52 protein-coding genes are annotated in these 53,756 nt (G+C 59.7%); 18 read left to right on the top strand and 34 right to left on the bottom strand.

All coding sequences use genetic code 11. The features are described 5' to 3' along the window. The first annotated feature begins 153 nt into the window (after nt 1-153). On the top strand, nt 154-399 hold the full coding sequence (locus ACJO5Y_RS19515; protein WP_406989513.1) for a CDGSH iron-sulfur domain-containing protein: 246 nt from the start codon (nt 154-156) through the stop codon (nt 397-399). Here the strand turns inward: ACJO5Y_RS19515 and ACJO5Y_RS19510 are convergent. The 12 genes from ACJO5Y_RS19510 to pilG form a co-directional block, all read right to left on the bottom strand. Then, on the bottom strand, nt 396-1,445 hold the full coding sequence (locus ACJO5Y_RS19510; RefSeq protein ID WP_406989512.1) for a PAS domain-containing protein: 1,050 nt from the start codon (nt 1,443-1,445) through the stop codon (nt 396-398). The genes ACJO5Y_RS19515 and ACJO5Y_RS19510 overlap by 4 nt on opposite strands. A 50-nt stretch (nt 1,446-1,495) precedes the next feature. Beyond that, nucleotides 1,496-2,308 carry a zinc ABC transporter permease subunit ZnuB gene (gene znuB, locus ACJO5Y_RS19505; protein ID WP_406989511.1) on the bottom strand — a complete coding sequence of 271 codons (813 nt, stop codon included), beginning with the start codon at nt 2,306-2,308 and terminating at the stop codon, nt 1,496-1,498. After that, nucleotides 2,295-3,077, bottom strand: coding sequence for a zinc ABC transporter ATP-binding protein ZnuC (gene znuC, locus ACJO5Y_RS19500; protein ID WP_406989510.1), 783 nt, complete (start codon nt 3,075-3,077; stop codon nt 2,295-2,297). The genes znuB and znuC overlap by 14 nt, the downstream gene beginning before the upstream one ends. After that, a complete protein-coding gene (locus ACJO5Y_RS19495) occupies nt 3,070-3,561 on the bottom strand; it encodes a Fur family transcriptional regulator (protein WP_406989509.1) in 492 nt (163 codons plus the stop codon). Before ACJO5Y_RS19495 ends, znuC begins: the two co-directional genes overlap by 8 nt. Before the next feature lie 133 nt (nt 3,562-3,694). Further along, nucleotides 3,695-4,156, bottom strand: coding sequence for a chemotaxis protein CheW (locus tag ACJO5Y_RS19490; protein ID WP_406989508.1), 462 nt, complete (start codon nt 4,154-4,156; stop codon nt 3,695-3,697). Between the two features lie 11 nt (nt 4,157-4,167). After that, a complete protein-coding gene (locus ACJO5Y_RS19485) occupies nt 4,168-5,217 on the bottom strand; it encodes a chemotaxis protein CheB (RefSeq protein ID WP_406989507.1) in 1,050 nt (349 codons plus the stop codon). Next, nucleotides 5,217-12,614: an Hpt domain-containing protein gene (locus ACJO5Y_RS19480; protein ID WP_406989506.1), complete on the bottom strand. Its 7,398-nt coding sequence runs from the start codon at nt 12,612-12,614 to the stop codon at nt 5,217-5,219. Before ACJO5Y_RS19480 ends, ACJO5Y_RS19485 begins: the two co-directional genes overlap by 1 nt. An 11-nt stretch (nt 12,615-12,625) precedes the next feature. Then, nucleotides 12,626-13,525, bottom strand: coding sequence for a CheR family methyltransferase (locus ACJO5Y_RS19475; protein WP_406989505.1), 900 nt, complete (start codon nt 13,523-13,525; stop codon nt 12,626-12,628). Nucleotides 13,526-13,552: 27 nt separating this feature from the next. Then, entirely contained in the window at nt 13,553-15,628 is a 2,076-nt protein-coding gene (locus ACJO5Y_RS19470) for a methyl-accepting chemotaxis protein (protein WP_406989504.1), read from the bottom strand. 90 nt (nt 15,629-15,718) lie between these two features. Next, complete coding sequence (locus ACJO5Y_RS19465) at nt 15,719-16,264, bottom strand: chemotaxis protein CheW (protein ID WP_406989503.1); 546 nt, start codon at nt 16,262-16,264, stop codon at nt 15,719-15,721. 20 nt (nt 16,265-16,284) lie between these two features. After that, a complete protein-coding gene (gene pilH / locus ACJO5Y_RS19460) occupies nt 16,285-16,647 on the bottom strand; it encodes a twitching motility response regulator PilH (RefSeq protein WP_406989502.1) in 363 nt (120 codons plus the stop codon). Between the two features lie 32 nt (nt 16,648-16,679). After that, a complete protein-coding gene (pilG, locus tag ACJO5Y_RS19455; RefSeq protein ID WP_008175635.1) occupies nt 16,680-17,072 on the bottom strand; it encodes a twitching motility response regulator PilG in 393 nt (130 codons plus the stop codon). Nucleotides 17,073-17,366: 294 nt separating this feature from the next. Here pilG and gshB point away from each other — a divergent pair, with 294 nt between their 5' ends. The 8 genes from gshB (at nt 17,367) to ACJO5Y_RS19415 (ending at nt 24,306) form a co-directional block, all read left to right on the top strand. Next, nucleotides 17,367-18,314 (top strand): glutathione synthase, encoded by a 948-nt coding sequence (gshB, locus tag ACJO5Y_RS19450; RefSeq protein WP_406989501.1) that lies wholly within the window; start codon nt 17,367-17,369, stop codon nt 18,312-18,314. A 2-nt stretch (nt 18,315-18,316) separates the two neighbouring features. After that, entirely contained in the window at nt 18,317-19,180 is an 864-nt protein-coding gene (locus ACJO5Y_RS19445; RefSeq protein ID WP_406989500.1) for an energy transducer TonB, read from the top strand. Continuing rightward, nucleotides 19,177-19,743, top strand: coding sequence for a YqgE/AlgH family protein (locus ACJO5Y_RS19440; protein WP_406989499.1), 567 nt, complete (start codon nt 19,177-19,179; stop codon nt 19,741-19,743). Before ACJO5Y_RS19445 ends, ACJO5Y_RS19440 begins: the two co-directional genes overlap by 4 nt. Then, nucleotides 19,736-20,161, top strand: coding sequence for a Holliday junction resolvase RuvX (gene ruvX / locus ACJO5Y_RS19435; RefSeq protein ID WP_406989498.1), 426 nt, complete (start codon nt 19,736-19,738; stop codon nt 20,159-20,161). The genes ACJO5Y_RS19440 and ruvX overlap by 8 nt, the downstream gene beginning before the upstream one ends. A gap of 40 nt (nt 20,162-20,201) precedes the next feature. Then, complete coding sequence (pyrR, locus tag ACJO5Y_RS19430; RefSeq protein WP_406989497.1) at nt 20,202-20,711, top strand: bifunctional pyr operon transcriptional regulator/uracil phosphoribosyltransferase PyrR; 510 nt, start codon at nt 20,202-20,204, stop codon at nt 20,709-20,711. Nucleotides 20,712-20,752: 41 nt separating this feature from the next. Further along, a complete protein-coding gene (locus ACJO5Y_RS19425) occupies nt 20,753-21,766 on the top strand; it encodes an aspartate carbamoyltransferase catalytic subunit (RefSeq protein ID WP_406989496.1) in 1,014 nt (337 codons plus the stop codon). Continuing rightward, on the top strand, nt 21,763-23,070 hold the full coding sequence (locus ACJO5Y_RS19420) for a dihydroorotase (RefSeq protein WP_406989495.1): 1,308 nt from the start codon (nt 21,763-21,765) through the stop codon (nt 23,068-23,070). Before ACJO5Y_RS19425 ends, ACJO5Y_RS19420 begins: the two co-directional genes overlap by 4 nt. Before the next feature lie 279 nt (nt 23,071-23,349). Further along, nucleotides 23,350-24,306 carry a putative solute-binding protein gene (locus tag ACJO5Y_RS19415; protein ID WP_406989514.1) on the top strand — a complete coding sequence of 319 codons (957 nt, stop codon included), beginning with the start codon at nt 23,350-23,352 and terminating at the stop codon, nt 24,304-24,306. 39 nt (nt 24,307-24,345) lie between these two features. Here ACJO5Y_RS19415 and ACJO5Y_RS19410 read toward each other — a convergent pair whose 3' ends face one another. Further along, the gene (locus tag ACJO5Y_RS19410) at nt 24,346-24,618 is read right to left on the bottom strand and encodes an HU family DNA-binding protein (RefSeq protein WP_406989494.1); all 273 of its coding nucleotides are present in this window, start codon (nt 24,616-24,618) and stop codon (nt 24,346-24,348) included. A gap of 264 nt (nt 24,619-24,882) precedes the next feature. Between ACJO5Y_RS19410 and ACJO5Y_RS19405 the strand changes: the two genes are divergently transcribed. Together ACJO5Y_RS19405 and ACJO5Y_RS19400 are read left to right on the top strand one after the other, a co-directional pair. After that, nucleotides 24,883-25,947, top strand: a complete 1,065-nt coding sequence (locus ACJO5Y_RS19405; protein WP_406989493.1) for a hypothetical protein — start codon at nt 24,883-24,885, stop codon at nt 25,945-25,947. Nucleotides 25,948-25,974: 27 nt separating this feature from the next. After that, on the top strand, nt 25,975-28,032 hold the full coding sequence (locus ACJO5Y_RS19400) for a TRAP transporter large permease subunit (protein ID WP_406989492.1): 2,058 nt from the start codon (nt 25,975-25,977) through the stop codon (nt 28,030-28,032). 10 nt (nt 28,033-28,042) lie between these two features. Here the strand turns inward: ACJO5Y_RS19400 and ACJO5Y_RS19395 are convergent, their stop codons facing one another. Continuing rightward, nucleotides 28,043-29,002, bottom strand: coding sequence for an AraC family transcriptional regulator (locus ACJO5Y_RS19395; RefSeq protein WP_406989491.1), 960 nt, complete (start codon nt 29,000-29,002; stop codon nt 28,043-28,045). A 431-nt stretch (nt 29,003-29,433) separates the two neighbouring features. On the opposite strand from ACJO5Y_RS19395, the gene ACJO5Y_RS19390 reads away from it, so the two are divergent. Genes ACJO5Y_RS19390 through ACJO5Y_RS19380 form a run of 3 tightly spaced genes read left to right on the top strand, consistent with a single transcriptional unit; the run spans nt 29,434 to nt 35,214 of the window. Then, complete coding sequence (locus tag ACJO5Y_RS19390; protein ID WP_406989490.1) at nt 29,434-30,630, top strand: efflux RND transporter periplasmic adaptor subunit; 1,197 nt, start codon at nt 29,434-29,436, stop codon at nt 30,628-30,630. After that, nucleotides 30,627-33,830, top strand: a complete 3,204-nt coding sequence (locus ACJO5Y_RS19385; RefSeq protein WP_406989489.1) for an efflux RND transporter permease subunit — start codon at nt 30,627-30,629, stop codon at nt 33,828-33,830. Before ACJO5Y_RS19390 ends, ACJO5Y_RS19385 begins: the two co-directional genes overlap by 4 nt. Further along, nucleotides 33,823-35,214, top strand: a complete 1,392-nt coding sequence (locus ACJO5Y_RS19380; RefSeq protein WP_406989488.1) for an efflux transporter outer membrane subunit — start codon at nt 33,823-33,825, stop codon at nt 35,212-35,214. The genes ACJO5Y_RS19385 and ACJO5Y_RS19380 overlap by 8 nt, the downstream gene beginning before the upstream one ends. 18 nt (nt 35,215-35,232) lie before the next feature. Here ACJO5Y_RS19380 and nfsA read toward each other — a convergent pair whose 3' ends face one another. The 5 genes from nfsA to ACJO5Y_RS19355 all read right to left on the bottom strand — a co-directional run bounded on the left by nfsA (nt 35,233) and on the right by ACJO5Y_RS19355 (nt 38,451). Beyond that, entirely contained in the window at nt 35,233-35,970 is a 738-nt protein-coding gene (gene nfsA, locus ACJO5Y_RS19375) for an oxygen-insensitive NADPH nitroreductase (protein ID WP_406989487.1), read from the bottom strand. A 78-nt stretch (nt 35,971-36,048) separates the two neighbouring features. Then, nucleotides 36,049-36,483, bottom strand: a complete 435-nt coding sequence (locus ACJO5Y_RS19370; RefSeq protein ID WP_406989486.1) for a YciI family protein — start codon at nt 36,481-36,483, stop codon at nt 36,049-36,051. 79 nt (nt 36,484-36,562) lie between these two features. Continuing rightward, entirely contained in the window at nt 36,563-37,414 is an 852-nt protein-coding gene (gene bla / locus ACJO5Y_RS19365) for a class A beta-lactamase (protein WP_406989485.1), read from the bottom strand. A 14-nt stretch (nt 37,415-37,428) separates the two neighbouring features. Further along, the gene (locus ACJO5Y_RS19360) at nt 37,429-37,761 is read right to left on the bottom strand and encodes a YnfA family protein (RefSeq protein ID WP_406989484.1); all 333 of its coding nucleotides are present in this window, start codon (nt 37,759-37,761) and stop codon (nt 37,429-37,431) included. 15 nt (nt 37,762-37,776) lie between these two features. Continuing rightward, nucleotides 37,777-38,451 carry a DUF899 domain-containing protein gene (locus ACJO5Y_RS19355; RefSeq protein ID WP_406989483.1) on the bottom strand — a complete coding sequence of 225 codons (675 nt, stop codon included), beginning with the start codon at nt 38,449-38,451 and terminating at the stop codon, nt 37,777-37,779. Between the two features lie 548 nt (nt 38,452-38,999). Between ACJO5Y_RS19355 and ACJO5Y_RS19350 the strand changes: the two genes are divergently transcribed. Together ACJO5Y_RS19350 and ACJO5Y_RS19345 are read left to right on the top strand one after the other, a co-directional pair. Further along, complete coding sequence (locus ACJO5Y_RS19350; protein WP_406989482.1) at nt 39,000-39,236, top strand: addiction module protein; 237 nt, start codon at nt 39,000-39,002, stop codon at nt 39,234-39,236. Between the two features lie 2 nt (nt 39,237-39,238). Further along, entirely contained in the window at nt 39,239-39,553 is a 315-nt protein-coding gene (locus tag ACJO5Y_RS19345; RefSeq protein WP_406989481.1) for a hypothetical protein, read from the top strand. A 158-nt stretch (nt 39,554-39,711) separates the two neighbouring features. On the opposite strand, the gene ACJO5Y_RS19340 is transcribed toward ACJO5Y_RS19345, so the two are convergent. The 9 genes from ACJO5Y_RS19340 to ACJO5Y_RS19300 all read right to left on the bottom strand — a co-directional run bounded on the left by ACJO5Y_RS19340 (nt 39,712) and on the right by ACJO5Y_RS19300 (nt 46,043). Continuing rightward, nucleotides 39,712-40,428, bottom strand: a complete 717-nt coding sequence (locus tag ACJO5Y_RS19340) for a hypothetical protein (protein ID WP_406989480.1) — start codon at nt 40,426-40,428, stop codon at nt 39,712-39,714. A 68-nt stretch (nt 40,429-40,496) separates the two neighbouring features. Beyond that, entirely contained in the window at nt 40,497-40,907 is a 411-nt protein-coding gene (locus ACJO5Y_RS19335; protein ID WP_406989479.1) for a VOC family protein, read from the bottom strand. Nucleotides 40,908-41,084: 177 nt separating this feature from the next. Further along, nucleotides 41,085-41,507 carry a GFA family protein gene (locus tag ACJO5Y_RS19330; RefSeq protein WP_406989478.1) on the bottom strand — a complete coding sequence of 141 codons (423 nt, stop codon included), beginning with the start codon at nt 41,505-41,507 and terminating at the stop codon, nt 41,085-41,087. A gap of 124 nt (nt 41,508-41,631) precedes the next feature. Next, on the bottom strand, nt 41,632-42,174 hold the full coding sequence (locus tag ACJO5Y_RS19325; RefSeq protein ID WP_406989477.1) for a DinB family protein: 543 nt from the start codon (nt 42,172-42,174) through the stop codon (nt 41,632-41,634). Nucleotides 42,175-42,291: 117 nt separating this feature from the next. Further along, the gene (locus ACJO5Y_RS19320) at nt 42,292-42,522 is read right to left on the bottom strand and encodes a DUF6429 family protein (RefSeq protein ID WP_406989476.1); all 231 of its coding nucleotides are present in this window, start codon (nt 42,520-42,522) and stop codon (nt 42,292-42,294) included. A gap of 130 nt (nt 42,523-42,652) precedes the next feature. Then, entirely contained in the window at nt 42,653-43,441 is a 789-nt protein-coding gene (locus ACJO5Y_RS19315) for a DUF2071 domain-containing protein (RefSeq protein WP_406989475.1), read from the bottom strand. Nucleotides 43,442-43,524: 83 nt separating this feature from the next. Next, complete coding sequence (locus ACJO5Y_RS19310) at nt 43,525-43,965, bottom strand: HIT family protein (protein ID WP_406989474.1); 441 nt, start codon at nt 43,963-43,965, stop codon at nt 43,525-43,527. A 114-nt stretch (nt 43,966-44,079) separates the two neighbouring features. Further along, a complete protein-coding gene (locus ACJO5Y_RS19305; RefSeq protein WP_406989473.1) occupies nt 44,080-44,883 on the bottom strand; it encodes an alpha/beta fold hydrolase in 804 nt (267 codons plus the stop codon). 29 nt (nt 44,884-44,912) lie between these two features. Beyond that, nucleotides 44,913-46,043: an acyl-CoA dehydrogenase family protein gene (locus ACJO5Y_RS19300; protein WP_406989472.1), complete on the bottom strand. Its 1,131-nt coding sequence runs from the start codon at nt 46,041-46,043 to the stop codon at nt 44,913-44,915. Between the two features lie 161 nt (nt 46,044-46,204). Here ACJO5Y_RS19300 and ACJO5Y_RS19295 point away from each other — a divergent pair, with 161 nt between their 5' ends. Next, nucleotides 46,205-46,930 (top strand): winged helix-turn-helix transcriptional regulator, encoded by a 726-nt coding sequence (locus tag ACJO5Y_RS19295; RefSeq protein WP_406989471.1) that lies wholly within the window; start codon nt 46,205-46,207, stop codon nt 46,928-46,930. Nucleotides 46,931-47,137: 207 nt separating this feature from the next. Here ACJO5Y_RS19295 and ACJO5Y_RS19290 read toward each other — a convergent pair whose 3' ends face one another. The 6 genes from ACJO5Y_RS19290 to mutM all read right to left on the bottom strand — a co-directional run bounded on the left by ACJO5Y_RS19290 (nt 47,138) and on the right by mutM (nt 52,333). Continuing rightward, nucleotides 47,138-48,670 (bottom strand): phosphoenolpyruvate carboxykinase, encoded by a 1,533-nt coding sequence (locus tag ACJO5Y_RS19290; protein ID WP_406989470.1) that lies wholly within the window; start codon nt 48,668-48,670, stop codon nt 47,138-47,140. Nucleotides 48,671-48,843: 173 nt separating this feature from the next. Continuing rightward, entirely contained in the window at nt 48,844-49,698 is an 855-nt protein-coding gene (hslO, locus tag ACJO5Y_RS19285; protein ID WP_406989469.1) for an Hsp33 family molecular chaperone HslO, read from the bottom strand. 84 nt (nt 49,699-49,782) lie between these two features. Further along, complete coding sequence (gene hslR / locus ACJO5Y_RS19280) at nt 49,783-50,190, bottom strand: ribosome-associated heat shock protein Hsp15 (RefSeq protein ID WP_406989468.1); 408 nt, start codon at nt 50,188-50,190, stop codon at nt 49,783-49,785. Nucleotides 50,191-50,231: 41 nt separating this feature from the next. Further along, entirely contained in the window at nt 50,232-50,921 is a 690-nt protein-coding gene (yrfG, locus tag ACJO5Y_RS19275; RefSeq protein WP_406989467.1) for a GMP/IMP nucleotidase, read from the bottom strand. A 77-nt stretch (nt 50,922-50,998) separates the two neighbouring features. After that, a complete protein-coding gene (locus ACJO5Y_RS19270; protein ID WP_406989466.1) occupies nt 50,999-51,331 on the bottom strand; it encodes a hypothetical protein in 333 nt (110 codons plus the stop codon). Between the two features lie 189 nt (nt 51,332-51,520). Further along, nucleotides 51,521-52,333: a bifunctional DNA-formamidopyrimidine glycosylase/DNA-(apurinic or apyrimidinic site) lyase gene (gene mutM, locus ACJO5Y_RS19265; protein ID WP_406989465.1), complete on the bottom strand. Its 813-nt coding sequence runs from the start codon at nt 52,331-52,333 to the stop codon at nt 51,521-51,523. Nucleotides 52,334-52,509: 176 nt separating this feature from the next. Here mutM and ACJO5Y_RS19260 point away from each other — a divergent pair, with 176 nt between their 5' ends. Then, the gene (locus ACJO5Y_RS19260; protein WP_406989464.1) at nt 52,510-53,688 is read left to right on the top strand and encodes a DesA family fatty acid desaturase; all 1,179 of its coding nucleotides are present in this window, start codon (nt 52,510-52,512) and stop codon (nt 53,686-53,688) included. The last annotated feature ends 68 nt before the right edge of the window (nt 53,689-53,756 follow it).

Below are 53,756 nucleotides of genomic sequence, written 5' to 3'. Positions count from 1 at the left end.
CGGTGGTTTCTTTGAATTTTTTGACTCTGTGACCCCACCAGCCCTTGTTCGGACCTCGCTATTCCACTGCTATTGGTTTGGGCTGTTGGCAGCGGTGTTGCGCATTGTGGCTATACTGCCAGAGGAAGTGACATCAATGACGAGGAGTCTTCCATGGCCTCTGCAAAGCCTGAAATTCCCAGAACAACGCCTTGTTCGGTTCTGGTCGAGGCAGGCAAGACCTATTTCTGGTGCGCCTGTGGGCGAAGCCAGTCCCAGCCATTTTGTGATGGTTCCCACAAGGGGACCGGCTTCACCCCGATAAAATATGTCGCGGAGAAAAAGGAGTGGGTCTGGTTTTGTGGCTGCAAACAGACGGGCACGGCCCCCCTGTGTGACGGTTCTCACAAGGCCCTTTAGGTAGCGCTGATGCGGTAGCCGGTGATGCCGTGAACCGGGTCCTGCAGGGCCAGGATGCGGAGTGTGGCCGGTATGGTGTTGCCATCGTGGTCAGCAGTCAGCAATGCCAGATCGATTCTCTGCATTTGCTTTTCGCTGCGTGCCGCCGCCAGGGCCTTGCGGAAATTGGGTTGGTTGTCGGGGGCGACCAGTTCCTCAAAGGGGGTTCCCGACAGGTCAGCGGGCGCCCGTTCCAGCCAGTCGGCGACGTTGGCCGATATGAAACCAATGTGGCCCTGTTCATCCAGTTCCCCGATCAGCGCGCCGGAGAGCGCCACCAGATCGCGGCTGCGTTGTTCGCTGTCGTTCAGAGCCTGACGCAGGATCGATTTTTCCACCTGAATATTACCCAGCCGCTGATCCAGTTTGTCCGTGGCCAGTTGCTGCTGGTCCACCTGGTTGCGGAGTGTGTGGATTCGCGCGCACAGCAGTAACGTCAGCGACACGCCAAGGGCGGTTATCAGGGCACCTGCTCCCCAGGTGACCAGTCGCGCCTTGTCGGCCTGCTGCCGGAACAAGGTATTATCCGGCATGGTGGTGATCAGCCAGTGGTGGTTCTCCAGGTTGATTTCCGAGCGCAGCGAGCCCGAGCTGTTCAGCGGCACGAGGGGGCCGGAATGGAACAGTGGCGTTTTGGTGTGGCGCTCCAGGGTGTCCACCCGTATCGCCGACAGGTTGGGGTAAGGTGGGGAAAACACCGACGCCAGCCATTGTTCCACCTGGCGCTCGGGGGACTGGGCGACAGCCCGGGCGTGCAGTTGGCTGACCAGGGCATCGTGCTGGGCGCGATAGGCGTGTTCAGCAAGGATTCGGGTGTGGTTTGCCAGTTGCTCGGCAGTAAACGCGGTGACGGTCAGGCCCGCAATCAGCACCACCAGTGGCACCCACAGGAAGGGGCGCCACAGTGAACGAAGGAATTGTCCCGGACTCCTGTTGAGACTGGTGCTTTCCATGGCTCCGTCCGTCTTGGCGATCGCAAGGATCTGGGGGCGGATGGAGGTACCCACCCGCAGACTTACACTTTAGACCAACGGTGCACTGGAGGGAAACCCGGCGTTCAGGCCTGAGCCTGTCGCGCGCCACCATAGATCAGCAGGAACACGCTGAATGCGGTGACAACCACCGACGGCCCGGCGGGCGTATCCAGGTGCCAGGACAGAGTCAGGCCACCGCTAACCGCCACGAAACCGAACGCGATCGCCAGCAGTGTCATGTGTTCCGGACTTTTCGCCAGGCGCCGGGCGGTGGCGGCGGGGATGATCAGCAACGCGGTGATCAGCAGTACGCCGACGATTTTCATGGCCACCGCGATGACCAGTGAGAACATCAGCATCAGCACCAGTCGCAGGCGTTCAACGGGAATGCCTTCCACCCGTGCCAGCTCTTCATGGATCGTGCTCATCAGCAGGCTGCGCCAGAGCGTCACCAACAGCAACAGAATCAGCAGGGCGCCACCGTAGATCCACACCAGATCATTGCGGCTCATGGCCAGCAGGTCACCGAACAGCAGCCCGGTCAGGTCGACCCGCACATCGGGCATGAAGCTGAGGGTAACCAGGCCGATGGCCAGCGCGCTGTGGGCCAGGATGCCCAGCAGGGTATCCGTCGCCAGTGTATGGCTGCGGCCCAACAGCACCAGGGCAATCGCGAGCACTACGCAGGTAATGATCACGCCAACGTTGAGGGGTACGCTGATCAGGAAGCTCAGGGCAATGCCCAGCAGCGCGGAGTGGGCCAGGGTATCGCCGAAATACGCCATTTTGCGCCACACCACGAAGCAGCCAAGCGGTCCCGCCACCAGGGCGACGCCAAGACCACCGAGCAGCGCCCGCCAGAAAAAGTCGTCCAGTACGGCATCAATGATGGGCATGATCGCACTCCTGGTGGCTGTCGTCCGTGATCACCCCGGACACCACATCGCCGTGCAGGTCGTGGCGGTGATTGTGATGATGGTGATACACCGCCAGGCTCTCCGCCACCGGCTGGCCAAAGGTTTCGATAAACGCGGGATCGTGGGAAATATCCGCCGGATACCCGCTGCAGCAGATGTGCTGATTGAGGCAGATCACCTTGTCGGTGGCGGCCATCACCAGGTGGAGGTCGTGGGAGATCATGATCACGCCGCAGTCAAGCTGGTCCCGCAGTTGACGGATGAGGTCGTAGAGCGCGGCCTGGCCGTTGATGTCCACGCCCTGCGCCGGCTCATCGAGTACCAGCAGGTCCGGCTTCCGCGCCAGGGCGCGGGCCAGTAGCAGGCGCTGCTTTTCGCCGCCGGACAGGTGATGGATGGAGGCGTCGATCAGGTGCCCTACGCCGGTTTTCTCCAGTGCCGCCAGGCATTCGCCCCGGGGCCGGCCGCTGAGCGCCATAAAGCGTTTGACGGTCAGTGGCAGGGTGGATTCCAGGGTCAGATGCTGGGGGACGTAGCCAACGGTCAGGTTCCTGGCAAGGGTAACCGCCCCCTCGGTGACTCGCTGGATACCGAGCACGGCCTTGATCAGGGTGGTCTTGCCGGCGCCGTTGGGTCCGATAATGGTGATGATGTCTCCACGATGGACTGACAGGTCCACCCGGTCCACCACGGGACGGTCGTCAAAGGCAACGGTTACACGTTCCAGGGTTACCAGCGGTTCAGTCATGGTGGGCGTCCGTATGACAGCCCGGGCAGAGTCCGGCGATCTCGATCATCACGTCTTGTGGCTGGAAGGCCTCGGCAGAGGCTGCCGCGGACACCGCATGGGCCACTTCCGGAGAGGTCAGTTCCAGCACGTTGCCGCAACTGCGGCAGATCAGGAACATACCGTTGTGGTGCTTGCCGGCATGAGTACAGCCAACAAACGAGTTCAGCGAGGCAATACGATGGACCAGGCCATGTTGCTGCAGGAAATCCAGCGCCCGGTAGACCGTGGGTGGGGCGGCGTTATGGCCGTCTTCCGCCAGCTCGGCGAGTACATCATAAGCGCCCAGGGGTTTGTGGGATTGCCAGATCAGCTCCAGCACCCGTTCGCGGGTGGGCGTCAGGCGCGCATTCTGTTGCTGGCAGATGGCGCGGGCATCCGCCAGCGCCTGGTCTACACAGGCATCGTGATTGTGCGGGCGATAGGGAAGAGCGCTGGTAGGCATGGCCACTGTCCTGGAGAATTTGCAACATTATAACATTTGCAAACGCCAGTACCATGCCCCGGTGTGTATGAGATCTCCCGTAGGTCGGATTAGCAAAGCGTAATCCGACAAATCACAGACGTTTCGAATCGGCTCAGTGAGCGACTTCAGCGGCCAGTGATTCCAGGTACTCCAGGTTCGGAATCCAGGCGGTATCGCCTTCCACCTCAACCTGCATCAGGTCGGCGGGGCCGGCTTCACCATCCAGCTTGCGGATCTGCTCTTCACTCAGGCGCGCCTGGCTGGGGATGCCCTGGGTTACCAGCGCCATGAACGGAACCTGCCGATGTTCATTGCCAATGGTATTCAGCACCACAATGCGGCCGCGGTTGTCGCCGGGAATGGTCAGGGTGGCGCCATTGGCAGCGTCGTAGGAAATAACCGGCAGGTCCAGTCCCCGCCAGTTCAGGTGCCCTACCAGCCACTCCGGCGTGTTGGCGCCGGCATCGGAGCTGGCGTAATCCACCACCTCGGCAATGGATACGTTGGGTAACAGGAGTTGTCTGCCGTTCATCGGGATCATGACGCAGGAGAGGGTTTGACTGTTATCGCTCATCACTCATTTCCTCAGGCGGAATCCCTTTTTTGCCGGCCCTTGAGCAGGCAGGATTCTTCAATCGTTTTGACTAGTTCCCGGGCCAGCTGTTCCGGCGTGCCGACGAAGGATGCGCAGCCGGTGGCGGCCACCGAGTCCGGCATGGAGCTGTTCCCGCAACTGTTGCTTTCCTGGACCCAGATCTTGCTGCCATAGGCTTTCAGCAGGGGGGCGGCAATGGCGCCGTCGTTGCCCATGCCGGAAAACAGGATAGCATGACAGCGGTTGCCGTAATGGTCACCCACGTTAAGCAGCACCTGGTCGATGGAAGGGCCGTAGGGGCCGGGCCAGGGCGATTCCTTCTCCGCCAGCGCACCCTCGGCGTTCAGCGTCCACTCCCGTTCCACCGGCAATAACACAACGTCGCCATTGCGAACCCGGTAACCCGGCTCCGCGCCCTTGAGCTGATAATGGGCATGGCGGCCGAGCACGCGGGTCAGCACGTCGGTGAAATTGCCATCGATATGCTGGGCGTAGATAAAGCCCACGGGCAGGCCGGGTGGCAGGTGGTCAAGGAAGCTTTTGACCGCTGCGGGCCCACCCAGGGATGCGCCGAGAATCCAGACTTGCTCCGCGATGGAGTCGGGGGCTGCCGCTGGAATCCAATGGGGCAGCTGGGGCGCATCCGTTGGTGACTGTTCGGCGAGCTCTTCAAGGCTGGCTTCCGAATCCAGTTCTTCCAGGTGGCCCAGTTGCTGTTCCAGTTTGCCGAGCAGCCGTTGCTCCCAGCGGAAATAGTCCGTGGTGCCGGGCCTTGGCGCCGGGTCCAGTCCGAACAGCACGGGCGCGTCGGTGTTCTCCAGCAGATGGTCAAACAGCACCGGGTGATCCGCTTCATCCTCCAGGGTGACCAGCCAGAGGCTGGCATCCGGAAATTCCGGGTAATCCTGCAGGCGGTCGGGATCTCCGGAAAAGCACACGTCGAGACCAAACTTCGACGTGGCCGCCTGCAGGCGGTGGCGCTGCAGGACAATGTCCGAAACGATCCCGACGCTCGGCCGGCCTGGCGACAGGCCGGTCATCACTGGTTCCCGGTCAGCCGGATAATGGTGTCAAGCAGCTCGGTTTCCTGGAATGGCTTGCCGAGGTATTCGTTGACACCAATGGCCAGTGCCCGCTCGCGGTGCTTCTCACCGGTTCGTGAGGTGATCATGCAGATCGGGGTGTCCCGCAGGTTGTCGTCATGGCGCACAAAGCTGGCCACTTCGAAACCGTCCATCCGGGGCATTTCGATATCCAGCAGGATAATGTCCGGGCGGTGATCCTGAAGCTGCGCCACGGCGTCGAGACCATCCTTGGCGGTGATGACCTCCATGCCGTTGCGTTCCAGCAGGCGTGAGGTCACCTTGCGCACGGTCACCGAGTCGTCCACTACCATCACCACGGTTTCGCGCTGTTCGTAGCGGGCGGACTCGCGGGCTTTCTCCATGCTGGCCAGGCGCTGGCGCTCGGACAGGATGTCGGAACGGATCATCGCCGGCAGGTCGAGGATCACCACCACGTTACCGTCACCGAGAATGGTGGCGCCGGAGACGCCCCGCACCGAGTTGAACTGCGGCCCCAGGGATTTCACCACGATCTCCCGGCTACCCATCAGGTTGTCCACCTGCAGGGCCATCGGCTGCTCCGCGCCGCGAACCAGAATGACCGGCAACGGCAGGGCCTGGCCCTGAAGCTTCGGATGGTGATCACTGTTGAGCAGGTTGCCCAGGTACTGCAACCGGTACTGCTGGCCGGCGTACTCATACAGCGGTGCGTCCGGTTTGTAGTATTCCTCAAGCTCGTAGGTGCTGACCCGCACAATACCTTCAATGGTGTTCAGCGGGATGGCGTAGAAATCCTCGCCGGTGGACACCATCAGGGCCCGGTTGACGGACACCGTAAAGGGCAGGCGTACGGTGAAGGTGGTGCCGCGACCCACGGTGGAGTCGATATCGAGGCTGCCGCCCAGCTGTTTGATTTCGCTGGCGACCACGTCCATGCCCACACCGCGGCCGGAAATCTGCGTTACCTGCTGGGCGGTGGAGAAGCCCGGCTGCAGGATGAACTGCAGGACTTCCCGATCGCTCAGGTCCTCGTCCGCCGACAGCATGCCCTGGCGAATGGCCTTGTCGCGGATCACGCTGGAGGGAATGCCGGCGCCGTCATCGATCATCCGCAGCACCACATCACCGCCTTCCCGGGTCAGTGACAGGGTCACTTCACCGGTTTCCGGCTTGCCCGACTTCTTGCGATCAGCCGGGGTTTCGATGCCGTGGTCCAGGGCGTTACGCAGCATATGTTCCAGCGGCGCAATCATACGCTCGAGGATGTTGCGGTCCATTTCCCCTTCCGGGTTGCGGACGTCGAATTCGACTTTCTTGCCCAGTTCGCCGCTGATCTGGCGCACGATGCGCCGCAGGCGGGGAACCATGGAAGCGAACGGAATCATGCGGGTCTTCATCAGACCTTCCTGCAGTTCCGTGTTGATGCGGGACTGCTGTACCAGCAGGGTCTCGGTATCCCGTACCCGGTCGGACAGGGTTTCACGCAGGTCCGCAAGGTCCGATGAGGACTCGGTCAGTGCCCGTGACAGCTGCTGAATGGAGGAATAGCGGTCCATTTCCAAGGGGTCGAAATCGTCGCCGTAGTCCGGTCCGTGTTCCTTTTCCGCACGGAACAGGATCTGGGTCTCGGTTTCGATTTCCATCCGCCGCAACTGTTCGCGCAAACGTTCGATGGTGGCCGCCATTTCATCCAGGGTGTGGCTGAAATCACTGCTTTGCTGTTCCAGGCGGCCACGGGTAATACTGGTTTCACCCGCCAGGTTGACCAGTTCATCCAGTAACGGCGCCGATACCCGGATGGTTTCCTGGGCCGCGCGCTGCACATCGGTCGCTTTCTTGCGGGGCTTGGCCGCTGACTTTTGCGGCGTTGGTGCTGGCGCTGGTTGAGACGGTTTCTCGGGCACCGGAGCCGGTTCGGCCGCGGGAGCCGCCGGCTTTTCTTCCGCATCCGGCTTCTCGGGTGCCGGCGCAGGAACGGCGCCACCTTGCCCGACGCCTTCGCGGATCCGGTTGACCAGCGCCACGATGGCGTCGTGATCGTCGGTAATGGTTTGCCAGGTTTTGTCGTCCGGGGCGTTGCCACCCAGGTCGATCAGCCGGGTTTCGAAGGCGTGGGCTTTGTCACCCAGTTCGCTCAGTTGTGACAGGCGAGCGCCGCCCTTGAGGGTATGCAGCGCGCGCTGGGCTTCCTGATTGAAGTGGTGGTTGGCCGGTTCCTTGCGCCAGTCTTCCAGCAGCTGTTCCAACTGGTCGAGGATCTCGCCGGCTTCCTCCAGGAATATATCCAGGACTTCAGGATCAACCTCTTCGTCCGTGGTTGCCGGGGACGCTTCCACGGGCGTTTCGTCCGCCGCTGCCCGGTGTGCGTCCTGCAGTGCCTGCACCAGTTTCGGATCGGGGTCTGGCTTGCCGCCCTCTTCCAGGCTGTTCAGCATGGTTTTCAGGCTGTCCAGAGCCTGATCGCTCAGTGTCAGCAATGTGGCCTGGTTGCTGGCGCCGCTGATCAGCGGATCAAGGGCATCGGACCAGGCCTCCGCGAGATCGGCAATGGGGTCGACGTCGGACAGGCGGGCGCCGCCCTTCAGGGTATGAAGTTCCTGCTGAAGCTGAGTCACACCACTGAGTTCGTCTGGTTCATCCCGCCACTGCGCCAGGCACTCGCTGACGGCGGCGTGAATTTCCAGCCCTTCGTCCAGGAAGATGCCTACCAGCTCGTCGTCGGTGGCTTCCGGTAAGGCTTCGGTCACGCTGTCCGGAACATCGGATGGCGCTGCATCGGCCACTTCCTGACGGGAGGGCACCGGTTTGCCGGAGAGAATCGCCTTGACTTCGGCGACCAGCTCGTCCGCTGACGGACAGGGCTTCTGGGTGGCAACCTGTTCGACCATCTGGGCCAGCCGGTCATGGCAGGCAAACAGCAGGTCGTTCATGTCATTGCTGGCCGCCAGTTGACCTTCGGCGACTTTCTCGAACAGATCTTCCAGTACGTGGGTGAGATCGCCAATGGCATCAACGCCGGCCATGCGCGCGCCGCCCTTGAGGGTGTGCACATCCCGTTGCAGCTCCGCGGCGATCGCCCGGTCGGAAGGGTCCTCACTCCAGGTGTGCAGGGCGCTGCCGGTGGAATTGATCAGGTCGTAGGCTTCTTCCAGGAAGATGCCCACCAGTTCCGGATCAAGGTGCGATAAATCGGTGGCTTCCGGTTCCGGCTCGTCCTGGAGCGGTTGGTCGTCCTCGGTCGGCGTGCTGACATCGGTGACCGGACGGGACCCGCGGGTGTTGTCCATGTACGCATGGATTTCACCAATCAGGTCCGGAGCCGGGCGCGGTGACTCCTGTTGTTCCAGCGCATCCACCATACCGGCAAGGCGATCATGGCTGCGGAACAGCAGGTCCGAGAGTTCGTCGGTAATGGACAGGCGTTGCTCGCTCAGGCCTTCGAACAGGGTTTCCAGTTCGTGGGCCAGATCCCCCACCGCCGGAATATCGGCCAGCCGTGCACCACCCTTGAGGGTGTGCAGGTCACGTTGCAGCAGTCTCAGCAGATCGAGGTTGCCGGTGTTGTCACTCCAGTTGTGCAGCGTGTCGGCGGAGCTGTTGATCAGGTCGCGGGCTTCCTCAAGGAAGATCTCCGCGAGTTCGTTGTCCATGTCTTCGTCGGTTTCCACCAGCGGAGGCTGCTCGTTGTTTCCGGCTGGACGCTCCTCTTCCTCCATGTCGAAACTGAGGTCAATTTCTTCCAGGTCGCCGGTGAACTCCTGCTCAAACGCGTCAGGCCGGGCTTCGCCGGATTCGCTCAGGTCGGCGGTCAATGCGGCCAGTTCGGCAATCAGTTCCTCGCCGGATTCCGTCGCCAGCCCGGCAGCCACCTGATCCATCATATTGATCAGTTGTTCGTGGGCGGCGCGCACGGTGGTGAAGAAGTCCGCATCCGGTGTGAAATCCGGGGAACCGGCACGCTCGTAGGTCTGGCCGAGGGCGCCGGACAGGCCGGCTACATCGGTCAGGCCGGCTTCCTGTGCGCCCTCGGTCAACTGGTGCAGCTCAACACCCAGTTTGTCGACGGCGGATGTCTTCTGCGGATCCGCAGCCCAATCGTCCAGAATGCGATCGGCGTCCAGCAGGATGTCGAGGCCCTCATTAAGGAACAGCTGAACCAGTTGTGGCGCGGGCTGTTGCCGGGGCGATTCGTTATCCACGCTGGTATGGCTGCGCAGGGTTTCCGCGGTGATGCTATCAAGGCGCTGCAGGTAATCGTCGGCGCCGTCCAGCGGGGCCTGTGGATCCTGTCGTAACTGGCTGAGCCCCTGGGTCAGGAAGTCGCAGGCTTCGGCGATCAGGCCGACGATTTCCTGGTCCGCTCGCTTGTTCTGCGCGCGGGATTCCTTGACGAAGCGTTCCAGTGGCGTGATCACCGCCGCAATCGGGGCAATGCCCGCCGTGTGTGCACTGCCCTTGAGTGTATGAAGGGCGCGGGAAAGATCATCGGTGTAGGCGACGGAGGCCTTGTCACCGGCGACTTCCAGGAATGCCTGCAGAGTCTGGAGGTGAGTTTCGGCTTCGCTCTCGAAAATGTCGAGCAGCACCGGATCTACGCTTGAGTCATCGTGTTCGGTGTCGACCGTTGTGCTATCCGCGTCGGCGGTTGCTGCCGGGTCGGATGCGGGCATTGCCGCTGCATCCGGAATCTCGCCGTTGGCCAGGGAGTTGGCGCGTGCTTCCAGGGGTGCGGTATCGCGGCTGGGGGCCTGGCGTTTCTCGAAGTCTTCCACCAGGGCGGGCAAAGCTGCGGTGACATCCTCCAGCAGAACGGAGATGTCATCGTTCATGAAAATGCTGCCGTCTATTACCCGGTTGAGCATGTTTTCCACGGACCAGGCCAGTTCGCCCACGACCAGTGCACCCACCATGCGACCACTGCCCTTGAGGGTATGGAAGGCGCGACGGACTTCCGACAGGGCGGTACGGTCATCATGCTGGCGCAACAGCATGGGCAGGTATTCCCGGATGGTGTCGAGGACCTCACCGGCTTCTTCGATGAAGATCTCGAGGATTTCGTCATCGATCAGATCGTCTTCATCTTCTGCAACGCTGGTCGCTGGCGCCTCCGCTTCTGCTTCCGACATGTCGGTGGCGGGCTCTTCCAAAACCGGCGTCGGCAAATCCCCGTCGGTTTTGCGGGTGGTGGACATGGCTTCGGCACGTTCGATCAGCTCAACCACATCACCGTCGGACTGGCCTTCGCGGAATTCGCGGATCAGGGACGGAATGCGGGCGTTCACGTCGTCGATCAGGGAGAACAGGTCGTCGTTGGGCCTGATGGTCTGGTCGATCACCCGGTTCAGCAGGTTTTCCACGGACCAGGCCAGTTCGCCAATGCTGGTGGCACCCACCAGACGGCCGCTGCCCTTGAGGGTGTGGAATGCACGGCGCACTTCCGACAGTGCTTCACGGTCATCGTGGTTCTGGCGCAGACGCGGATAGAATTCGTGGATGGTCTGCAGGACTTCCTCCGCCTCTTCCACGAAGATACCGAGAATCTCGTCATCCAGCAGTTCCTCGTCGGAGCCTTTGGCTTCGGCGGCGGCCGGCGGCATTTCCTCCGGAGCGGCCACCTCGCTGTCGACCACCGGAATATCCTCCTCCGACGGCTGCTGCCAGGTTGGCTCGGAACCCACGGGGAAGCCCAGGGACGCCAGGCTTTCTTCGGCGACGTGCAGAATGCTGTCGTTCTCGCCGATGCCTTCCGCCAGGCGCTCCAGGTAATACTCAATGCTGGTTACCGCATCCGCGAGGGTATCCAGTTGTTTCCAGTCCGGTACCTGCTTGCCACCCAACAACACATCGGTGATGTAGTGTTCGGCGGAACCCAGCATGTCGGCCACGCGGTCCAGGGGAATCAGCCCCAGGCCGCCGCGGATGCTGTGTAACAGACCGGGGACATGTTCGATTTCACGGACATCCCACTGGGATGCAATGAAGTTGACGATAGCGGTCTTCACCTGCTCCAGGGTGTTCCTGGATTCCCTTAACAGCGCACCACTGGCTTCACCGAGTTCACGGCTGCCAAGGTTGATAACCTGTTCACCATCGTCGGATTCGTGGGTTTCCTGGTAACGGTCGCTGTCCAGACCCGCCAGGCTTGCTTCGACGTAAAGCAGCGCTCCGGCAATGTCCATCAGGGTGCCGTCGTCGACAGCCTTGGGTTGTCTGGACAAGCGTTCCACCAGCTCGATCTGGTCGGTCACCACCTTGCGGGGGATACCGAGGCCGAGCACCGCCAGGGTATTGGCTACTTGCCTGAGCCCCGGCAACAGTTCTTCCAGCTCATCATTCTGCCTCAGCTCCGCCCGTACAAACAGGTCGAGCTGATCCTTGAGCTTGGCCAGTTCCTCGTTGAGGGCGCTGACCACGGAATGGATGGCTTCGCGACCGGGACCGGAGACCCGGGTCCTGGCGGCATCAACGTCGTCTTCCGACGGCAGCGCCTGTTCCAGGTGATAGTCCTTGCGCAGTTCCGCCACCCGGGGCGTGTCCAGATCGCGAGCTCGTGCGACATAGTAGAGCAGATGTTTGAGCAGGGCTTCCGGGATCGGCTGCTGAAGGATGTCGACATGCTCGTCGCTCAGGCGGCGGATCTCGCTGTCCAGTTCCCGCAGCAGGGATTTGACCGCAGTGTTCACCGGGTTGATACGGCTTTGCAGGGTTTCCACGAACGCCGAGGCCGCTTTCCAGAGTTCGCCCCTCGGGGTTGTCTGGCACAGCCGGATCAGCCGTTGCAGGACCTTCTGCATGTAATCGAAATGGGCGTCCAGATCCGCCTCGCGGACCACGCCAGCAAGGGCAAACTGGTACATCTGGCGCAGCTTGCGGATATGGCCAAGCACCTTCGGATCCTGCAGGCGCTGTGACGCATTGCTGGCGGCCCGCTGCTGTGACCGGCTCAGGTCAGGCTTGAACAGGGAGGTATCCGACAACAGGGACTCGCCACGAGCGGCCCGCAGGTCATTCAGCAGTGGCAGCAGCACCATGGGGAAATCGTCCTTGCTGGTGGCAAGGTGCTCCAGGTACTGGGGCAGTTGCAGGATGGCCTGCATCAGCACTTCAACGGCGTCGTCCACGCTGCCGACGGTATCGTTCAGTACCGCCTGGGTGAGCTTTTCCATTTCTTCGGTAAGCAGGGCAGCGCCATACAACTCCACCATCTGCAGGGTGCCGTGCACCTGATGGAGGTAGTTCAGGCAGAAGCGCAGACGCGCGGTATCGTCGCGGTTTTCGACATACGCTTCCAGTGCCTGCTGACCCTGGGTCAGCGTGTCCTGTATTTCGCCCCGAACCCAGTCCAGGGCGATGCTGTCATGGTGATTGCCCATAACCACTCCGGTTATTCTTCGTCAGTCTGGCGTTTGATCCACGCCAGCACATGTTCCGAGGGTACCCTCTGTAAGCCAGGGGGCTGCCAGTCGGTCAGCTCTCCCTGGCCCAGGACCAGCAACCCCCCGGGCGCCAGCCTTTCTGCAAGCCGCTTCACGATTTCCCGCCGACGCCAGCGCCGGAAATAAATCAGCAGATTCTGGCAGAAGATAATGTTCATCCCGTGCATCGGAGCCTCGTTCAGGTCCAGCACGTTCAATTGGGTGAAACACACCCGTTCCCGGATACTTTCGGTCATTTCCACGGCATTTCGTTCCGCCGGCCGAAAGTATCTGGCCTTGAGATCTTCATTTACGCCCGCCAGCTTGCGGGTATTGAACACGCCCTTGCGGGCTCTTTCGATGGCTGGCTTGCTGATGTCCGATCCGGTCACCCCGAACAGCGGTGGCAGCGCCAACTGGGTCATGCATTCGTCCAGAATCATCGCCAGGGTGTAAGGCTCTTCCCCGCTGGAGCAGCCGACGCTCCAGGCTTCCAGTGGTCGCCGTTTCAGCTGCTCCCGTGGCCGGGTCAGGACAAAGTCCGAGACGAACCGGAAGGCATCGGAATCCCGGAAGAACCGGGTTTCCTGAACGGTCAGGCGGTCAACCAGGGTTGCCCATTCCACAATGGCATCAGGCCCGGAGACGATCTGCTCGTAGTAGGCCTGATAGCTGTCGCAGCCAATTTCGCGCATCCGGATCCCGAGATTGGTCTCGAGAAACGACTGGCGGCCAGAGGCCAGAGTGATGCCGGTTCGCTGCTCCAGCAATGTTTGCCACTGGTGGAACTGCGCCTCATCCATTTCCGGAAGTCGGCGCAGGGACCAGATGCCCTCGGCAGGTGAGCGGTCGTCGCGTGTTTCAGCCATAAACCGTCAGTCGCCTCGGAAATTCGATCAGCCCACCACCGGGACGTCGCTGTCTTCCTCTTCCTGCTGTTCTGCCCCTTCTTCCTCAGGCAGGGTGAAGCCGGCAACGGAGGACCGCAGCTCGGACGCCATTTCTGCCAGGTTACCGATCGACTTCGCAGTCGCGTTGGTACCGGAGGAAGTCTGGGATGTGATTTCCTGGATAACGTTCATGGTGTTGGAAATGTGCGCCGCAGACGACGACTGCTGGCGGGCGGCGTTGGAGATGTTCTGGATCAGTTCCGCCAGACTCATGGATACGTTCTCGATTTCCTCGAGGGCGATACCCGCGTCCTGGGCCAGACGGGCGCCACGGACCACCTCAGCGGTGGTGTGCTCCATGGAGATAACCGCTTCGTTGGTATCCGACTGGATCGTCTTGACCAGTGCTTCAATCTGCTTGGTTGCCGCAGAGGAACGTTCCGCCAGGCGCTGAACTTCGTCCGCAACCACCGCGAAGCCCCGGCCCGCGTCACCGGCCATGGAGGCCTGGATAGCGGCGTTCAGGGACAGGATGTTGGTCTGGTCGGCGATGTCGTTGATCAACGATACGATGTCACCGATTTCCTGGGAAGATTCACCCAGACGCTTGATCCGCTTGGACGTTTCCTGGATCTGCTCACGGATGTTGTCCATGCCGCGGATGGTGTTCTGTACCACTTCCGCGCCTTTCTTCGCGATCGCAACCGACCGCTCCGCAACCGCAGAGGATTCAGCCGCGTTTGAGGATACCTGGTCGATGGACACCGCCATCTCGTTCACCGCCGCAGAGGCGCCGGCAATTTCCTGGGCCTGGTGCTCGGAAGCGTCGGCCAGGTGCATGGCCGTGGCCTGGGTTTCCTGGGATGCCGAGGCAACCCGTACCGCCGTGCCACGAATCGCCTGTACCAGACCGCGCATCTGGTCGATCGCGTAGTTGATGGAGTCGGCGATGGCACCGGTGAAGTCCTCGGTGACCGTGGCCTCGGTGGTCAGGTCACCATCCGCCAGATCGGCGAGTTCGTCCAGCAGTCGCAGGATCGCGTTCTGGTTCTGCTCGTTCTGCTCCTGAGTCGTCGCCAGACGCTCCTGGGCTTCGCGGTACAGCACCACGCCGATCAGGACCACAATACCGACCATGCCGGCAAGGATGATAAAGGCCAGGGTCGGGCCGATCAGGCGGGAGCCGGCCTGCCCGGTAAACTTGTTGGCCAGGACGGAAATATCGTCCAGCAGGATCTGGGAGTTCTGGAAGATGTCAGAGGCCGCGGTACGCACCTTGAAGAGGTCGGGAGAAGCTTCAAGGATGGCGTCAACGTTCTGGGAAACGAACTCGAACAGCTCGCCAACCGCTTCCAGGCCGTAGATGGCGTCTTCGTCATCCACGCGGGAGATGCCCATGGCCGGGTTGCCGTTCATCTGCCCCTCAAGTACGCGACCAAAGAGGCTGGCGTCACGGCCGAAACGGTCGGCGGCGATAACCGCGTCTTCGTCACCGGACAGTACGTTGTTTACAGAGCGAACGATACGCTCGGCCAGCAGGGACTGGCGCTGGGCCAGTGCCACCTGTTCCGCCGGGGCGTTGTTGTCCAGCAGGATCTGTACGATGTCATCGTACTCCACCTGCAGCTGGGGAATGGTTTCGTTCAGGGTTCGTGCCACTTCATGCAGGCCGAGGACCGCGTCCCGGGTGGACAGGATGCTGTCGGCGTTTTCACGAACCGCGTCCCAGTCGGCCTGAACGCTGCTTTCCCGGGCAAACTCGCTGGGCGGCAGGCCGGTTTCCGGGTTACCGTCAACCACGTAGGACCACAGTTGCTGGAACTCATCACGGGACCGGCGCAGCTGGTCGAAGGCCTCGGCGGTACCGCCGGCGGCTTCCGTCGCGTTCTTCGCGATTTCCTGTGACAGTACCCGCAGCTCGGAGGCGTGGGCGATGTATTCCTGGTCGTTCTGGCTGTCCTTGTTAATTATGAACAGGACCACAACAAGCAGGACGGTGAGTGCAATCAGTGCGGCAATCAGGCCGGCAACGAGTTTGTTGCCTCCCTGTCCCATACTGAATCTTCCGGCTCTGTTTTTCATTTTCTGGCTCCCGGCCTTTTCATTATATTGGCAAGTTTTCTTCTGCGTGCTTGGGCTGCAGGGATGACGCTCCTGCCATGGTCATCACCCTTACCACTGCGCAACGTCCAGAAACCGCTCGTCTTCCACCAGGTCGGCGGCGGAGAACACTTTCCAGACTTCTTCGTTCCGTTCATAACCACCGCTAACAAACGGCTGAACGTTCGCAGGGACATCGCCGGGCGAGGCCACGAAGCTGTCCCGTGCGAAATACTGCATCCCGGATACGCTGTCGACCACCAGGCCGCTGAACACATCACCCTGTTCCACCACCAGTACCCGGCGCTCACGCTGACTGCGGGACGAGCGTGGGACATCAAAGAAGCCGGCAAGATCGACAAGGGGAAGGAGGCGGCCACGAACGTTGGCGGCCCCCATCATGAACGGCTGAACCCCCGGAATGTGTGTAAACCGGGGGACATGAAGGATTTCGGTGACTTCACCCATGGGCGCCACATAGCGTTCGCCCGCCAGAACAAAGCCGATGCCATTCCAGAGTTCAACGGCTTCCTGCTGTTCCGGCAGGCCGGCCGCCATGGACCGGCTGCGCTGGGCGATATCCGTCAGAACGGCAAAAGGGGCGGCCTGGGCGGACATGCGTACTCCAAGGTTGGGGATCAGGCAATCAGGCTGTTGATTGTTTTGATCAGGTCATCTTCTTTGACAGGTTTGACCAGGTAGCCCTTGGCGCCCTGACGGGTACCCCAGACACGGTCGGTTTCCTGATCCTTGGTGGTCACAATCACCACGGGGATGGAAGCGGTTTCCGGAGCGCGGGTCAGCTGTCGGGTGGCCTGAAAACCGTTCAGTCCTGGCATGACCACGTCCATCAGAACCAGATCCGGAGTTTCAGCGCGGGCCTTGGCTACGCCGTCAGCACCGTTATCAGCAGTCAGTACTTCGTGCTGGTGCTTTTCCAGGATGCTTGAGATTTTCTTAACCTCGGTGGGGGAGTCGTCAACAATCAGAATGCGGGCCATGGTTTCCTCAATAGTTCTTTGCTTCGGCTGATTTACTGTTCCGCCTGGGGTACATATTGGCGGATGGTGTTGAGCAGCTCGTCCTTGCTGAACGGCTTGGTCAGGTACTGATCAGAACCGACAATACGGCCCTTGGCCTTGTCAAACAGACCGTCCTTACTGGAGAGCATGATGACCGGCGTCTTTTTGAAAGAGGAATTGTTCTTGATCAGTGCGCAGGTCTGATAGCCGTCCAGGCGGGGCATCATGATATCGACAAAAATGATGTCCGGCTGGGAATCGGCGATTTTCGCCAGAGCGTCAAAGCCGTCAGTTGCGGTGATGACCTCACAGCCGACTTTTTTCAGAAGGGTTTCTGCGGTGCGACGGATGGTTTTGCTGTCGTCGATCACCATAATCTTCAGATTCTCGAAGTTGTCATCCATTGTCCAACTGCCTTGCGCTCTGCGACTGTCGTTATTTTAAACGGGGTTTTTAACACAAACCTTGGGATTCTTCTATAAATCCCGCTCATTTATAGAGGATCGATGGCCGGATAAAAAGCACAACTTTGTGACTAAATGTACTTCTGCCCGCAACGTCACGTTATACACCCCGGATTTCTGCGGATGCATTCAAAGCTCGGGTACAATACCATCAGTGTTCACAGCATAGCACTTAATCTATCCTTCGCTCTGCTGACCGGTTCGTGTTTTTAACCCTGGAGCTCAAGAGGCATTATGACAGTCCGACTCGGGATCGTGATGGACCCCATCGAGAAGATCCACTTCAAGAAAGACAGCTCGCTGGCGATGTTGCTGGCGGCCCAGAAACGCGGTTGGCAGATTGAGTACATGGAGCTCCCGGACATGTACCTGAAGGGCGGGCAGGCCAGGGCGCACACCCGTGACCTGACGGTACACTTGGACCCCGAGAACTGGTACGCCTTCGGCGCCTCCCAGGACCGGGCGCTGGGCGACCTGGACGTTATCCTGATGCGCCAGGATCCGCCGGTGGACCGGGAATTCCTGATGGCTACCTACATTCTGGAAGCCGCCGAACAGCAGGGTGCGCTGGTGGTGAACCCCGCCGCGACCCTGCGTGACTGCAACGAGAAACTGTTCGCCACCCAGTTCGAGGACCTGACCCCGCCGCTGATTGTCACCCGGTCCTCCACCCGCTTCCGTGAATTCTACGCCGAGCATGGCGACATCATCATGAAGCCGGTGGACGGTATGGGTGGCCGCTCCATCTTCCGCGTCAAGGAAAACGACGCCAACCTGGGTGTGATTATCGAAACCCTCACCCACTACGGTGCCCACCAGGCCATGGCCCAGAAGTTCATTCCCGAAATCAGCAACGGCGACAAGCGCATCCTGCTGATTGATGGCGAACCGGTGCCTTACGCACTGGCGCGGATCCCGTCCCAGGGCGAGAATCGCGGTAACCTGGCGGCCGGTGGCCGCGGCGAAGGCCGTGAACTGACCGACCGTGACCGGGAAATCTGTGAACGGGTGGCACCGGTCATCAAGGAGAAGGGGCTGATTTTTGTGGGCCTGGATGTGATTGGTGACTACCTCACCGAAATCAACGTCACCAGCCCGACCTGTATCCGTGAACTGGATGCGGCCTTCGGTATTGATATTTCCGGGCAGCTGATGGATGCCATCGAGAAGCGGTTGAAGTAACAATGGCAGCGCAGGTAAGTGATTTCGACCGGTTTTCCTTTACCCTGTTCATGGCGCTGGCCGTGCACGCGGTGATTGTCCTGGGGATTACCTTCGCGCCGGAGTCGCCGCGCTCTTCCGCGCAAACCATGGAAATCACCCTGTCGCAGTTTGACGATGAGACCGATCCGGACGAGGCCGACTTCCTGGCCCAGACCAGCCAGCAGGGCAGCGGGACCGAAGAGGAAGCGCAGGAAATGACCTCGCCGCAGCCGACGGACGTCAGCCAGCCGGACATTGCCGAGGTGCAGCCGGAGCCGCCGTCCCGGACCGAGCCGGTGCAGCAGGATCGCGAGACTGTAAAAACCGATTCGGCGTCCAGTCGCCAGGTCCGGGAGCCGGACGAAGCGGTGGAACCGACGGAAGAGCCGCTGCCGGTGCGTGAGAAAAAGAGTCTGATGGAGCGCAGCCTGGAAATTGCCAGCCTCGAAGCCCGGTTTGATGCCCAGCGTCAGGCCTACGCCAAGAAGCCCCGCATCATGAGAGTAACGGCGGCGTCCACCCTGCGCTCAAGCAATGCCTGGTACGTCCAGAACTGGATCACCAAGGTGACGCGGGTCGGCAATATCAACTATCCAACGGAAGCGCGGCGGGCCGGTATCTATGGCACACTGAGAATGCTGGTTTCTCTGCAAAAGGATGGCACAATCAAAGAAGTCGCCATTCTGCAATCCTCCGGCAGCACCGTGCTGGATGATGCCGCCATCCGCATCGTGCGCATGGCCGCACCATTCGCGCCGTTCCCGGACAGCATGAGAGAGGAGGTCGACGAGCTTGAAATCATTCGAACCTGGTCTTTCCAGCGACGGGGGCTGACATCGGGATGACGGCATCAAAACACTCTCCCAACAGTTTGCGTCACCATTTCCTGGTGGCGTCTCCCTACCTTGAGGATCCGCGCTTTCACGGGGCGGTGATCTACCTGTGCGAGCATTCCGACGACGGCGCCCTGGGCCTGATGATCAACCACCCCCTGGACATTCACCTGGGGGAAATCCTCGAGCAACTGGACATGGAAGGCGGCGAACTGGACCTGCCGGTCTTCAGCGGTGGCCCGGTGCAGCCTGAGCGCGGCTTTGTCCTGCATTCACCCGACACTACCTGGCACAACACCGCCCAGGTGACCGATGACGTCATGCTCACCACGTCACGGGATATCCTTGAAGGCATCGGATGTGAAGAGGGGCCGGAAGAATTCCTGGTGGCTCTGGGGTATGCCGGCTGGGGAGAAGGACAGCTGGAAAGCGAGCTGGGCAGCAACTCCTGGCTGACCTGCCCGGCCAATACCGATATCCTGTTCCGTACGCCCTGGGACAAGCGGTACGAGGCGGTGCTGAAGCTGATCGGCATTGACCTGAACCAGTTGAGCGAGTCCATCGGCCATGCCTGAGGCAGGTAACCGCCGGGTTATGGCGTTTGATTTTGGCACCCGCCGTATCGGTGTGGCCACCGGCCAGCAGCTGTTGGGCACCGGCCAGCCCCTGACCCTGTTGCCGGCCCGGGATGGCATTCCGGACTGGGACGTCATCGGCCAGCTGCTGGACGAATGGAAGCCGGACCTGGTAGTGGTCGGCCTGCCCCTGAACATGGACGACAGCGAGAACGACATGTGCGCCCGCGCCCGCAAGTTTGGCAAACGCCTGCACGGCCGCTTTCACGTGCCGGTGGAAATGGTCGACGAGCGCCTGACCAGTTTTGAAGCCAAGGGCGAGGTGATGGCCGGTGGCGGCAGCCGCGATTTCGGTCGCCACGGCGTGGACGACCGCGCCGCCGTGCTGATCCTGGAAACCTGGTTTCACCAGCAGTAAATCCCGCCGGACACAGCCGGTGGCGTTAAGTGAGGGAATAATGACCGCATTGCTTGATATGAACCGGTTGCTGGACGAGCTGGAGGCCGGATTGCGTGACATCATGGCCGAGCGGGGCGTGGAATCCCCGGCGCTGATCGGTATCCGTACCGGCGGCGTCTGGCTCGCCGATGTCATGAGGAAGCGTCTGGGGCTGGAAGAGCCCTACGGCGAACTGGACATCTCCTTTTACCGGGACGACTTCAGCCGTATTGGCCTGAACCCGAAGGTGAAGCCATCCAGCCTGCCCTTCAGTACCGAGGACCGCGACATCATCCTGATTGACGACGTCATCATGAGTGGGCGCACCATTCGCGCGGCGATGAATGAGATCTTCGATTATGGCCGCCCGGCCAGTATCATTCTTGCCACACTGATTGATCTCGGTGCCCGGGAACTGCCGATCCAGCCGGATGTCACCGGCAAGGTCCTGGCACTGGAAAGTCATCAGCGGGTAAAACTCCGCGGCCCCGATCCGCTGCGCATCGAATTGCAGGAAACCGGGCAGTAACCACCGCGAAACTCTCTCGTGAACAGGCGAACAGGCGACCCATGACTGTAGACCAAGCTCCAAACCAATCCCTGCAGCTGACCACGGATGGCCAACTGCGGCACTTCCTGACCCTCGACGGGCTCGATCGCGCCCTGCTGACCGACATTCTCGATACCGCCGATTCCTTCATTGAAGTGGGCGAACGCACGATCAAGAAAGTACCGCTGCTTCGGGGGCGCACGGTGGTGAACCTGTTCTTCGAATCCAGCACCCGCACCCGCAGCACCTTCGAGCTGGCGGCCAAGCGGCTGTCCGCCGATGTACTCAATCTGGATATCAGCACCTCGGCCACCTCCAAGGGCGAATCACTGTCGGACACCCTGCTCAACCTGGAGGCCATGGCCAGTGACATGTTTGTGGTGCGCCATTCCCAGAGCGGTGCGCCCCACTTCATCGCCGAGAGCGTGACCCCGGGCGTGGCCATTATCAACGCCGGTGATGGTCGCCATGCCCATCCCACCCAGGCCATGCTCGACATGCTCACCATCCGCCAGCACAAGGGCGGCTTTGAGGGCCTGAAAGTGGCCATCGTCGGCGACGTGCTACATTCCCGCGTGGCGCGGTCCCAGATCCGCGCCCTCAACGAGCTCGGCGCGGCGGAAGTCAGGGTCATCGCTCCCGGCACACTGCTGCCCCGGGACGTGGAAAGCCTCGGCTGCACTGTGGAATACGACATGCAAAAAGGCATGAAGGACCTGGACGTGGTGATCATGCTGCGACTTCAGAAAGAGCGGATGGAGGGCGCCCTGTTGCCCAGCGAACGGGAGTTCTATCGTCTTTACGGTCTCAGCCGGGATAAGCTGGCGCTGGCCCATCCGGAATGCATCGTGATGCACCCGGGGCCGATCAACCGCGGGGTGGAAATTGAATCCGCCGTGGCCGATGGTCCCCAGTCGGTGATTCTGGACCAGGTCACCAACGGCATCGCCATCCGCATGGCGGTCATGTCCATGGCCATGGGCGGGCAGGTATCGGAACGCAATCAGATTCAGGCCGGGAGGGAACAGGCGTGACGGATAGAAACAACACACCTGGTGCATCCCTGAAAATCATCAATGGCCGGTTGGTACTGCCGGGTAGTGACGAGCTGACCGAAGCGGCCGTTGTGATCACGGATGGTGTGATCAGCGCTGTTGGCAAGGCGGCCGAGACCGTCAACACCGATGAGATCTTCGACGCCGCCGGCAGCATTGTCGCGCCGGGCCTGGTGGATCTGTGCTGCAACCTGCGGGAGCCCGGCAACGGGCAGAAAGGCAACATCGCCTCGGAAACCCGCGCGGCGGCACGCGGCGGCTTCACCACGGTGTGCGCCTCACCGGAGACGTCACCGGTCAACGACTCCGGAGCGGTCACCCATCTGATCCGGGACGGAGCCCACGCCCGTTCGCCGATCCGGGTACTGCCGGTGGGCGCGGTGACCCGGGGTCTGGAAGGGGAGCTACTCAGCGATATGGCGGGCCTGTCTTCCGCCGGCTGCGTGGCGTTGGGTAACGGTGGCCGTGGCGTGCGCAACGCACGCATTCTCCGCCGTTGTATGGCTTATGCCAAAACCTTCGGGCTGACGGTGATGTTCAGCCCGGAGAACCAGGCGCTGGCGGCCGACGGTTATGCCCACGATGGCCTGGTGGCCTCGCGCCTCGGCTTGCTGGGCATTCCGGAAGTGGCGGAGACTGCCTCGGTGATGGAAATGCTGTTGCTGGCAGAGGAAACCGGTGTGCGCCTGCACTTGAGCCAGCTGTCGTCGGCGCGCAGTGTGGAAATGGTCGCGGATGCCCGCCGTCGCGGCATCGCCGTCACCACCGATGTCGCCATGCACCAGTTGCTGTTTACCGAAGACGCCCTGTCCGGGTTCGACAGCCGCTTCCACGTGCGCCCGCCGTTGCGGGCCGAGTCCGATCGCCAGGCCCTGCTGGCCGGTGTCCGTGAGGGTGTTATTGATGCCATCGTCAGCCAGCACCAGCCCCACGATTCCGCCGCCAAACAGGCGCCCCTGGGCGCGACCGAACCGGGCCTGTCCACCATCGAGAGCACCCTGTCCATGGGGCTGATGCTGGTGGCGCGTGGTGAGCTGACCCGGCCTGCGTTGCTGCGGGCAATGACCACCGGACCGGCCGCTATCCTCGGTCGGTCGGCCAGCCTGGCGCAGGGCGAGGCGGCGGACCTGTGTATCTTTGATCCGGGCGCAACCTGGACCCCGGGAGAGAACAGCCTGGTGTCGGCCGGCCGCCACGCACCGATAGTGGATGAAGCCCTTCCCGGCGTGGTCAAGCTGACCCTCTGCGAGGGTCGCGTTGCCTGGGGCCCGGGCGTGCTCTGACCCGGTTGCTCCGGCAAGGAAATGCGGCAGAGGTTGCCCCGCCTCTGTCGAGCCCATCACAGTTTCTCACCTTGTTGCTGAAAAGCCCTTGAAGGCAGGCACCTGTGCCAACGTATTCTTGTGGCACCCGACCTAATCTCAGGTCAGGGTCTCACGATGTAAGGGCACAAACAGGATGTGCCTGGCATCTGACAATAATAATTCAGGAGTCATCCCGTGAAATCAGCTAACCTCCCGCAACGGGTGGCCGCAGCGGCTGCCCTGTGTGCCAGTCTTATAATGGCGCCTGTCAGTCAGGCCGAAGAATCCCCCCTTGAGCGAAGTTTCTGCGTGTTTGATCCGGTCGGAGCCAACGGACCGCTGTTCGCCATCACCAAAACCTTCCAGCCCGAAGCCATGAAGCAGGGTATCAAGCTCAACCTGCGTGCCTACACGGATGAGAAAGTGGCCGCTGAAGATTTCAAGGCCGGCCAGTGCGATGCCGTCCTGCTGACGGGCACGCGCGCCCGTGAATTCAACAAGTTCACCGGTACCCTCGAAGCCATGGGTGCGGTCCCCGGCGAAGAGGAAATGCGCCTGCTCTACAACACCCTGAGCCAGCCCAAGGCGCGCCAGTTTCTGGTTGACGGTCCCTACGAGGTGGCGGGTGTATTCCCGGGCGGCGCGGTGTACCTGCATACCCGCGATCGTTCCATCGACTCGGTGGAAGAGCTACAGGGCAAGCGTATCGCAACGCTCGACTTTGACAACGCGTCGGTCCGCATGGTGCGCCACGTGGGTGCGTCCGTGGTGGGGTCCAATTCCGCCAATTTCGCCGGCAAGTTCAATAACGGCAGCGTGGATCTGGCCTATGCTCCGGCCGTGGCCTACTCCCCGCTGGAACTATACAAGGGCGTGAATCCCGACGGCGGGGTGTTCAAGTATGCGCTGGCGTACATGAATTTCCAGGTCATCATCCACCGTGATCGTTTTCCGGATGACGCCGGCCAAATGGTTCGCGATCAGGCCATCAATCGCATCGATGAGGCCTACGAGATCATCGCCCAGGCCGAAGCCGAAATTCCGGAAGATGTGTGGATGCATCCCCCGCAGGAAGACGTAGCGGAATACGACAAGATGCTGCGCAAGGTGAGGTTGTCCCTGCTTGAGGATGACGTATACGACGAACGTGCGATCAAGCTGATGAAGGCGATTCGTTGCCGGGTGGATGGCTCCCGGTCTGAGTGTGCTTCCTGAGGATTGGGTGAGGGGCCCGCACCCGCGGGCCCCGTCAGCTTAGCTGATCGCCTCTTTCAGTGCCTTGCCGGCCTTGAACCCGACGGTCTTGCTGGCAGGAATTTTGATGGTGGCGCCGGTCTGTGGGTTGCGTCCATCCCGGGCTTCGCGAGTGCGGATGTTGAAGGTGCCGAATCCGATCAGGGTGGTGTCTTCGCCTTTGGAGGCAGCCGCTGAAATCTGGTCGGTCACGGCGGTAATGACCTCGCTGGCTTTCTCGCGGGTCAGGCCGGTCTTGTCGGCAATGGCGGCTGCCAGTTCAGGTTTGCGCATCGGGTACTCCTTATTGTCGTTTTTGGTGTCACACCGGCGGCAAGCCAGCCGCAGGCTGAACAAATCTATAGTGGGTTTGGCTGCAATGTGCAAACCCATGATGACAAAGGATAGCGTTTTTCCGTGTTCATTTGCGGTGCGGTTCTCATAAAAACAGAGGGTTGTCCGCCATAATGCGTGCCCGGTTACAAACGGTAACGCTTCGCAAGCAGTGGTCCGGGCGGCCCGATTGGCTCTGAAAACAATAAAGAAGGTGCAGAAGTTATGAAACGTTTCCAGAAAGCTGCGGGACAGTGGTTGCCCGGCATCGCAAAGCTGCGTGGCGTGACCGCGGCAGTGGTTGCCAGCGTCGCCCTGAGCGGATGTGGGGTGGTGAATCACATGGTTTACAAGACCACTGGCGATGTCCTTCAGGGGTTCTCCCGCAACCATACCGTGCCCTATCTGCTGAGCACCGACGACCTGGCTATGGGGTGCGCCATGACTGAGGCAACCGCTCCGTTGTTGATGTCGTTTGGTCGGGTAACCAATGAGCCGGACCAGATTGCCGTGATGCTGTATCTGTCGGCCGCTGGCTGTGCCGATGAGCAGGCCCGTGAACACGAACTGACCGGGCTGGCTGCGCTGGGGAACATGGATGGTAATGCCGCTGAAGACGCAATGATCCGCCAGAAGCGTGCGCACGCCCTGGCTGCCAAGCGCTACTTCCGCAGCTGGCAGCATCACAATGCCTTCTACGGTGAGCCCGGTAATGGCGAGTGCCCCGACTTCGATGACGACCTGGACGAATTCATCTACATGGCGGGCCTGCTGTCAGGACTCCAGGCGCTGAACGCCGAGATCCAATCCACATCCGCTATTGGTGTGCCCAAGAATGTGGGCTCCGTGGTAGGCAGGGCAACCAGCTGCCTGGATAGCGAAAAGTGGTGGGGCGCGCCGATGGCGCTTCGAGCGACCATTTGGGCGATGATTCCCGGTGCCATGCCCGAGGGCGAGAATGCCTTCGAGCGGCTGGAAATGTCTGATCGCCAGGGTGAACAGGCGGGTGTTCGCCTCAGCCATGTCTTCCACGCGATTGCTGCCATGAACAAGGGTGACAATGAGCGTCTGCGTGAGGTGATCCGCCGTCATGCGGAATCCATTGAGGAAACGCCTTCGAACGAGGAGTGGGCCTTCGTCGATGCCATGTCGACACAGATGATTGTGGCCATTTCCGATCGTATGTGGGTTGAGAACGCCGGCTATCGAACGCCGCTGGGTCGCCTGGGCACTTTCTGGGATGACGAACCGGAAAACGTTGAAACCATGGATCTGGATGATCTGCTGTAACCCATGATGTCTTCAGGGCGCGCCGTTATGTCCCAGGTTGGTTTTCGTCGTACCGGGCTGGAGTGGTTTTCCTCTCTGCCCGCTTGCCTGCTGTTGCTGGCGGTGGTGCTGTTTTCCACCAGCAGTGATATTCACAACCAGATGCTGGGGGCGGGGGAGCAGATGTGGGGCGGCTACTACAAGCTTCGCTCCGATCCGGTCCAGCCGGACTGCGACCCTAACCGCGACATCGAATCTGCTGTCCAGCAGGAGTTATCCGAGGTATCCGACGACCCCATGGCGGCGTTGCTGGGGGAGCAAGAGAAAGATCCGGCGGATGTCCGCCTTGCCATTGAGCGGTCGGTGGCGGATTGCCGGGCCAGTTTCACCAGCTACGAGAACCTGAAGGACAAGCTGACCCCCGGTGTCCGGGCTTATCGTGCCGTTGAGTTGTTCATTGCCGACCTGATTGCGTTCGGACTGGAATCCCAGCGTTACATCCTGGTGATCCTGGTGATGCTGTGCGCGGTGACCGCAACCCTGACCCGCCACCACATTGCCATGCGGGCCATGGAAACCCGGCTCGATTACATCGTATCCCACGCCCTGCAGACCATCGCCAACGCCATGTTGCTGGGCTCCAGCGTGATTTTCCGGCAATCGAGTCTGGGCAGCGACACCTCCATGTCATCGGAAGCGCTGCTCCTCCACAACCTGTGGATCATCGGTTTTGCCTGTCTTACCCTTGCCAGCCTGTACCGATTGTTCCGGGTGCCTGGTGACCTGCAGGGCGGTGGCAGCTTCAATAAGGCTTTTCTCGCGGTGCCGCTGTATACCGTGATGTGTCTGATCTCGGGCACCTACTTTGCCCTGATCGGGCATGCTTCCGGCATCGGCATCTATCTGGGCAAGATGATGGAGCTGGCGGACATGTTCCTGAACGTCGGGCTCTACGTCTGGGTAGGGATGATGCTCAAGCAGACACGGCTGGCCACATTGGTCTTCAACGTGTTTCGTCCGTGGCGGATGCCGCCGGAGATGCTGGCCGTGGTTGCCGTGCTGGTGGCGGCGGTGCCGACGGCCTATACCGGCGCCTCGGGCATTTTCGTTATTGCCGCCGGGGCGGTGATCTACAGCGAATTGCGGGCCGCGGGCGCGCGCCGGCACCTGGCCCTGGCCGCCACCGCCATGTCCGGCTCCCTGGGGGTGGTGCTGCGCCCCTGTCTGCTGGTGGTAGTCATCGCCTACCTAAACCGGGAAGTGACCACCGACGAGCTGTTTGGCTGGGGTATCTGGGTGTTCGTGCTGACGGCCATGATGTTCATGACCGTGGCGTTGACGGTCAACCGCCAGAGCAAGTTTGATCTGGCACCGTCCACTGAGGCATTCCCGGCCATGATGCAGGCCCTGCGATCACTGATTCCCTACGCCCTGGTGATCGTCGGCGTGGTGCTGCTTTACCGTTTTGCCCTGGACGTCAGGATGGACGAGTTCTCGGCGCCGCGCCTGCTGCCGGTGATTATGCTGGCGATACTGCTGTTCGAGCACGTGACCCTGAAGAGGAGCGCGCGCCGCGCCAGTGAGGGGCAAGCGCACCAGGGCCTGGAAAGCAGCCTGCGGTCAGCCACCAACGACACCACTGCCGAGATCGGGGCGCTGCTGCTGTTGCTTGGGCTGTCGGTGAGTATTGGCGGTGTTATCGAGCGCTCCCAACTTATGGAATCCTTCCCCCAGGCCTTCGACAGCACCTGGTCCGCGATGCTGCTGATGGTTGTCATCCTGGTGATCCTTGGCATGATCATGGATGCCTTTGGCGCCGTTATCCTGGTGACTGCCACCGTGTCCACCATCGCCTACAGCAGCGGGATCCACCCCATTCACTTCTGGATGGTCACCCTGGTGGCCTTCGAACTGGGCTATCTGAGCCCGCCGGTGGCGCTGAACCACCTGTTGACCCGACAGGTGGTCGGCGAAGCGGAAGTGCTGGCGGCGCAGCAGGAAGGTGGCACTTTCTACCAGCGCCATGAACGCATCATCATGCCACTGATTGCCATGGGTATATCCCTGGTGCTGGTGGCGTTCGTGCCGTTGCTGTTCTACGGCTGAGTGCGGCCGGTCACACGGGTTCGGGCGCTCTGCGCTGCCCTCGCAGGAAGGTGACGTCCGCCCTAGGCGGTGCGCCAAACAGGCGGCTGTACTCCCGGCTGAAGTGGGAGGGGCTTTCGTAGCCGACCCGATAGCTGGCGGTGGCCGCTTCCAGACCCTCGGCGAGCATCAGGCGCCGGGCTTCGTGCAGTCGCAGTTTCTTCTGGAACTGCAGCGGCGACATGCGGGTGACCTGTTTGAAGCTATGGTACAGGGTGGACTCGCTCATGTTTGCCGCGTCCGCCAATTCGCGGATACGCAGGGGCTCTGCGTAGTGATCCTTCAATGCTGAAATGACCGTGGAAATCCGGTGTGCCTGGGAATCGGCGGCAGCGAACTTGCGCATGCGTGAGCCCATGTCTCCGATCAGCGCCCGGTAGATGATTTCCCGGCGGGCCAATGGCGCCAGTATGGCGATATCTCCGGGGGAATCGAGCAGGCTCAGCAGCCGGTAAAGCGCGCTCTGCATCCGCTCGTCCATCGACGAGATGCACAGGCCACACTCCACTTCCGGGCAGGGGCCATGGGGATCCAGCGGTGGGGCCTTGTCGCCCAGTTCCAGTACCAGATCCGCCACTTCCTGTGGTTCCACGGTGAGCTTCACCGCCAGGTATGGATGCTCCGGGGTGGCGTCGACAATTCTGCCCAGGACCGGCAGATGGACGGAACTGGCCAGGTAGGTCAGCGGTGCATAGGTAATTTCCCGGTCACCCAACAGAATAGTCTTGGTGCCCTGAATCACGAAACACAGGGACGGTTCGTAGACGGTGGAGCCGCAATTGGAGGGCTGGTCGCAACGAATCAGCTCCAGGCCATCAATGGCGGAACTCTGTATCCCTTGCTGTGATGTCCAGCGACTGGCGACCCGGGCCAGTTGCTGCTGCAGGTTCAGAGCTAGGTTGGTGGCAAACTCAGGAATGGTGGCAGTCATCGTCGCGTCTCCCTTTCGCGGCAGTATAATCCTTCGAAACCTGAACTGTATGCCCTTTGAGCAGGTTCTGCAGAATCAGGCAATCACTGCGCAGAAACCGGCAACCGGTGCGAAAACCCGGGTAAAAACACCGAAAGCCTATAACTGACGCGAAATACTACGGAAATCGAACGGTCATTATCCCGCTCTCGGGGCCCCGGCGGCGTGGGTTTCAGGTACGTTGGCAGAATCGGGCAAGCTTCCCGCAGTAACCCGATACCCTCTTGCACTCAACACTCCTTATGTTAGACGACCAATCGGGGAAGAGGGACTGAAATATACCGTTTCATGTCGAAAAACCTCCACCCCAACCGACCTAACAAGCGATCTGACCGGATCTCTTGATTAACGGGAACGCTCACAAGGCATCCCTGACTGCGGAGCGAGGAACCATGGAACGTCTGACCGGAAAAAACTTCAAAGGACCTGGCCGGGTGTTGGGCCCGGCTCTTGTAATGATGACAGTGTTACTGTCCGGATGTGAGGTGCAGAGTGACGAGGCGATGGCGATGCCGCCACCACCGGAGGTGGATGTGGCGGAGGTCGTTGTCGAGCCGGTGACCCTCTGGGAGTCGTTCACTGGGCGCGTGGAAGCACCTGAAACCGTGGACCTGCGGCCCAGGGTCAGCGGTTACATTCACGAGGTAGCCTTTGAGGAAGGGGAACTGGTGCAGGCCGGTGACTTGTTGTTCCAGATCGACCCAAGACCTTATGAGGCCCGGGAACAGGCCGCCCGGGCCGAACTGGCCCAGGCGCAAAGTCAGTTGGAGTTGGCCAGGAGTGAAGCTGGCCGTGCCAAAACCCTATTGGACAGTCGCGCCATCTCCCGTGAGGAGTATGACCAGCGCAACGCCGCGCTGATGAGTGCCCGGGCCCGGATGCAGGCTGCCCAGGCCGCACTGGATACCGCTGAGCTGGACCTGCAATACACCAGGGTCACGTCGCCGGTCACTGGTCGTGCCGGGCGCGCGATGGTAACCCGGGGCAACCTGGCCAATGCCGACCAGACCCTGCTGACCACCGTGGTATCGGTGGATCCGGTACACGTCTATTTCGAGGCCGATGAACGGGCCGCGTTCAGCAGCCAGCAACTGCTTGCCAATGGCGAACCCCGGGCCGTGAGGATAGCGCTGGGCGGAGAGGATGGTCGCCAGTATCAGGGCCTGCTGGACTTTGTCGATAACCGGCTGAACCCGGGCACCGGTACCCTGCAATATCGTGCGGTACTGGGTAACCCCGATGGCCAGATCAAGCCAGGTCAGTTCGCCCGGGTGGAAATGCCGGTGGCTGAACTGGATCAGGCCCTGCTGGTGAACCGCAAGGCCGTGCTGACGGACCAGGATCGCCGGTTTGTGTACGTCGTGGACGACAATAACGTAGTCACGCCCCGGCAGGTGACCACCGGCCATCAGGTTGATGAACTGCTAGTTATTCAGAACGGCCTTAATAGTGGCGACCGGGTGATTATCAACGGCACGCAAAAAGTGTTCGGTGCGGGTATGGAAGTCAGCCCTCAGCGGGTGGCCATGGAGGAGCCCGAAGCTGATGAGGATGCGGCGATCGCCCTGGCCCAGGAGTTATCGCAATGAACTTCTCCCGTTTCTTTGTGGACCGGCCGATTTTTGCGGCGGTGCTGTCCATTATCATTCTCGCCATCGGGGTGATCTCCATCCCCAACCTGCCGGTGAGCGAGTACCCGGAAGTGGTGCCGCCTTCGGTGGTGGTGCGCACGGTCTATCCCGGCGCCAACCCCAAAGAAATAGCAGAAACCGTGGCTACGCCGCTGGAAGAGGCCATCAGCGGCGTTGAGGACATGATGTACTTCAAGTCCGTAGCCGGTTCTGACGGTGTCCTGCAGATGACCGTCACCTTCCGCCCCGGCACGGATGCGGAGGATGCCACGGTGCGGGTGCAGAATCGGGTCAGTCAGGCACAGGCGCGTTTGCCAGAGGAGGTGCGCCGCCAGGGTGTGACTACCCAGAAACAGTCACCGACCTTCCTGATGGTAGTTCACCTGACATCGCCGGACGGCACATACGACACCCTGTACCTGCGGAACTACGCCCGGCTGCATGTACGGGACCGGCTGGCCCGTATCCAGGGGGTAGGGGATGCCCAGATCTTCGGTGGCGGTGACTACGCCATGCGCGCCTGGCTGGACCCGGACCGGATTGCCGCCCGCGGCCTGACCGCCAGCGACGTAGTGCGGGCCATGCGTGAGCAGAACGTCCAGGTATCCGCCGGCCAGATCGGCGCCGAGCCGGTGCCGGACAGCGACTTCCTCACCCTGATCAATGCCCGTGGCCGGCTGGAAACCGTGGAAGAGTTCGGCGACATCGTGCTCAAACGTGGCGACAACGGCGAGATCCTGCGGCTGGAAGACGTGGCTCGGCTCGAGATGGGGGCCGGTGACTACACATTGCGCTCCCAACTCGATGGTAAGGACGCCGTCGCTATCGGCGTGTTCCAGGCCCCGGGGGCCAACGCCCTGGACATCCGTGACGAGGTGATCGACACCATGGACGAACTGGCCACCCGGTTCCCCGCGGGTGTCGAGTATGAAGCGGTGTACGACACCACCATCTTCGTCAGTGACTCCATCAAGGCGGTGGTGGCGACCCTGCTCGAAGCGGTGTTGCTGGTGGTATTGGTGGTCACCCTGTTCCTGCAGACCTGGCGTGCCTCCATCATCCCGCTGCTGGCGGTACCGGTGTCGGTCATCGGCACCTTCGGCGCGCTCTACCTGTTGGGCTATTCCATCAACACCCTGACCCTGTTCGGGTTGGTGTTGGCCATCGGCATCGTGGTGGATGACGCCATCGTGGTGGTGGAAAACGTTGAGCGTAATATCGAGGAAGGCCGGAGCCCGCTGGCGGCGGCCCACCAGGCCATGAAGGAAGTGTCTGGCCCTATCATCGCCATCGGCCTGGTGCTGTGTGCGGTGTTTATCCCCATGGCCTTCCTTTCCGGGGTGACCGGCCAGTTCTACCGGCAGTTCGCGGTGACCATCGCCATTTCCACGGTGATTTCCACCATCAACTCGCTGACCCTGTCACCGGCGATGGCGGCCATGCTGCTCAAACCCCATAGCGCTCCCAAGGACCGCCTGCAGAGGGGTATAGATTTCCTGTTCGGCTGGGTCTTCCGGCCCTTCAACCGCTTCTTCAACGCCAGCGCCGAGAAATACCAGGGCGGCGTGTCCCGCTCCCTGCGCCGGCGCGGCGCGGTGTTTGTGGTCTATGCGCTGTTGTTGACCGGCACCGGGCTGATGTTCAAAGCGGTGCCACCGGGCTTCATCCCCATCCAGGACAAACTGTACCTGATGGCCGGCGTGAAGCTGCCGGAAGGGGCCTCCCTAGAGCGCACCGACCAGTTGTTGCAACAGGTGACCGATATCGCCATGGAGACCGAAGGCGTAGCCAACGCCGTGGCCTTCCCGGGCCTGAACGCGCTGCAATTCACCAACACGTCCAACACCGGCGTGGTGTTTTTCCCCCTCAAGCCGTTTGATGAGCGCAGCCTGAGCGCGGGGGAGATCAACGCCCAGATCAACCAGAAAATCAGCGGGCTGAAGGAAGGTTTTGCGTTTTCCTTCATGCCGCCGCCGATCCTGGGGCTGGGGAACGGTTCCGGCTACCAGTTGTTCATCGAAGACCGGGGCAACCTGGGCTACGGTGCCCTGCAGAATGCGGTGAACCAGTTCCAGGGCGCCATCAGCCAGACGCCGGGCATGGGCTATCCCATCAGCAGCTACCAGGCCAACGTGCCACAGCTGGATGCGGAAGTGGACCGGCTCAAGGCCAAGGCCCAGGGCGTGCCCTTGACGGAGCTGTTCGACACCCTGCAGACCTATCTGGGTTCCACCTACGTCAACGACTTCAACCGTTTTGGCCGTACCTGGCAGGTGATTGCCCAGGCGGATGCCCCTTACCGGGATAGCGTGGAGGACATCGCCCGGCTGCGTACCCGCAACGAGCAGGGCGAGATGGTCCCCATTGGCTCCATGGTGGATATCCGCCAGAGCTTCGGACCGGACCCGGTGTTGCGCTATAACGGCTACCCTGCCGCCGACCTGGCCGGAGAAGCGGACCCACGGGTACTGTCTTCGGCCCAGGCCATGGACACCCTGACCGCACTGGCAAACGAGACATTGCCCGCGGGCATGGACTTCGAATGGACGGACCTGAGCTATCAGCAGGCCACCCAGGGCAACGCCGCGCTGGTGGTGTTCCCACTCGCTATCCTGCTGGTGTTCCTGGTGCTGGCGGCGCTGTATGAGAGCTGGACGCTGCCGCTGGCGGTGATCCTCATCGTGCCCATGTGCATGCTCTCGGCGCTGATCGGTGTCTGGTTCGGGGGTGGTGACAACAACATCTTCGTTCAGGTGGGGCTGGTGGTATTGATCGGCCTGGCCTGCAAGAACGCCATCCTGATCGTGGAATTCGCCCGCGAGCTGGAACTGCAGGGGCGAAGCGTGGTGGAAGCAGCGCTGGAGGCCTGCCGGTTGCGGCTGCGGCCCATCATCATGACCTCCATTACCTTTACCGCAGCCGTGGTGCCGTTGGTGTTGGCCACCGGTGCCGGCGCCGAGGTGCGCCAGGCCCTGGGCACCGCCGTGTTCGCCGGCATGATCGGGGTCACCCTGTTCGGCCTGTTCCTGACGCCAGTGTTCTACGTGGCCCTGCGCAAGCTCTCCGGCAGTCATCGCCTGAAGAGTCACCATACCTCCACCCTGATTTGCGACGAGGACGAGGATGAAGATGCTGTGCCGGGAGGTAGCCATGCTTAAAGTACTCATGATGACCGGCGCGCTGGCGCTGTTGGCCGGTTGCGCCGTCGGACCAGACTACCAGGCACCTGCCACGCCGGAACCGGACGCCTTCTCGCAAGGGCGACAAGCGAGTGCCGGTGTTGATCAGCAACGCTTCTGGCAGGGTTTTGATGATCCCTTGCTGGAGCAGCTGATCGACCGGACCCTGACCGCCAACCACACCCTGGAAGGGGCCGTGGCCCGTTACGAGCGCGCGGCGGCCCTGTTGTACGGCGCCGAGAGAGAACAATGGCCCAGCGTGACCGCCAACGCCTCCGCCGCCGAGCAATACCTGGCGGACATAGAACAATCGCCCCCGGGAGCAGGGCCGGAACGGGTTCAACGTTACCAGGCCGGTCTGGCTGCCAATTGGGAGCTGGACCTGTTCGGACGCCTGCGCCGCGCCACCGACGCGCAACAGGCGGAACTGGAAGCCGCCGGTGCTGACCTGGGTGCGGTACAGGTCGCCCTGGCCGGGCAACTGGCCAGCAGTTACTTCGAATTGCGGGGCCTGCAACAGCAGTATCGGGTGGCACAGCAGAGCGTAGCACTGCAACAGCAGTCCCTGGGCATTGTCGAGGCGCGGGTAGGGGCAGGCCGGGGCACCGAGTTTGATCAGGTGCGTGCCCGTGCCCAACTGGAACGTACCCGCGCTGAATTGCCCACCCTGCAGGCGGGCATCCGGGCGGCCATGCATCGCATCGCCGTGCTGACCGGCCAGCCGCCGATGGCATTGGTGGAGACACTGTCGCCTCCGGCTGAACTCCCTGAAGCCTTGCCGGTTATTCCCGTGGACAGCCCCGGGGACGTACTGCGCCGTCGCCCGGACATTGCCGCTGCGGAGCGCCGTCTGGCCGCTGCCACCGCCCGTATTGGCGTGGCTACCGCCGACCTGTTTCCGCGCTTTACCCTGAGCGGGCTGATAGGTTCCGTTGCCGCCGACACCAGCGACCTGTTCACCGGTCCGGCGGAATCCCGCCGTGTCGCCCTGGGCATCGACTGGACCTTCCTGGACCACGGTAAGGTCAAGGCCCGCATCGAGGCCGCCGGCGCCGACAGTCGTGCGGCACTGGCCAGCTATCAGCAAGCAGTACTGGAAGCGCTGGAGGAAGCGGAGACTCGACTGGTGCGTTACCAGCGTGCACAGGAAAGGGAAGGGCGCCTGCAACAGGCCATGACCGATGCGGAGAAAGCGGTTGAACTGGCCCGCACCCGTTACGAGCAAGGCTTTATCGGCTACTTTGAAGTACTGACGGCGGAACAGGAGTTCACCGCCACCCGGGACGCGGCGGTGCGCAGCCGCACAGCGGTGACCCTGGCCATGGTGGACGTATACCGGGCGCTGGTAGGGGCGCCCGGTTAAGCCACCCGGCCACCGGCGCTATTTCATTTTAAAGCCCTTGCCACGCAAGAAGTCCCGCATATGGGGGCGCAGCTTGGAGGTGAACAGCGGCTTGAGCTGTTCCGACCAGTTGGTGTCCTTATTGCCCCCGGTGCGGACGTGGTAATAGGTGCGCATGGTGGCGTCGAATTCCGCCACCAGCTCCGGGTCGCGCTCATTCTGGTAATAGTCCTCCTTGAGGACTGACGCCAGCGGCAGGCGCGGCTTGACCTCCGGATTCTGGTCCGGATAGCCCAGGCACATGCCAAACACCGGGTAGACATGATCCGGCAGGCGGAGCAATTCGCTCACATCGGCCGGATTGTTGCGGATGCCGCCGATGTAACACAGGCCCAGCCCCTCGGATTCCGCTGCGGTCGCAACATTCTGGGCAACCAGTGCGGTATCGATACTGGCGACCAGCAGTTGCTCGGTCATACCATGAACCACCTCGGCACCGGCCCGCGCCGCGGCATCCGTGGCCCGTTTCATATCCGCGCAGAACACCAGGAAATCCGAACACTCCGCCACATAGCGCTGGCCACCACTCAGCTCCACCAGGGCTTCACGGTTCTCCGGGTTGACCACATGGATGATGGAGTAGGCCTGCACGTGGCTGGATGTGGCGGCACTCTGGCCGGCACGAATCAGCTCCTCGAACAGCTCGCGGGGAATCTTCCGATCCTGGAACTTACGGATCGAACGGTGTGACTTGAGAAGTTCAATGGTCGGATTCATGGCACCCTCTAGCTAGCACAAAATCAGGAAGCGGTTATCCTGCCACCGTCACACCGGTTTGGCAAAACGGGCCAGATGCTACTTCCTGGCCAGTTGTTCCGCCTTGGCCCGGATGCGTGCCTCCTGTTCCTGTAGCTCCGGGGTAAACTCCTCACCGAAATCCTCGTCTTCAAACAGCGGACGAATCTCGATTTCAGCCTCGGTGCCCGGCATGGGGTTGGGGCAGCGCTTGACCCACTCAATGGCCTCTTCCATCGACTTCACCTGCCAGATCCAGAAACCGGCCACCAGCTCTCGGGTTTCGGTAAATGGGCCGTCGGTAACGATGCGCTCATCGCCAGAAAAGCGCACCCGGGCGCCCTTGCTGCTGGGATGCAGCCCCTCACCGGCCTGCATAATGCCCGCGTTCACCAGCTCCTCGTTATACTTACCCATGGCTTCCAGTAGCTCTTGAGTTGGCAGCTTGCCGGCTTCGGAATCCTGGCTTGCCTTCACTATGACCATCATTCGCATGTCCGTTCTCCTTTCGGTTGTGGGGTACTCCTATCCTTGTCGAATGAGGTGGGTGAAAATCGACAGGGGCCAGATTAAATCAGTAGCGCTTCACAACCACGCGTCCAATCTCCGCAATGGCCTTATTGCGCTCATCAAACGAAGCTTCGGTTTCGGTGATATAAATGGCAAGTACCAGAGGCTCACGATTGGGTGGCCAAAGTACGGCAGCTATGGAGCGTGACCCATAGCCTCCAGCGCCCGAGCGATCTCCAATTTGCCAGTCCCGGGGGAGTACAGACCGGAGTAAGTTATCACTTACCCGGTTACCCTTGAGCCAGGAAATCAGTTTATTTCTGGAATCGTTAGCCAGGGTATCGCTCAGTACGAGTTTGCGGAGGTTGTCCACCATCGCATTGGGTGTTGTGGTGTCTCGCGGATCACCCGGCGCGGCCTCGTTGAGGGTGGGTTCTGTTCGGTCCAGCCGCGTAATTCCATCTCCCAGAGCGCGAACAAATCCGGTCACACCGCCGGGTCCGCCGATGGCATTCAGTACAAGATTGGCCGCCGTATTGTCACTGGTGGCCATAGTGGCCTCACATATCTCCCCCAGTGTCATACCAGGCTCCCCAGTGCGCGTCTCGGTCACTGGGGAGTACGTGACCAGATCGTCTTGGTTGAACGTGATCCGTCGATTGAGGTCCTCTGTCCCTCCATCCACCCGCGCCAGCAGCGCTGCGCAGGCCAGGGTTTTGAAGGTGCTGGTCATGGGGAAACGAGCATCGCCCTGATAGTCCCAGGCTTCTCCGGTGGCAGAATCGTAGAGGGTGACCCCTACGCGGGCGTCCAGGCGTTGTTCTACCGTTTTCACGACTTCAATCAACGGACTCGCATGAGTGAGGGAAAAGGCGGAAGTGATGAAGAGCAGGGTAAGAGTACGCAGAGTGATCATTCAGCGGGGTCCTATCAGGTGCTACGTGGCGCAAACATAATAATCGCCATACCCAGGATAGCCACCGATGAGCCCACGAAATCCCAGACCGTTGGCCGAATGCCGTCAACCGCCCATAACCACAGGATCGCGGTAAAAATATAGACGCCGCCGTAGGCCGCATACACCCGGCCAGCGGCGGTCGGGTGCAACGACAGCAACCAGGCAAAGGCGGCCAGGCTCAACGCCCCCGGCACCAGAAGCCAGATGGTCTTGCCTTCGCGCAGCCAGAGGTACGGCAGGTAACAGCCAACGATTTCAGCAATCGCCGTGATGAAAAACAGGCCGGCAGTCTTTAGCTCGGGCAAATCGGAGTTCCTTGGTTATGTATCGTATTCGTCGTGCATACGCCAACACTCGAACGGCGGGCTCTGCGGCCAGCCCTCGGGTGAGTCTTCCCAGGTTTCCTGACGACCATAGGGTGTCAGGTCCAGCAACCGGAAATTGGTGTCGAACAGCTCGCCGCCGCGATCCGTGGTGAAGTAGGTGCGGTACACGCGGTTGTCATCATCACGAATGAACACGTTCACCGCAAACCCTTTTCCCGCATCGAATGCGTCAGCGAAGCGGCGGCCGTGATCCGTGTACCATGGCGTGTCCCAGCCCATCCGCTTCTGCAGAGCAGTGATCTCGCTTTGCGGCGCCGGTGACGTAAACACGAAGGTGGTGTCCCGGGCGTTGACGTGTGAAATATTGTGGCCAATGTTGTCCATGACCATTGAACAACCCTGGCAGGGCGCTGCGCCGGGCTCCAGCATGGCACAGTAAACGATCAATTGCCGCCGCCCCTGAAACAGGTCAACCAGCGAAACCTCACCCTCCGGCCCGGTGAAGGTGAAGTGGTCCTCGACAGGGACCATCGGCAGTCTGCGACGCTCGGCAGACAGTGCATCCTGGGCGCGGGTCAGTTCCTTTTCCTTGACGAGGAGTGCCTGGCGGGCCTTGTGCCAGTCTTCGAGCGTACCGATAGTTGGAAGTGCAGTCTTGTTAGCCGACATGATATGAGCTCCTGTTGTTTGAGGTGCACTTCATAGTCGAACGGGAGAGGTCGAATTCGACAGTTCCTTGCACCGCACGGAGCTGCCGGTAATTTGCCTGCCAGAGTTCGCTGCCATGCCGTGGCAACTTCCTGAGAACGGAATGTCCCATGTAAGTTTCCACCTGGAATTGGCGTCCATATTGTCGATCTCAAGAACTCGCGACCACCAACAACAATGCGGCTCATTCTACCGTTGTTTGCTTCCGTGAACTTCTCAAAACTCGTGGCACCAGGTTCTGTCAACTTGACGAAAACCGGCCAGCCAAGTTCTGTCTGTTCCCCTACCGCTGATTCCTGCACATAGGGCGAACACAGATGAAACTCCAGCTCAGTCTCTGCTACTGCCATGACAGGAGTAACCAGCAACAGTATAGCGATCCATTTCATCGTGACGATTGCGTAACGCCGCTCAACTACGGAATGGAGGCAGTAGCCATCGCCGTGACCTGCCTTGTTAGGGCCTTTGAATCGGGATAGCATAACTGTATCGATACTCGCGGAGACACCATGACCACCGAAACATTAAATCACCTACGCTCTCAGATTTCGACTCTCTCCGAGTCGGAACGTGCAGCGCTGGCTCGCGAGCTCATAATGAGTCTGGACGGCCCCCGTGACGACTCTGTTGAGCAGGCCTGGAATGATGAAATTGTTCGCCGTGTGTCCAAGGTCAAAAGCGGTAAGGCCACACTGCTCAGCCGCAAAGAATTCCGAACAAAGATGCGAGCGAGGCTAGGCCAGTAAAAGTGCGAACAGTAAGGATACTTGAAGAAGCCTCGCAGGAAGCGATAGAGGCCGCAGCTTGGTACGAATATGAGCAACCTGGACTCGGAGCCGAGTTTTTCGATGCTGTCGACGCTGCCTTCGACGTTATTGAAGAAAACTTAATCCCCTTATCACCTCTCCCCGAAGAAGCTGGCGATACCGATGCAAAACGACTGATTCTGGAACGCTTCCCGTACGATATAGTCGCGATTGAATTGTCGGAAGAAGCCATCGTAATCGCTGTTGCTCATCATTCCCGAAAGCCTGGCTATTGGCGGGAGCGCAGTAAACCCTAACAGCAACCAGACAGAACAACAGCTTAGTCCATCTATCCTGTTACTGTCAGGTAATCGCGTGACGTCCTCATTTGCGCTTTCAATCATGCTGCACAGAACAGCCATCCAGCGGCCTTGGTGTCCTGGTCTGCTTCGCTGGAGCGTTCAGGCTGGCCGTGTTAGCCACCATTCTCACCTTCAACAGGAAAAACTTCTGAAATCTTCTCTGTGAGCCCATCGACAGCTCCATCAACAATAGGCGACATATATTCCGATGCGCTTTCCAGCAATGCCTCCCCGGTGTCTGATGCGACTTTACCAGCAACCTTTTTGAGGACAGCTTTCAACACACCTTTAAAGGACTTGTCTGGAGCTCCAGCCGCGATGAGTGCTTCCTTAACCGCCTGGCGTTCATGTTCAGGGATGTACAGCTCGATCAGTGCAACGACTGCGTCCAGGGGCAATTTGACGATACTGGGAGAGAAAGAGCCGTCTGAAACGTGGCCGAGTAACTGGACTTTGGATCGTAAATGGTCAGATATCAGCGGGTTTTCAATTTCTAAAATGAATTGGTCGCCAGACTTCTGAATGATTGGGCGCTTGAGAAGATTCTTTACTCGCGAATCCAGTTCCGACACTGAAAGCCTTCTCAGCTCTCTCTCGTAGATTAATTTACGGGCTTTTGTTCTTGTAACACGAAGCTTTGATACGAGCTCATATACCCCGGGCTCAGATGAAACTGCCCCTACTTCTTCCAGAGCATTCAATATGAGCAATTCAATCTCTGACTTTGGCAAGGCTCCAAAGGCTGGGTCTAAGAATCGTTGAAGCAACCCTTTCAGAGCGAGTGCAGATCGCTCGTCACCGGCTTGTCGAACTATTTCATCCAGATCCAAAAGTTTTCCCTTATATTGGTTGTTATTGGGTAATAGAGGTGTACAGAAAGGTCGGGTATATTGGACCACTACTCATCTGAAGGCCCGACCCAAAACAGCGGGTTATGTGCGATTTCCCAGAGATAACCATCGGGGTCAGAAAAATAACCGGCGTAGCCACCCCAATCCGTTTTTTGGGCAGGCTTGGTGACAACGGCACCCGCTGCGACCGCCTGAGCCATGACCTGGTCTACCTCGTGCTCAGAGCTCACATTGTGCGCCAGACTGAACCCCGCAAACCCTTCTGAAGGCCCCGACACCAGCGCGTCTTTCGCCAGGGCTCCACGCCCGTACAGGCCGAGCCAGGTACCGTTCAGGGTAAAAAATGCCACCTCTGGTGGAGAATCCATTCTAGGAAGGCCCAAGCCCTGCTCGTAGAATTTGATCGAACGCGGCAGATCATCCACACCCAAGGTGATCATACTGATCCGTGGTTTCATGGTTCCTCCCTGTCTCTCCAGTGTTAATCAGCGCTTTGCCAAAAAACGATAAAACAATAGCCTAGCCCATCGCCCGGCCGAGTTGCAGGACTTCCTGGGGTGCCTGTTCTTCAATTGTACTCACCACACGGACCTGCCGGTAAACCTTCTGCCAGGGTGCGCTGCCAGTCGCTTGCCTTATTTCCCGGAATACAGGGCAAAAACCTCTTCGCCGGTAAGATCCCTGGTACTTTGTGTAAATGAGTAGAAAGCAGGCTTTTGATCAATAAATATTTGCTCAGAGAATTTCCACTGGTCGTCCTCGTCAAAGAGTCCGACAGGGATCGCGTAGTGCGCTTCCTGTTTTAGGCGGTAAAAAAGATGAGTACCGCATTTCTGGCAAAACCCCCGCTCGGCCCATTCCGAAGAACTGAAGGTGGATATATGTTCGGCGCCCTCAAAATCCACTTCACTTCCACACTCGGCGGCAAACAGCGGACCACCACCCCATGTTCGGCACATGGAACAATGACAGGCGCCAATGGTGTTACCCTTTGTTTCAGCTGTGACCCGAACCGCGCCACAGAGACAAGTACCATGGTGTTTGATTTTAGAGCCCATGTTTCCTCCTGCAATATCAGTTGTTAAAAGCGAGGCGCTTGCTGACGGCAATATTTCCCATTGCGATGTGAATGTTTCAAGGGCTCCAGTTGGACATGCTTACCCTTGGGTGTGACTGGCCTGGTCATACATCAGTTTCCTCCGGAATCTGAGCCAACAGGTCAGTAACTCCTATATCCACTCCCGCCTGTGATAGCAAAGTAGAAACCTGCCCTCGATGGTGCGTTTGATGATTAAAAAAATGAAGAACCAGGCTCGAATACCGTTTTCTGGCAGGAATCCCTTTGATGTCGTGGTAGCTGAGAACGAAATCCAGATCGCCTTCGGATAGCTCGGCTATCCAGTTAATAATCTGGCGATCCAACCAGATGCGCTGGTCAGATAAGCGACCAAGATCGTCAAAGAGTATTTGATTCAGGCTTGTCGGATTTTGGAGATCCGCGACCTCCCGCAACGAGTTCAGGCAGGACGGATGGGTAGCAAACCGTTTGAGCCAGAGGGTGTCACCAACGAGGATGTGATTCAGAGTGCCCAGGATGGAGCCAAAAAAGGCCCCACGGTCTTTGGCCAGATCGGTTGCAGAGAGCTGTCCCGCAGCCTCATAAACCTTCGAGTTCATCCACTGATTGTAGGCGGCTAGCAATTCAAAGTGATTTTTCTGGCTCATTAGAGTTCCTTCTCATTTATAACACCAAAAGTCAGCGGCCTTTGCGTAGTAAATGGCGTCCGGTGCAGGGTCGAAGGCCCGGAATGGTATTTCCCAAAAACGCATGCCCGCCAATACTTACTGCTTCTTAGAAAAAAGTTGCCTGAAAAGTCGCTCAGATTCCAAAAGCCCCTCTTCTGTCAAAACGACTGACTTCGCTTTGTTGACGGGATCAGTGATGAGCCCCTTTTCGTGAAGTCTATTCATCGACTCCCAGTCAAAAGACTTCCATGCCCGGGCACCATCGTGCAACGTCAGATAGAGAAGAGCCAAAATTGTCTCGTCGACCTTGTTCTCATCGATCTCCACAGTCTCTGATCCTCACTTATGACCAACCCCCGCATCTAGTTTAGAAAACCTATTGGCTTTCAGCCATGACTCTTTCGATGCGTGCGCTGATGTGGGGGAGGTGCGCGAACTGCTCCGCCTTGTTAAATATTCAGCCAATCACAGTTGGCGGCAAATAAATGGTGAATTCATTCAAAGGCTCGATAAGCACGCTATATGGGGTGCGCTGTTCTGACTCCGAAACAATTCCAAGATTGGATAGAAGCCGAAACTTTGCTGGTTTCAGAGTCGCTGGTTTTACCTGCAGCTCCTTGTGCCAAACCCTATAAGTACCGAGCTTGCCATCCCTACGATAATAAAAGCCAGCAAGGGGGTGAGTCAGGTAAACAAGAGCGGACTCTGAATCAGGAAATCCAGGGAAATCGAAAGTGTCTTCTTCTGATTGGCTCAGTTCAACAGCCGCTTCCGCCCATTCTGACTCTGTGGTCATCTCATATTTTTCATACAAGCCAGTGGATTTGTTGAGTCTGCAATCGAATCTAACCTTTCCGGCATGCCAGGGCAGATTCCACAGGTATCTTGGTACTAAAAGAGCCCATGAATCCAGTGTGGTACCAAGAAACCAAACGCATCGTTCACCTGTCTTCTTATCTATAATGTATATGCGATAATTGGTTTGGCCCATCGTGAATTTTGGGAACGGTAAAACCGCCGAAGTAAAATCAACATCCACGAATGGCACGACCGAGATCAGTCCCAGCGTTTGTCCATCAACCTGAATAGTGTCTAACTGGAACCTATCTGGAAAAACGCCACTAAACCTGTCGGCAGGGACAGCATACGTAATTATTGCGAAGTGCTTTAAGCCGCATAGAACGTCGATGCCTTTGGGCTTTGGCCTCTTCGTCACGCAATCTTCGAATTTTCTGGCTTCCTGCAAAGTAATTTCCTGAAATTTAACGCAAAGCTAAGCAGCGGCCCGTTAGGGACGTCCGGTGGACGACCGTCAGGCCGGGAACGTACTTATGCGATTTGTTGTACGGCCCAAGACTCCCGTAGCTGGCCAATGACACCCGCAACCGTCTCAAACACCGCTTCCTGGGTACAACGATAGCGGTCCCTGGCCCAATCCAAAACAATAGGGCCCCTAATTTGTGAAGTATGATGAGGAAATGCCTCTAGGTACTCCTCCGTAAGGGCTGCTCCCCTGGGAAAAATGTGAAAATGAAGTTGAGACTGCTCCTCCCCAAATTGAGCGCAGTAGATGCGCAAGGGATTCACTGTTTCTTTCACCAGCGAGGTGACATTGGCCAACAGAGGGCCAAGATTCTCGACCGATTGCCTCGGCAGAGCATCCAGCGATTCGACTGCTGCCAATGGAGAGACGATCAAATAGCCGGGCACAGCACAGGAATAACAGTGCTCAACTACAAAATCTTCTGATCGTCCAATCTCAAAGTTCATTAGTAGCTACTCGTACAACAGCAATTAGATAGAACGCTTCGATATTGCGGAAAACTGACCACTTCATTATTACGATTATTCGCTCACGAGCGTCAAGCATGCCCCACACCTGCATCAGGCTTCTACCTCGGCCAGGAACCTTGCAATCTCCGCATTCACGACCTCCGGATGGGTGATCGGTCCCATGTGGCCGAGGCCGGGAAGTTCCACCACGCGGACCAGCGGGAGCACGGGGATCAGGATACGGGCGACGGCGTGGGCAGATTCCGGCGACAGCTCGCCCAACATGTACAGAACGGGGACGTTTAGCGCTGCAAACGCTTCCACGGGCGTGGATTCGGTGAGCAATGCGTGTGCCCAGCGGCGGATGTTGACGGTCGACTCGGAGATGGCAGGTTTTCGCTGTGGTGGTGTTGCCCGCCAGCTGCCCGTCCCCATCCAGTAATCGATGAAGTGTTCAGCCGCGCCATCACGGTCTCCTGCGTCAAGGGCAGCGCTGGCCGCCGCTACTGCGCCGCGAATGCCATCTGCACCATTTGGTGGCGGCTCCTGGGCATCGACGACGGCGAAAAGGGTGGGTTCGTAGAGCGCGAGCGCCCGAATGCGGCCGGGATCGGCAAGGGCTGCCACCAGGGCAACCGCTGCACCGTAGGAGTGCCCGACGAGGGTAAGAGGTGAGCCAGCTTGTGCCATTACGGGCTCAAGGAGCTCCACCTCATTCCGTAAGGCGATTTCCCGGTCCGAGGGCCAGTCCGGACTCTTTCCGGAACCGTAGGAGTCCGGCGCGAAGACGTGATGGGTTGCCCCCAGCAACTCAATGAGGCCGCGCCACTGGGAGGAACTGCTGGCGTTGGAATGAACGCAGACCACACCCGGTCCAGAACCGGCTTCGCGAACGAATGGTTGTAGCGTTGGCATTTTGCCTCCCCCCGAATGTGTTTAATGTTTCACAGGTTGGCGTGTTCAGTGACGTATTGCCCGGTGAAAGCCACCTGGCGCCGTTCCGGCAATGGGTGGAAATGCATGGCCCGGCTATCGCGGATCAGCCGTTCCATGACATGCCCCTTAAAGAAGCCCGGCCCGCCGATCAGTGCCGCACCCAGTTCGATCACCTGCTGTACCGACTTGGTTGCCAACGTCTTACGCACAAGAATGCTGTTGGTCAGCCCCTTGTCGGGCTGGAACTGGTAGTTGTCGCATAGCCGGATCATGTCGTTGAGCGCGATCTGCGCATTGGTGAGCGCGTTGGTCGCCTCGCCCACAAGTGCTTCCTGACCGGCGGCTTTCTGTGCCTGGTCAACGATCAGCCCATAGGCTTGCTCCGCGAGTCCCGTGTAAGCAGCAACAATAATAGGCATGGCAATCGGCAGGATAGCATCCCATACCGGATGCCAGACGCCCCGGGGCCGGCGCGCAACTATCGCGGCATCCGGCACGAAAACGTTCTCCAGAGTCACGTCGTTGGAACCTGTCGCCCGCATACCCAACGTGTCCCAGTTGTTCTCGATGCGAATGCCTTCCGAGTTGAACGGGATCGAAAAGTGAATAATCTCGGGCCCCTGGTCACCCTCGGTCACAGAGCTGGTGACCAGCACGTTGGCTCCGGGTGCGCCACTGACGAAATGCTTGGTGGCCGTGACGCGGTAGCCGCCCTCTACTTTCTCTGCGTGGCCGCTGGATTCCAGCCAGTCATTGGCACCGGTGCCGGCAATAACCAGTTCCTTTTCAGCAATACGGCGCAACGTCTGCTCAGCTTTCGCGTCGCCACGCTTGTACTTGAATACATTCAGGCCCACCGGGTGCGAATGCATGGCATAGGCCAGCGCTGTAGATCCGCAGCCCCGGGCGATCAATCGAATGCTGTCGCAAACCTCTTCGTGGCTGGCACCTCCGCCACCGAGCTCCGCCGGCACAGCCATGGAGAAGAAACGGGCTTCGCGCAGCGCTTCGTAATTGGTAAATACAAACTCGCCACTACGATCGTAATCGCTCGCTGACTCGCCGAATCGCTCGGCCAGTGCGGCCGCGGTGTCCTTCCAGTTGGCCAGGTGCATGGCTTCTGCCTTGAGTTGTTCCATTTCTGTAACCTCCTAATCCTGTTGTGGTTTCTTCTGCTCTCAAACGCCGCTGTCGACATTTGATGTGATCAGTTTTTCACCACAAAAGAAGGGGAACTAGTACAATATGTGTACCTCGAATAATGTTACTCCTCACATAATTTTGAGGCGGGAGATGAGCGATGCAAAGTTACGGTCAGTTCTGCCCCGTCGCCAAAGCGGCGGAAATTCTGGGCGAGCGTTGGACGCCTCTGATCATCCGGGAGCTTCTCTGTCATCCGCAGAGCTTCAACGAGCTGCGCAACGGCGTGACGTTGATCTCGCCGACCTTGTTATCCAACCGCCTCAAGACCCTGGAGCATCGGGGCATCGTACGGCGAGATTGCACGGGGAGGGGGGTCGTCTATTGCGTGACCGATGCTGGCGAAGAGCTGCGGAGCGTGATTACCGAAATGGGGATATGGGGCCAGCGCTGGGCGCGCTCGAATCTAGCCTGGGACGATCTGGATCCCACGTTACTGATGTGGGATATCCACCGCCGGCTGGATACAGGGCACCTTCCCGCCGGACGCACCGTCATGCGTTTCGAGTTCAACGACTGCCCGCCTGAGACGCGCTTCTGGTGGTTGGTGGTGGAGAGCGGCGAAGTCGACGTCTGCCTCAAGGATCCGGGCTATGACATCGACCTGCTCATACGCAGCTCTCTGAACATCATGACGGGCGTATGGATGGGACACCGATCCCTGCATGAGGCACTCAAGTCGCACGCTATCAGGCTCGCCGGCGATACCGCCCTGAAGGAAAGCCTGCCGGACTGGTTCCTGTTGAACGTGTTTTCGGATGTGAAACCGGCCATTAATCCCGACCACTCGGGACCCTATGATGGTTCAGCCCGGGCGGGGACGTAGTCAGCTCCTTGTTTAAACCTCAGTGTGCTCATGACGGCAACCGTTCATCAGCCGGTTGCCCGCCTTCACAATATAGACGAACAGCTGACCGGAAATTCGACAAACCACCTTTCCCTCAAGATAAAAGCTGCGTTTCCCGGTAAAGCACGATGAACTAAAAAAAGCGCCGTGCTCAAAGAGCAGGGCGCTTTTTCGGTAAAGGCGGGCTTACAGCTTCGGCCCGGCCTCCACAATCGCATCAGAAACGTCGAACTTCTTGAAGTTCTCGACGAACTGGCCGATCAGTTCGGCGGCCTTGGCGTCATAGTCTGCTTCGCTGGCCCAGGTGTTGCGCGGGTTCAGCAGGTTGCTGTCTACACCGGGCACGTTCACCGGCACACTCAGGTTCAGTGTGGGCAGGTGTTCGGTCTGCGTGTCGTCCAGGTCGCCGTTCTGGATGGCGCTGATGATGGCACGGGTAGTCGGGATGCTGAAGCGTTTGCCGACACCGTAGGAGCCACCGGTCCAGCCGGTGTTGACCAGGAAGACCTTGCTGCCGAATTCGTCCATGCGTTTCATCAGCAGTTCGGCGTAAACGCCGGCCGGGCGCGGGAAGAACGGTGCGCCGAAGCAGGTGGAGAAGGTGGACTTCAGCTTGGAGGAAGAGCCCATTTCAGTGGACCCCACCAGCGCGGTGTAGCCACTCAGGAAGTGGTAGGCCGCGGCTTCCTTGCTGAGGACGGACACGGGCGGCAGTACGCCGGTCATGTCGCAGGTCAGGAAGACGATGTGGGACGGCTCGCCGGCGCGGTTCTCAAGTACGCGCTTCTCAACGTGCTCCAGTGGGTAGGCGCAGCGTGAGTTTTCGGTGAGGGAGACGTCGGTGTAGTCCGGCTCGCGGGTTTCCGGGTCGATCATCACGTTTTCGACGATGGCGCCGAAGCGGATGGCGTCCCAGATGATCGGCTCGTTCTTCTGGCTCAGGTCGATGCACTTGGCGTAGCAGCCGCCTTCGATGTTGAAGACAGTACCCGGACCCCAGCCGTGCTCGTCGTCACCGATCAGGAAACGATCGGGATCGGCGGACAGGGTGGTCTTGCCGGTGCCGGACAGGCCGAAGAACAGGCAGGTCTCACCGTCTTCGCCGACGTTGGCGGAGCAGTGCATCGGCAGTACGTCTTTTTCGGGCAGCAGGAAGTTCTGTACCGAGAACATCGCCTTTTTCATCTCACCAGCGTAGTGCATGCCGGCCAGCAGTACCTTGCGCTTGGCGAAGTTGATGATCACGCAGCCATCGCTGTTGGTACCGTCACGCTCGGGCACGCACTGGAAGTTGGCGGCGTTGAGGATCTGCCATTCCTGCTTGTCGGCCTGGTTATAGCTGTCCGGGCGGATGAACAGGTTGCGGCCGAACAGGTTCTGCCAGGCGGTTTCGGTGGTCATTTTCACCGGCAGGTAATGTTCGGGGTCGGAGCCGACGTGTACGTTGGAGACAAAGCGGTCTTTTTCCGCGATGTAAGCTTCAACACGATCCCATAGGGCATCGAACTTGTCAGCGTCGAATGGACGGTTGATCGGACCCCACTGGATATCGTCAACCGTGCTGGGCTCCTCGACGATAAAGCGGTCCATCGGGGAACGGCCGGTGCGTTCGCCGGTGCGGACGACCAGTGAACCGTTGGAGGCCAGTTGGCCTTCGCGTCTTTCCAGTGCCAGCTCGACCAGTCGTGCTGAACTCAGATCATTATAAGTGTTGCTCACTTCGACCTCGCCCTCGGGATGTCTTCATGATTGCCCAGACCGTGCGGTGAAAATTGACGGAATTCTGAGCAATCGGGTCAATTCAGGCGCGCTATTATGCCAGAGACGCCGGTAAAAAACGACTGCCCCGAAAGCCGCGTCAATACTGGCGTCGGGGCTAATAAATCACGGCCTCAGTGTAACGTATGGCCGGTGAAAAGATGATCAATATCATTTCTATCGAAGCGATAGTGAGCATGACAGAACTGGCAATCCATTTCGATGCTGCCCTGTTCTTCGAGGATACTGTAGCACTCTTCCTGGCCAATACCTTCCAGGGCGCCAAGGGTGCGTTCCCGTGAACAGCTGCAGTGGAAGGTGACCGGTTCGGCGTCGAACACGCGCACGGTTTCTTCGTGGAACAGGCGATGCAGCAGGGTTTCGCTGTCCAGTTCCAGCAGTTCTTCCGCTTCCACGGTGCGGGCCAGGTGGTTGATCCGGTCCCACAGATCGTCATCGTGATCGCTGGCTCCCGGCAGGCGCTGCAGCAGCAGGCCGGCACAACGCTCCTCGTCGGCAAACAGGAACAGGCTGGTGGCCAGTTGTTCCGAGCGTTGGAAATAATCTTCCAGGCAGCCCGCCAGGGTATCCGCTTCCCGGGGTACCACGCCCTGGTAACGCTGGCCCTGGTCCGGGGTGATGGTAATGGCCATTCGGCCCTGCCCCAGCAGGTCGTGGAAGGCATCCTCCATTACGGCGTGTTCGTCGAAGCGAGCCAGGCCGCGGATCTTGCGGTCGTGGCTGCACTCGGCCATCAGGGTGCGCAGCGGGCCTTCGCCCTGGGCCTGCAGCGACAGGGTACCTTCAAATTTCAGGGTGCTGCTCATCAGTACGCTGGCCACCAGGGACTCTCCCAGCAGCTGGCGCACGGTGTCGGGGTAGGGGGCCTGGCTAACGATTTCCCGGTAGCTGTCACCGAGTTGCACCCAGGCACCACGGACCTGGCTGTGCTCGAAAATAAATCGCTGGAACTGGTCCCGGGATGCCATGGTGATGATGTCTCCTGAAAAAAATAGTGTAGTAAACGGGCAATGGAAAAACAGGGTTGTGGTGTTCCTGGCCGGAACGGCGGTTCAGATGCCGTTCTGTTCCCGGAAACGCTGGATATCACGGCGATCTTTCTTGGAGGGTCGCCGCGCCGGGGGAAGTTGGGCTGCCTGCATGGTCTTGCGTTGCCAGGCCAGTTCCTCACGACGTTTCACGCTGTCATCGGTTTCGTGGTACAGCTTCTGGGCTTCGGGCGCACCCCGGCGGCGGTCGCTGATGTCATCAATGATGACGATGCGTTCCTGCCAGCCCAGCCTCACGGTCAGCTTGGCGCCGGTTTCCACGAGTTTTCCGGGTTTGCAGCGCTGGCTGTTGTAGTGGACTTTGCCACCCTCGATTGCTTCCTTGGCCAGCGAGCGGGTTTTGTAGAAGCGTGCGGCCCATAACCACTTGTCGAGCCGGACACGGTGATCGTCGGTGTTTGTCGCCGTCATGTCTCCTCACCTGATGAGCGTATGGTCATATTATAACCGGCTCATTCGCCCGATGGCAGGGGCTGTCGTTCACGCAGCGCTGGCAGCACTTCGCTGAAGTGATGAATAGAGGGGATTTCCGGGTGTTTTTCCCGCGCTTGCTGACGGCTGTCAGGCGCCAGGATGGCCAGGCACTGGCCGATACCGGCGGCCCGGGCGCTTTCCAGTACCGGGAAGCTGTCATCCACCATCAGGGTGCTTTCGGGCTGGTAGGGCTCCCGTTGGGCAAGGTCGCGCCAGAATTCGGGGTCTTCCTTGGGTTTGCCCAGGTCGTGGCTGGAGATGATGCCGTCCACCCGTTGCTCCAGTTGAGTGTGGCTAAGTTTCAGTGCCAGCGGATCGGGGTGGCAATTGGTGACGATCACCGAGCGCAACCCTGCCTGGCGGATTGCGTCGAGAAAATCGGTGACGAAGGGGCGGTAGCCAATGCGATCGCCCACCTCGGCCTTGAGGCCGGTAATGTCCAGCTTCAGGCGTTCGCTCCAGTAATCGGTGCAGTACCACTGCAGCGATCCGCGCTCGGCCATGATCATCGGAACCACGGTGTCGCGGGCTTCTTCCGGGCTCAGGTTGTAGTGCTCGGCGTAGCGCGCGGGCAGGTGTTCCAGCCAGAAATGGTTGTCGAAATGCAGGTCCAGCAGTGTTCCATCCATATCCAGGAACACGGTGTTGAGGGAAGACCAGTTCACCATAAACGAAAACAGCCTGAAGTGAGTGTCACTTCAGGCTGCCGAATCCGCCGGGTTTTGGCAAGCCGGGATACTACGGATCAGTTGTCTTCCTGTTCGACCGTTTCAGCCTTGCGGCCGGTGCGGCTGCAGCCCAGGCAGCGCACAAACGTGGCTTTCGCAGGACCTACCACCAGGACTTCGCCCGCTTCGCCGGCGTTCCCGCCCAGGGCCGAGAACGGCAGGGACACCAGGTAAACCGCGCTGCCAATAATGGTGGTGGCCAGCAGGGCCGGGCGAACGAAGATCGCGTCACCGGTCATGGCGAGGGCGGAGGGCTTTTCATCAACAGCCCGGGCGTGGCCAAGGGAAGAAAAGGTCAGCAGGCAAACTGCCAGGGTTGTCATCGCTATGCGGGAAATTGTACCGGTCATTTCTTGTGTCTCCTGAAATCTTGCCTGTCTTTCCAGTTGGTGTCGGCCAGTCCGTATTGGCTTTTTGTTGGTCGCCGGGCCGCAGGCTGTGAACGCATGAACAACAATTGTAGCCTACAAATGTGGATACTCTGTTAACTATGAATCATATTTGCGCATTTTCAAACGATTTTTCTGTTTCAGAGTGCATCAGCGCTGGCAGCGGCCACAGTACACCGTGGAGCGCTGGTTCATGCGGATTTCCTTCAGCGGCGTACCGCATTCCTCGCACGGCAGGGCCGCACGACCGTAAACCAGCAGCGATTGTGCGAAGTATCCGGGCTTGCCTTCACTGTTGACGAAGTCCCGCAGGGTGGTGCCGCCCATCAGGATGGCCGCGCTGAGGGTTTCGCGGATGGCGTCCACCAGGCGGTTGTAGCGGTCCAGACTGATGCGCCCGGCCTTGCGTTTGGGGTGTATGCCGGCCTTGAACAGGGCTTCGTTGGCGTAGATGTTGCCCACGCCCACCACTACATGGTTATCCATGATGAAGGATTTTACCGGCGTCTGTTTGCCCCGTGACAGGCGGAACAGCAGCGCCCCGGTGAATTCCGGCGCCAGGGGTTCGGGGCCAAGGCTGGCCAGCAGCGGGTGCTGATCGGGGGTGTCCGACCACAGCCAGCAGCCAAAGCGCCGCGGGTCGTTGAACCTCAGGCGGATGCCGCTGTCCAGCTCCAGCTCGACATGATCATGGGGCAGTAATGGGGCATCGTCGGTGATCACCCGCAGACTGCCGGACATGCCCAGGTGTACAATGGCGCTGCCCTGATCCACCTTCAGTAACAGGTATTTTGCCCGTCGCTCGACGCTGTGGATGGTGGCGCCGGTCAGGTGGTCGTCCAGCTCCCGGGGAATCGGCCAGCGCAGGCTGCGGTTGCGGATGGTTACCCGTCGGATGGTGCGTCCTTCACAGTGGGGTGCTATACCACGGCGCGTGGTTTCGACTTCCGGTAATTCTGGCAAGCGGGGGTCTCCGGTCTCTGGGGGATGCACGAACGGTTTGAAACCCGTTAAGTGTAATCAGTAACAAATTTTCGTCCAAATGCAGTTGTTGGAGCTTACAACTGTACGCTAAAGTGCCCAATACGGTTTGCCGGTTTTCATGCCGGTGGAGCCACGATTATGATTGAGGATTGAATATGTGGTTTAACGGTCTCCTTGACCTTTCGGTGATGCAGCTGGTCCTGGTTGCATTGGGCATGACCCACGTCACCATCGTAAGTGTAACGCTCTACCTGCATCGCCATTCGGCTCACAATTCGCTGGATCTGCATCCGGTATTGAAACATTTCTTCCGTTTCTGGCTGTGGCTGAGCACGGGTCAGAACACCAAGGAATGGACCGCCATCCATCGTAAGCACCACGCCAAGTGCGAAACCGAGGAAGACCCCCACAGCCCGGTTGTTCTGGGTATCCGCAAGGTTCTGTTCGAGGGCGCTGAGCTCTATGCTGAATCCGCCACGCCGGAAACCCTGGAGCGTTATGGTCAGCGCACCCCGGAAGATTGGGTTGAGCGCAACGTCTACAGCCGCTACAAGATGCTGGGTGTCGCTCTGATGGCGGTGATCGACCTGATGCTGTTCGGTGTTCACGGTATCTGGATCTGGGCGGTTCAGATGATGTGGATTCCGGTCTGGGCGGCGGGCGTTGTCAACGGCATCGGCCACTGGTTCGGGTACCGTAATTTTGAGTGTGCGGACAATGCCCGCAACATTTCACCGCTGGGTATCCTGATCGGTGGTGAAGAGCTGCACAACAATCACCACACCTATCCGAATTCTTCCAAGCTGTCCCGCCGCTGGTTCGAAGTGGATATTGGCTGGGGTTACATTCGCCTGTTCCAGCTGTTTGGTCTGGCCAAGCCGAAGGGCTTTAAGCCGATTGCCCATTATGTGCCGGGCAAGCAGGAAGTGGACGTAGAAACCGTTCAGGCCATTGCCAACAACCGCTTCGATATCATGCGCCAGTACCGCAAACGCGTTATGGAGCCGGTGCTGCGTCAGCAGAAGGCGCTGATGGATGACGAGATTCGTCCCCGTTACCGCAAGCTGAAGCAGTTGCTGTCCCGCGAGGTGTCGCTGATCAAGCCGAAGGAGCAGGAGCATCTGGAGACGGTGCTGGAGCGTAACGCGGCGTTGCGGAAGATTTATGAGATGAGTAATGAGCTGCAGGCGCTGTGGCGTAAGCGCGGGGTGAAGCCCCAGGAGAAGATGCAGGCGCTGGCGGACTGGTGCAAGAAGGCGGAGGCCAGTGGTATTCGCTATCTGGAAGAGTTTGCGGCGCACCTTCGGGCATACTCTCTCAGGCCTTCAGCTTAATGTCTTTCTGCCCTTTTGCAGGCTGGCCATTGTAGCCTGCAAAAGGGTGGGGCTGGTCTCGGGGTGGG

Origin of the sequence: Marinobacter alkalisoli, assembly GCF_045449855.1 — a bacterium.
Classification (GTDB): Bacteria; Pseudomonadota; Gammaproteobacteria; order Pseudomonadales; family Oleiphilaceae; genus Marinobacter.
Note: the sequence above shows the minus strand (reverse complement) of the source record. Positions and strands in the feature narration are given on the sequence as shown.

Coding starts and splice junctions, on each gene's coding strand:
- pyrR (WP_406989497.1), top strand. CDS start 20,202: ATGACCGCATTGCTTGATATGAACCGGTTGCTGGACGAGCTGGAGGCC.
- ACJO5Y_RS19440 (WP_406989499.1), top strand. CDS start 19,177: ATGACGGCATCAAAACACTCTCCCAACAGTTTGCGTCACCATTTCCTG.
- ACJO5Y_RS19490 (WP_406989508.1), bottom strand. CDS start 4,156: ATGAGCGATAACAGTCAAACCCTCTCCTGCGTCATGATCCCGATGAAC.
- ACJO5Y_RS19385 (WP_406989489.1), top strand. CDS start 30,627: ATGAACTTCTCCCGTTTCTTTGTGGACCGGCCGATTTTTGCGGCGGTG.
- ACJO5Y_RS19480 (WP_406989506.1), bottom strand. CDS start 12,614: ATGGGCAATCACCATGACAGCATCGCCCTGGACTGGGTTCGGGGCGAA.
- ACJO5Y_RS19300 (WP_406989472.1), bottom strand. CDS start 46,043: ATGGAACAACTCAAGGCAGAAGCCATGCACCTGGCCAACTGGAAGGAC.
- pilH (WP_406989502.1), bottom strand. CDS start 16,647: ATGGCCCGCATTCTGATTGTTGACGACTCCCCCACCGAGGTTAAGAAA.
- ACJO5Y_RS19415 (WP_406989514.1), top strand. CDS start 23,350: ATGGCGCCTGTCAGTCAGGCCGAAGAATCCCCCCTTGAGCGAAGTTTC.
- hslR (WP_406989468.1), bottom strand. CDS start 50,190: ATGACGGCGACAAACACCGACGATCACCGTGTCCGGCTCGACAAGTGG.
- ACJO5Y_RS19470 (WP_406989504.1), bottom strand. CDS start 15,628: ATGAAAAACAGAGCCGGAAGATTCAGTATGGGACAGGGAGGCAACAAA.
- ACJO5Y_RS19335 (WP_406989479.1), bottom strand. CDS start 40,907: ATGAAACCACGGATCAGTATGATCACCTTGGGTGTGGATGATCTGCCG.
- ACJO5Y_RS19305 (WP_406989473.1), bottom strand. CDS start 44,883: ATGCCAACGCTACAACCATTCGTTCGCGAAGCCGGTTCTGGACCGGGT.
- ACJO5Y_RS19325 (WP_406989477.1), bottom strand. CDS start 42,174: ATGAGCCAGAAAAATCACTTTGAATTGCTAGCCGCCTACAATCAGTGG.
- ACJO5Y_RS19380 (WP_406989488.1), top strand. CDS start 33,823: ATGCTTAAAGTACTCATGATGACCGGCGCGCTGGCGCTGTTGGCCGGT.
- ACJO5Y_RS19350 (WP_406989482.1), top strand. CDS start 39,000: ATGACCACCGAAACATTAAATCACCTACGCTCTCAGATTTCGACTCTC.
- pilG (WP_008175635.1), bottom strand. CDS start 17,072: ATGGATGACAACTTCGAGAATCTGAAGATTATGGTGATCGACGACAGC.
- ACJO5Y_RS19475 (WP_406989505.1), bottom strand. CDS start 13,525: ATGGCTGAAACACGCGACGACCGCTCACCTGCCGAGGGCATCTGGTCC.
- ACJO5Y_RS19465 (WP_406989503.1), bottom strand. CDS start 16,264: ATGTCCGCCCAGGCCGCCCCTTTTGCCGTTCTGACGGATATCGCCCAG.
- ACJO5Y_RS19370 (WP_406989486.1), bottom strand. CDS start 36,483: ATGCGAATGATGGTCATAGTGAAGGCAAGCCAGGATTCCGAAGCCGGC.
- ACJO5Y_RS19355 (WP_406989483.1), bottom strand. CDS start 38,451: ATGTCGGCTAACAAGACTGCACTTCCAACTATCGGTACGCTCGAAGAC.
- ACJO5Y_RS19405 (WP_406989493.1), top strand. CDS start 24,883: ATGAAACGTTTCCAGAAAGCTGCGGGACAGTGGTTGCCCGGCATCGCA.
- znuB (WP_406989511.1), bottom strand. CDS start 2,308: ATGCCCATCATTGATGCCGTACTGGACGACTTTTTCTGGCGGGCGCTG.
- ACJO5Y_RS19425 (WP_406989496.1), top strand. CDS start 20,753: ATGACTGTAGACCAAGCTCCAAACCAATCCCTGCAGCTGACCACGGAT.
- yrfG (WP_406989467.1), bottom strand. CDS start 50,921: ATGGTGAACTGGTCTTCCCTCAACACCGTGTTCCTGGATATGGATGGA.
- nfsA (WP_406989487.1), bottom strand. CDS start 35,970: ATGAATCCGACCATTGAACTTCTCAAGTCACACCGTTCGATCCGTAAG.
- ACJO5Y_RS19445 (WP_406989500.1), top strand. CDS start 18,317: ATGGCAGCGCAGGTAAGTGATTTCGACCGGTTTTCCTTTACCCTGTTC.
- ACJO5Y_RS19515 (WP_406989513.1), top strand. CDS start 154: ATGGCCTCTGCAAAGCCTGAAATTCCCAGAACAACGCCTTGTTCGGTT.
- hslO (WP_406989469.1), bottom strand. CDS start 49,698: ATGGCATCCCGGGACCAGTTCCAGCGATTTATTTTCGAGCACAGCCAG.
- ruvX (WP_406989498.1), top strand. CDS start 19,736: ATGCCTGAGGCAGGTAACCGCCGGGTTATGGCGTTTGATTTTGGCACC.
- ACJO5Y_RS19330 (WP_406989478.1), bottom strand. CDS start 41,507: ATGGGCTCTAAAATCAAACACCATGGTACTTGTCTCTGTGGCGCGGTT.
- ACJO5Y_RS19395 (WP_406989491.1), bottom strand. CDS start 29,002: ATGACTGCCACCATTCCTGAGTTTGCCACCAACCTAGCTCTGAACCTG.
- ACJO5Y_RS19410 (WP_406989494.1), bottom strand. CDS start 24,618: ATGCGCAAACCTGAACTGGCAGCCGCCATTGCCGACAAGACCGGCCTG.
- bla (WP_406989485.1), bottom strand. CDS start 37,414: ATGATCACTCTGCGTACTCTTACCCTGCTCTTCATCACTTCCGCCTTT.
- ACJO5Y_RS19485 (WP_406989507.1), bottom strand. CDS start 5,217: ATGACCGGCCTGTCGCCAGGCCGGCCGAGCGTCGGGATCGTTTCGGAC.
- znuC (WP_406989510.1), bottom strand. CDS start 3,077: ATGACTGAACCGCTGGTAACCCTGGAACGTGTAACCGTTGCCTTTGAC.
- ACJO5Y_RS19495 (WP_406989509.1), bottom strand. CDS start 3,561: ATGCCTACCAGCGCTCTTCCCTATCGCCCGCACAATCACGATGCCTGT.
- ACJO5Y_RS19295 (WP_406989471.1), top strand. CDS start 46,205: ATGCAAAGTTACGGTCAGTTCTGCCCCGTCGCCAAAGCGGCGGAAATT.
- ACJO5Y_RS19390 (WP_406989490.1), top strand. CDS start 29,434: ATGGAACGTCTGACCGGAAAAAACTTCAAAGGACCTGGCCGGGTGTTG.
- gshB (WP_406989501.1), top strand. CDS start 17,367: ATGACAGTCCGACTCGGGATCGTGATGGACCCCATCGAGAAGATCCAC.
- ACJO5Y_RS19400 (WP_406989492.1), top strand. CDS start 25,975: ATGTCCCAGGTTGGTTTTCGTCGTACCGGGCTGGAGTGGTTTTCCTCT.
- ACJO5Y_RS19270 (WP_406989466.1), bottom strand. CDS start 51,331: ATGACCGGTACAATTTCCCGCATAGCGATGACAACCCTGGCAGTTTGC.
- ACJO5Y_RS19260 (WP_406989464.1), top strand. CDS start 52,510: ATGTGGTTTAACGGTCTCCTTGACCTTTCGGTGATGCAGCTGGTCCTG.
- ACJO5Y_RS19310 (WP_406989474.1), bottom strand. CDS start 43,965: ATGAACTTTGAGATTGGACGATCAGAAGATTTTGTAGTTGAGCACTGT.